The sequence below is a fragment of the Luteimicrobium sp. NPDC057192 genome, assembly GCF_042670205.1.
GTDB lineage: Bacteria > Actinomycetota > Actinomycetes > Actinomycetales > Cellulomonadaceae > Luteimicrobium.
This window is the reverse complement of the sequence record NZ_JBHUWD010000004.1, coordinates 111671-157091: the sequence shown is the minus strand read 5'-3', so window position 1 is coordinate 157091 and position 45421 is coordinate 111671. Positions and strand designations below refer to the sequence as shown.

General features: G+C 75.4%; 40 protein-coding genes and 1 pseudogene (1 of these 41 only partly in view). 20 read left to right on the top strand and 21 right to left on the bottom strand.

The genetic code is table 11. The features are described 5' to 3' along the window. Positions 1 to 69: 69 nt before the first annotated feature. Genes ACFT5B_RS04070 through ACFT5B_RS04060 form a run of 3 tightly spaced genes read right to left on the bottom strand, consistent with a single transcriptional unit; the run spans position 70 to position 3528 of the window. The gene (locus ACFT5B_RS04070; protein ID WP_386796689.1) at positions 70 to 1950 is read right to left on the bottom strand and encodes a phospho-sugar mutase; all 1881 of its coding nucleotides are present in this window, start codon (positions 1948 to 1950) and stop codon (positions 70 to 72) included. Positions 1951 to 1961: 11 nt separating this feature from the next. Beyond that, positions 1962 to 2840 (bottom strand): purine-nucleoside phosphorylase, encoded by an 879-nt coding sequence (locus ACFT5B_RS04065; RefSeq protein WP_386796688.1) that lies wholly within the window; start codon positions 2838 to 2840, stop codon positions 1962 to 1964. Positions 2841 to 2850: 10 nt separating this feature from the next. Further along, a complete protein-coding gene (locus ACFT5B_RS04060) occupies positions 2851 to 3528 on the bottom strand; it encodes a TetR family transcriptional regulator (protein WP_386796687.1) in 678 nt (225 codons plus the stop codon). A gap of 97 nt (positions 3529 to 3625) precedes the next feature. On the opposite strand from ACFT5B_RS04060, the gene ACFT5B_RS04055 reads away from it, so the two are divergent. The 5 genes from ACFT5B_RS04055 (at position 3626) to ACFT5B_RS04035 (ending at position 8725) form a co-directional block, all read left to right on the top strand. Continuing rightward, positions 3626 to 4390 carry an SDR family NAD(P)-dependent oxidoreductase gene (locus ACFT5B_RS04055; protein ID WP_386796686.1) on the top strand — a complete coding sequence of 255 codons (765 nt, stop codon included), beginning with the start codon at positions 3626 to 3628 and terminating at the stop codon, positions 4388 to 4390. 74 nt (positions 4391 to 4464) lie between these two features. Beyond that, positions 4465 to 5910 (top strand): NAD(P)H-quinone dehydrogenase, encoded by a 1446-nt coding sequence (locus ACFT5B_RS04050; RefSeq protein WP_386796685.1) that lies wholly within the window; start codon positions 4465 to 4467, stop codon positions 5908 to 5910. A 97-nt stretch (positions 5911 to 6007) separates the two neighbouring features. Continuing rightward, entirely contained in the window at positions 6008 to 6466 is a 459-nt protein-coding gene (locus ACFT5B_RS04045) for a hypothetical protein (protein ID WP_386796684.1), read from the top strand. A gap of 212 nt (positions 6467 to 6678) precedes the next feature. After that, positions 6679 to 7170 carry a hypothetical protein gene (locus tag ACFT5B_RS04040; RefSeq protein ID WP_386796683.1) on the top strand — a complete coding sequence of 164 codons (492 nt, stop codon included), beginning with the start codon at positions 6679 to 6681 and terminating at the stop codon, positions 7168 to 7170. A 154-nt stretch (positions 7171 to 7324) separates the two neighbouring features. Then, complete coding sequence (locus ACFT5B_RS04035; RefSeq protein ID WP_386796682.1) at positions 7325 to 8725, top strand: histidine-type phosphatase; 1401 nt, start codon at positions 7325 to 7327, stop codon at positions 8723 to 8725. On the opposite strand, the gene ACFT5B_RS04030 is transcribed toward ACFT5B_RS04035, so the two are convergent. The 5 genes from ACFT5B_RS04030 to ACFT5B_RS04010 all read right to left on the bottom strand — a co-directional run bounded on the left by ACFT5B_RS04030 (position 8701) and on the right by ACFT5B_RS04010 (position 14284). Continuing rightward, on the bottom strand, positions 8701 to 9234 hold the full coding sequence (locus ACFT5B_RS04030) for an NUDIX domain-containing protein (RefSeq protein WP_386796681.1): 534 nt from the start codon (positions 9232 to 9234) through the stop codon (positions 8701 to 8703). The two genes, ACFT5B_RS04035 and ACFT5B_RS04030, sit on opposite strands and share 25 nt — an antisense overlap. A gap of 37 nt (positions 9235 to 9271) precedes the next feature. Next, on the bottom strand, positions 9272 to 11095 hold the full coding sequence (locus ACFT5B_RS04025; RefSeq protein ID WP_386796680.1) for an acetyl/propionyl/methylcrotonyl-CoA carboxylase subunit alpha: 1824 nt from the start codon (positions 11093 to 11095) through the stop codon (positions 9272 to 9274). 176 nt (positions 11096 to 11271) lie between these two features. Then, complete coding sequence (locus ACFT5B_RS04020) at positions 11272 to 11844, bottom strand: hypothetical protein (protein ID WP_386796679.1); 573 nt, start codon at positions 11842 to 11844, stop codon at positions 11272 to 11274. Further along, entirely contained in the window at positions 11829 to 12524 is a 696-nt protein-coding gene (locus tag ACFT5B_RS04015; protein WP_386796678.1) for a Maf family protein, read from the bottom strand. The genes ACFT5B_RS04020 and ACFT5B_RS04015 overlap by 16 nt, the downstream gene beginning before the upstream one ends. Next, on the bottom strand, positions 12521 to 14284 hold the full coding sequence (locus ACFT5B_RS04010; protein WP_386796677.1) for a DUF885 domain-containing protein: 1764 nt from the start codon (positions 14282 to 14284) through the stop codon (positions 12521 to 12523). The genes ACFT5B_RS04015 and ACFT5B_RS04010 overlap by 4 nt, the downstream gene beginning before the upstream one ends. Between ACFT5B_RS04010 and ACFT5B_RS04005 the strand changes: the two are divergent. The 6 genes and pseudogenes from ACFT5B_RS04005 to ACFT5B_RS03980 form a co-directional block, all read left to right on the top strand. Further along, a pseudogene (locus ACFT5B_RS04005) lies at positions 14220 to 15626 on the top strand (cytidylyltransferase domain-containing protein); the annotation flags it as partial. The gene ACFT5B_RS04010 and the pseudogene ACFT5B_RS04005 sit on opposite strands and share 65 nt — an antisense overlap. Before the next feature lie 201 nt (positions 15627 to 15827). Next, positions 15828 to 16733 (top strand): N-acetylneuraminate synthase family protein, encoded by a 906-nt coding sequence (locus ACFT5B_RS04000; RefSeq protein ID WP_386796698.1) that lies wholly within the window; start codon positions 15828 to 15830, stop codon positions 16731 to 16733. A 5-nt stretch (positions 16734 to 16738) separates the two neighbouring features. Next, complete coding sequence (locus tag ACFT5B_RS03995; protein WP_386796676.1) at positions 16739 to 17848, top strand: hypothetical protein; 1110 nt, start codon at positions 16739 to 16741, stop codon at positions 17846 to 17848. Further along, the gene (locus ACFT5B_RS03990; protein WP_386796675.1) at positions 17845 to 19014 is read left to right on the top strand and encodes a DUF6716 putative glycosyltransferase; all 1170 of its coding nucleotides are present in this window, start codon (positions 17845 to 17847) and stop codon (positions 19012 to 19014) included. Before ACFT5B_RS03995 ends, ACFT5B_RS03990 begins: the two co-directional genes overlap by 4 nt. Positions 19015 to 19037: 23 nt before the next feature. After that, the gene (locus tag ACFT5B_RS03985) at positions 19038 to 19520 is read left to right on the top strand and encodes an SRPBCC family protein (RefSeq protein ID WP_386796674.1); all 483 of its coding nucleotides are present in this window, start codon (positions 19038 to 19040) and stop codon (positions 19518 to 19520) included. After that, positions 19517 to 20326, top strand: coding sequence for a putative protein N(5)-glutamine methyltransferase (locus ACFT5B_RS03980; protein ID WP_386796673.1), 810 nt, complete (start codon positions 19517 to 19519; stop codon positions 20324 to 20326). Before ACFT5B_RS03985 ends, ACFT5B_RS03980 begins: the two co-directional genes overlap by 4 nt. Before the next feature lie 16 nt (positions 20327 to 20342). Here the strand turns inward: ACFT5B_RS03980 and ACFT5B_RS03975 are convergent, their stop codons facing one another. After that, positions 20343 to 21641 carry a DUF6716 putative glycosyltransferase gene (locus tag ACFT5B_RS03975; protein ID WP_386796672.1) on the bottom strand — a complete coding sequence of 433 codons (1299 nt, stop codon included), beginning with the start codon at positions 21639 to 21641 and terminating at the stop codon, positions 20343 to 20345. Between the two features lie 26 nt (positions 21642 to 21667). Further along, entirely contained in the window at positions 21668 to 22813 is a 1146-nt protein-coding gene (locus ACFT5B_RS03970) for a glycosyltransferase family 2 protein (RefSeq protein WP_386796671.1), read from the bottom strand. A gap of 142 nt (positions 22814 to 22955) precedes the next feature. Between ACFT5B_RS03970 and ACFT5B_RS03965 the strand changes: the two genes are divergently transcribed. Both ACFT5B_RS03965 and ACFT5B_RS03960 read left to right on the top strand, forming a co-directional pair. Further along, the gene (locus ACFT5B_RS03965; protein ID WP_386796670.1) at positions 22956 to 24464 is read left to right on the top strand and encodes an MFS transporter; all 1509 of its coding nucleotides are present in this window, start codon (positions 22956 to 22958) and stop codon (positions 24462 to 24464) included. A gap of 29 nt (positions 24465 to 24493) precedes the next feature. Beyond that, positions 24494 to 25432: a MerR family transcriptional regulator gene (locus tag ACFT5B_RS03960; protein ID WP_386796669.1), complete on the top strand. Its 939-nt coding sequence runs from the start codon at positions 24494 to 24496 to the stop codon at positions 25430 to 25432. 11 nt (positions 25433 to 25443) lie between these two features. Here the strand turns inward: ACFT5B_RS03960 and ACFT5B_RS03955 are convergent, their stop codons facing one another. The 4 genes from ACFT5B_RS03955 to ACFT5B_RS03940 all read right to left on the bottom strand — a co-directional run bounded on the left by ACFT5B_RS03955 (position 25444) and on the right by ACFT5B_RS03940 (position 28578). Then, the gene (locus ACFT5B_RS03955) at positions 25444 to 26082 is read right to left on the bottom strand and encodes a DJ-1/PfpI family protein (protein ID WP_386796668.1); all 639 of its coding nucleotides are present in this window, start codon (positions 26080 to 26082) and stop codon (positions 25444 to 25446) included. A 64-nt stretch (positions 26083 to 26146) separates the two neighbouring features. Beyond that, positions 26147 to 26428 (bottom strand): acyl-CoA carboxylase epsilon subunit, encoded by a 282-nt coding sequence (locus ACFT5B_RS03950; RefSeq protein ID WP_386796667.1) that lies wholly within the window; start codon positions 26426 to 26428, stop codon positions 26147 to 26149. Further along, positions 26415 to 26951, bottom strand: a complete 537-nt coding sequence (locus ACFT5B_RS03945; RefSeq protein ID WP_386796666.1) for a hypothetical protein — start codon at positions 26949 to 26951, stop codon at positions 26415 to 26417. The genes ACFT5B_RS03950 and ACFT5B_RS03945 overlap by 14 nt, the downstream gene beginning before the upstream one ends. Positions 26952 to 26961: 10 nt before the next feature. Next, positions 26962 to 28578 (bottom strand): acyl-CoA carboxylase subunit beta, encoded by a 1617-nt coding sequence (locus tag ACFT5B_RS03940; RefSeq protein WP_386796665.1) that lies wholly within the window; start codon positions 28576 to 28578, stop codon positions 26962 to 26964. Positions 28579 to 28697: 119 nt separating this feature from the next. Between ACFT5B_RS03940 and ACFT5B_RS03935 the strand changes: the two genes are divergently transcribed. Beyond that, entirely contained in the window at positions 28698 to 29615 is a 918-nt protein-coding gene (locus tag ACFT5B_RS03935) for a biotin--[acetyl-CoA-carboxylase] ligase (protein ID WP_386796664.1), read from the top strand. Continuing rightward, a complete protein-coding gene (locus tag ACFT5B_RS03930) occupies positions 29612 to 30664 on the top strand; it encodes an adenylate/guanylate cyclase domain-containing protein (RefSeq protein ID WP_386796663.1) in 1053 nt (350 codons plus the stop codon). The genes ACFT5B_RS03935 and ACFT5B_RS03930 overlap by 4 nt, the downstream gene beginning before the upstream one ends. 191 nt (positions 30665 to 30855) lie before the next feature. Here ACFT5B_RS03930 and ACFT5B_RS03925 read toward each other — a convergent pair whose 3' ends face one another. From ACFT5B_RS03925 to ACFT5B_RS03905, 5 genes are all read right to left on the bottom strand, one after another. Beyond that, positions 30856 to 32547, bottom strand: a complete 1692-nt coding sequence (locus ACFT5B_RS03925) for a DUF222 domain-containing protein (protein ID WP_386796662.1) — start codon at positions 32545 to 32547, stop codon at positions 30856 to 30858. A gap of 132 nt (positions 32548 to 32679) precedes the next feature. Next, positions 32680 to 32841 carry a hypothetical protein gene (locus tag ACFT5B_RS03920; RefSeq protein ID WP_386796661.1) on the bottom strand — a complete coding sequence of 54 codons (162 nt, stop codon included), beginning with the start codon at positions 32839 to 32841 and terminating at the stop codon, positions 32680 to 32682. Positions 32842 to 32898: 57 nt separating this feature from the next. Further along, positions 32899 to 33168, bottom strand: a complete 270-nt coding sequence (locus ACFT5B_RS03915; protein WP_386796660.1) for a metal-sensitive transcriptional regulator — start codon at positions 33166 to 33168, stop codon at positions 32899 to 32901. Between the two features lie 47 nt (positions 33169 to 33215). Continuing rightward, positions 33216 to 34970 carry an FAD-dependent oxidoreductase gene (locus tag ACFT5B_RS03910; RefSeq protein ID WP_386796659.1) on the bottom strand — a complete coding sequence of 585 codons (1755 nt, stop codon included), beginning with the start codon at positions 34968 to 34970 and terminating at the stop codon, positions 33216 to 33218. 102 nt (positions 34971 to 35072) lie between these two features. Continuing rightward, positions 35073 to 35828, bottom strand: coding sequence for an SOS response-associated peptidase (locus tag ACFT5B_RS03905; RefSeq protein WP_386796658.1), 756 nt, complete (start codon positions 35826 to 35828; stop codon positions 35073 to 35075). A gap of 128 nt (positions 35829 to 35956) precedes the next feature. On the opposite strand from ACFT5B_RS03905, the gene ACFT5B_RS03900 reads away from it, so the two are divergent. Next, a complete protein-coding gene (locus tag ACFT5B_RS03900) occupies positions 35957 to 37300 on the top strand; it encodes a multidrug effflux MFS transporter (protein ID WP_386796657.1) in 1344 nt (447 codons plus the stop codon). 64 nt (positions 37301 to 37364) lie between these two features. Here ACFT5B_RS03900 and ACFT5B_RS03895 read toward each other — a convergent pair whose 3' ends face one another. Continuing rightward, a complete protein-coding gene (locus tag ACFT5B_RS03895; protein ID WP_386796656.1) occupies positions 37365 to 38276 on the bottom strand; it encodes a LysR family transcriptional regulator ArgP in 912 nt (303 codons plus the stop codon). A 91-nt stretch (positions 38277 to 38367) separates the two neighbouring features. Between ACFT5B_RS03895 and ACFT5B_RS03890 the strand changes: the two genes are divergently transcribed. Next, a complete protein-coding gene (locus ACFT5B_RS03890) occupies positions 38368 to 38985 on the top strand; it encodes a LysE/ArgO family amino acid transporter (RefSeq protein ID WP_386796655.1) in 618 nt (205 codons plus the stop codon). A gap of 13 nt (positions 38986 to 38998) precedes the next feature. Here ACFT5B_RS03890 and ACFT5B_RS03885 read toward each other — a convergent pair whose 3' ends face one another. Further along, positions 38999 to 40237: a pyridoxal phosphate-dependent aminotransferase gene (locus ACFT5B_RS03885; RefSeq protein ID WP_386796654.1), complete on the bottom strand. Its 1239-nt coding sequence runs from the start codon at positions 40235 to 40237 to the stop codon at positions 38999 to 39001. A 160-nt stretch (positions 40238 to 40397) separates the two neighbouring features. Between ACFT5B_RS03885 and ACFT5B_RS03880 the strand changes: the two genes are divergently transcribed. From ACFT5B_RS03880 to ACFT5B_RS03870, 3 genes are all read left to right on the top strand, one after another. Continuing rightward, a complete protein-coding gene (locus tag ACFT5B_RS03880; RefSeq protein WP_386796653.1) occupies positions 40398 to 41681 on the top strand; it encodes a trypsin-like peptidase domain-containing protein in 1284 nt (427 codons plus the stop codon). A gap of 254 nt (positions 41682 to 41935) precedes the next feature. Continuing rightward, positions 41936 to 45118 carry a 3-phosphoshikimate 1-carboxyvinyltransferase gene (aroA, locus tag ACFT5B_RS03875; protein WP_386796652.1) on the top strand — a complete coding sequence of 1061 codons (3183 nt, stop codon included), beginning with the start codon at positions 41936 to 41938 and terminating at the stop codon, positions 45116 to 45118. Beyond that, on the top strand, positions 45115 to 45421 hold the beginning of the coding sequence (locus ACFT5B_RS03870; protein WP_386796651.1) for an acyl-CoA dehydrogenase family protein. It continues 872 nt past the right edge of the window; 307 of the gene's 1179 nt are visible here — the first part of the coding sequence; it begins with the start codon at positions 45115 to 45117; its stop codon lies beyond the right edge, outside the window. The genes aroA and ACFT5B_RS03870 overlap by 4 nt, the downstream gene beginning before the upstream one ends.

The window sequence follows — 45421 nt, the reverse complement described above, 5'->3', positions numbered from 1 at the left end:
CCCGAGCAAGCAGCCGTGAGGTGCTTGCTCGGGCGGGTCTCCGCTTGTTCGGCGACCGTTCCGCGCGGGTCAGGCGAGGCCGAGCGCGGCGCGCACGTCGCTCGCGGCGTCGTCGAGCCGCTGACGCGCGACCCACCGGGCGCGCGCGACCTGCTCGTCGGTGTCGTCCTCGCCCACGGGCACCACGACCTCGAGGTACGCCTTGACCTTCGGCTCGGTCCCGGACGGGCGCACGATCACGCGCGTGGAGTCGGCGCAGAGCCACAGGACGCCGTCGGTCGGGGGGAGCCCGTCGTAGCCGTCGGCGAGGTCGGCGGTCGACGTCACCGCGGCCCCGGCGATCGTGGCGGGCGGCGTCTCGCGCAGCCGGACCATCGTGTCGTCGATCTGGGTGAGGTCTTCGAACCGGGCCGAGACCTGGTCGGTGAGGTACAGGCCGTACCGGCGGGCGATCGCGTCGAGCTGTGCGACCAGGCTCGATCCCTCGGCCTTGAGCCGCTGGGCGAGCTGTGCGACGACGAGCGCTGCGCTCAGACCGTCCTTGTCGCGCACGGACGCGGGGTCGACGCAGTAGCCGAGGGCCTCCTCGTACCCGAACACGAGGTCCTCGGTCCGGGCGATCCACTTGAACCCGGTGAGCGTCGTCGCGTGCCGGAGCCCGTGCGCCTCCGCGATCCGCCCGAGCAGCCGCGACGACACGACCGAGCTCGCGAGCACGCCGGAACCCGCGCCGGCGCGCCGGGCGGCCTCCTCCCCGAGCAGCGCCCCGACCTCGTCGCCGTGGAGCATGCGCCAGCCCTGCGCGGCGGCGGTCTCCTTGCCGCGGTACGAGCCGCCGCGCGGGTCGTAGACGGCGACGGCGCACCGGTCGGCGTCGGGGTCGTTCGCGATGACGAGGTCGGCACCCCAGTCCTGCGCCAGCGCGAGCGCCAGGTCGATCGCGCCCTTCTCCTCGGGGTTCGGGAAGTCGACCGTCGGGAACGCGGGGTCGGCGTCGGCCTGCTCGGCGACCACGGCGACGTCGCGGAAGTACGCCTCGGCGAGGACCTGCGCGAGCACCGGGCCACCGACGCCGTGCAGCGGGGTGGTCGCGATCCGCAGGGTCCGGTCGTCGCTGCCGTCCCACAGCGCGTGGACCGCGTCGAGGTAGGCGCGCAGGACGTCGTCGCCGAGCGTCGTCCAGCCGTCCGTCGCGACGGGGATCTCGCTCACCGGCCCGACGGCGGCGATCTGCGCGGCGATCTCGGCGTCGAAGGGCGGCACGATCTGGGCGCCCTGCCCCGAGCCGCCGACGACGCGGCCGCCCAGGTACACCTTGTAGCCGTTGTCGGCGGGCGGGTTGTGGCTCGCGGTCACCATGACGCCGGCGTCGGCGCCGAGGTGGCGGACGGCGAACGCGAGCACGGGCGTGGGCAGCGGCGCGGGCAGGACGAGCGCCTCGTGGCCCGCAGCCGTGAGCACGCCGGCGGTGTCGATCGCGAAGTCCCGCGAGCGGTGCCGTGCGTCGTACCCGACGACGACGCGCGCGGCCTCGCCCGGGAGCGTCTGCGTGAGGTACCCGCCGAGCCCGGCGGCCGCACGACGCACGACGGCTCGGTTCATGCGGTTCGGGCCGGCCGACATCTCGCCGCGCAGCCCGGCGGTGCCGAACTGGAGGGTCGCGGCGAACCGGTCGACGATCTCCGCGCGGGCCGTGTTCGCCCGGACGGTGGCACGCAGCCCTTCGGGGGCGCTCGTCGCCAGGTCGAGCAGGTTCCGCAGCTCGTCGCGGTCGACGTCGTCGACGTCGTCCGCGATCCAGGCCTCGACGCGGGCGACGAGCGCGTCGTCGAGCGGGACGGGCGGCTCGCCGACGGCGCCCGGCTCGGTGAACCGGTCGTCGGTCGCGGCGCGGCTGTCGTCGGCGCGCGCGTGCGCCTGCTCGCTGAAGCGGGGATCGGTGTCAGGCATGGTGAGCTCCCTCAGACGAGCGCGACGACGGACGCGAGCAGGGCGGAGATCCGCGGCCCGGCAGCGGCGCCGGCCTCGAGCACCTCCGCGTGCGACAGCGGCTCCGGGCTGATCCCGGCGGCCAGGTTGGTGACGAGCGAGACCCCGAGCACCTCGAGCCCGGCGTGGCGGGCGGCGATGGCCTCGAGCGTCGTCGACATGCCGACGAGGTCCGCGCCCATGCGCCCGGCCATCCGGACCTCGGCGGGCGTCTCGTAGTGCGGGCCGGGGAACTGCGCGTAGACGCCCTCGGGCAGCGAGGCGTCGACGGTGCGCGCGAGGTCGCGCAGGCGGGGCGAGTACAGGTCGGTCAGGTCGACGAACGTCGCACCTTCGAGCGGGCTCGTGGCCGTGAGGTTGATGTGGTCGGAGATGAGCACGGGGGTGCCCGCGCGCCAGTCGAGGTTGAGGCCGCCGCAGCCGTTCGTCAGGACGACGACGCTCGCCCCGGTCGCCGCCGCGGTGCGGACGCCGTGGACGACGCGACGGACCCCGCGCCCCTCGTACAGGTGGGTGCGCGAGCCGAGGACGAGCGCGTGCTTGGGCGTGCCGTCGTCGTGCGCGGAACCGGCGATGCGGATCGAGCGCGTCGTGGCCCGGTGGCCCGCGACCGCGGGGGCCGAGAACCCGGGGATCTCCTCGGACGGGATCTCGGCGACGGTCTCGCCGAGCAGGTCCGCGGCGCCGCCCCAGCCGGAGCCCAGCACGAGGGCGACGTCGTGCCGCTCGACGCCGGTCCGCTCGGCGATGAACGCGGCCGCCTCCTTCGCGACGTCGAAGGGGTCGGTGGTGGGGTCGTCGAGGCGGTCGCCCGGGGTGGCGGCGACGGAGGACGCGGAGGTGAGAGCCATGCCACCGAGGCTAGTCGGCGGGAGACCCCGGTGCCGCCTCGGGGGTCTCGTCAGCGCGGCGCCCCAACGCGTCCGCCGCGAGCCGGAGCGCCTCGTCGACGCGCCGCGCGAGGGACGCGGCGGGCGCCCCGCTCTCCGTGCCGGTCTCCTGCCACGCCCACTCCTCGACGGCGACCCGCAGTGCGGCGTTGGCGACCGCCGCCGTCGTCCGGGTCCCGAGCCCCGGCACGGCCTCGCCCCGGCTCGCGGCGAGGGCGTCGGCGAGCACGGACTCCGCGCCGTCGTGCACGTCGAGCCATACCCCCCGGACGGCCGGCTCGGTGCGGGTGAGGCGCACCAGGGTGCGGATCGGCTCGGCGTCGGAGGCCGCGTCGGAAGGCCCCGGCTCGGGGCGGGCCGGGGTCGCGGCGCCCAGGAGGCCCGCGAGCCCCCGGGCCCGGACGTCCGCAGCCAGGGCGACGACGCCGTCCTCGAGGAGCGGGCGGACCGCGTCCTCCTTGCGCGGGAACAGCCGCCAGAAGGTCCGGACGGACACCCCGGCCGCCCTTGCGACGTCGTCGGCGCTGGTGGCGGCGACGCCGTCCTGGGCGAAGAGGCGCAGAGCCTCGCGCGCGACGCGGCGGCGCTCGGCGGCGAGCGCGGCCGCGCTGCGGCGGGGGCGCCCGGGGCGGGGTGTCGCGGTGGTCACAGGGCCTCCTGCCGGGGTGTCACGGCCCATCCTCTCTGATCTACGATAGTGGCACAGCGTGACAATAATGCTGCTCCAGCATCGGAAGGACCGCACCATGAGCACCACAGGACTCGCAGGCAAGACCGTCGTCGTCACGGGCGCCGGCTCCGGGATCGGCCGCGCCACCGCCCTCGCGTTCACCGCCGAGGGCGCCAAGGTCGTCGTCGCCGACATCGCCGCCGACCGCGCCGCAGCCGTCGTCGACGAGATCAAGGCAGCGGGCGGCGACGCCGTCGCCGTGACCGGTGACCTCGCCGACCAGGCCGTCGTCGACCAGGTCGTCGCGACCGCCGTCGACACCTACGGCTCCCTCGACGTGCTCGTCAACAACGCCGGGATCATGGACCGCATGTCCGCGGCCGCCGACACCACCGACGAGGAGTGGGACCGGGTCCTCCGCGTGAACCTCCACGCGCCGTTCCTGCTCACGCGTGCCGCCCTCCCGCACCTCCTCGCCACCGGCAAGGGCGCCATCGTCAACACGGCGTCCGAGGCCTCGCTGCGCGGGTCCGCCGCCGGCACCGCGTACACGGTCTCCAAGCACGGCATCGCCGGGCTCACCAAGTCCCTCGCCGTGATGTACCGCGACCAGGGGGTGCGCACCAACGCCATCGCCCCCGGAGGCACCGCCACCAACATCCACGTCGACGCCGACCCCGCCGCCGGCGGGCCAGCGACCCTCGGCCGGTACATGGGCAACGTCGGGCAGCCCGCGTCCGCGGAGGAGCAGGCCGCCGCGATCGTGTTCCTCGCGTCCGACGCCGCGAGCAACGTCAACGGCGTGATCCTGCCCGTCGACAACGGGTGGGCGGCGGTGTGAGCTGACCCTCCCGAGCCCGCCGGCTCCGCCTCGTCGGCGCGGACCGGCGGGCTCCGCCAGGCAGAATGGTCACCGTGAGTGCACAGGGACCTGACCTGCAGGCGACGCGCATCGTGATCCTCGGCGGCGGCCCGGGCGGCTACGAGGCCGCCCTCGTGGCCCGCCGGCTCGGCGCGGAGGTGACCGTCGTCGAGCGGCAAGGGCTCGGCGGGTCGGCCGTGCTCACGGACGTCGTCCCGTCGAAGACGCTCATCGCCGCCGCCGAGTGGATGACGTCGACCGAGCGGGCCGCCGGCCTCGGCATCCGGTTCGGGGTCCCGCGCACGGGCGCCGACGCGGCCGAGACCACCGTGCCCGGGATCAGCGTGGACCTCGCCGCCGTCAACCAGCGCGTCATGGCGCTCGCGGCCGCGCAGTCCGCCGACATCCGGGCGCGCCTCGACCGCGAAGGCGTCGTCACGATCCTCGGCGAGGGGCGGCTGGACGGGCCGCGCCGCGTGGTCGTGCGGCCCGCGGGCGGGGGCGACGACGTCGCCCTCGACGCCGACGCCGTCCTGGTCTCCGTGGGCGCGACGCCGCGCGAGCTGCCCGGGTCGCCCGCCGACGGCGAGCGCATCCTCACCTGGACGCAGCTCTACGCGCTGCAGGAGCTGCCCGAGAAGCTGATCGTCGTCGGGTCCGGCGTCACGGGGGCGGAGTTCGCGGGCGCGTACAACGCGCTCGGGGTCGACGTCACGCTCGTCTCCAGCCGCGACCGCGTGCTCCCCGGCGAGGACGCCGACGCCGCCGAGCTCCTCGAGGGCGTCTTCCGCTCGCGCGGCATGACCGTCCTGTCGCGGTCGCGCGCCGCGGGCGCCGAGCGGACAGCCGACGGCGTGGCCGTCACGCTCGCCGACGGTCGTGTCGTCGAGGGGTCGCACGTGCTCGTCGCGGTGGGCGCCATCCCGTCCACGCGCGGCATCGGCCTGGAGGAGGCGGGCGTGACGCTCGCACCGTCGGGCCACGTCGTCGTCGACAAGGTCGCCCGGACCACGGCCCGGGGCGTGTACGCCGCGGGCGACTGCACGGGCGTCCTTCCGCTCGCGTCGGTCGCGGCCATGCAGGGACGGATCGCGATGCAGCACGTCCTCGGGGACGCGGTCCGGCCCATCCGGGTCCAGGACGTCGCCGCGAACATCTTCACGTCCCCGGAGATCGCGACCGTCGGGAAGTCGGAGGTCGCGCTCCAGGCCGCGGGGTCGAAGTACGTCACCGCCACCCTCCCGCTCTCGCGCAACCCGCGCGCCAAGATGCTCGGGATGCGCGACGGCTTCGTCAAGCTGTTCGCCCACCCGGAGGCGTCCGTCGTGCTGGGTGGCGTCGTCGTGGCGCCACGCGCGAGCGAGCTGATCTTCCCGATCACGCTCGCCGTGTCCCACCGCCTGACCGTCGACGACGTCGCGGAGGCCTTCACCGTGTACCCGTCGCTGTCCGGGTCGATCGCCGAGGTCGCGCGGATGCTGCACCACCCGGTCGACTGACGGAGCGGGGATCACTGAGATGCCTCCTCGGGGAGTGCAGAAGAGTGCGTTCAACGCCGACCCCTCGAACTCGAACGGCGACGCGCTCGTCGCGGCGATGAAGTCGCTCGGCCGCACCGTGGACGACCCGACGTCAGACCACGGTCGATGGCCCGCCTACAGCGACCTGCTCTCGCAAGACGCCACGCTGCACCTCGCGGAGTGGGCCGCGCTCACCGAACCCGACCTCGGCCTCAGGCGTGCCGTGGTGTTCGAGCTCCTCAGGATCCGATCACCTGTCACCCATGCGGACCTGCTCCGACGAGCCCGCCTGGACGACGACGAATTCCTGGTCAGCCGCTCGCAAGAGATCGCACTGCTCCGGCGTATCGCCGTCGACCCTGACACCTTCGACCCGGGTCGCGTCCACGAGCTCTCGAGGTGGTTCCAGGAGAGGCTCGTGGCCCTCGGGATTCCCGCCATCAACCGGGTTCTCGCCACCGACGGTCTGACCAAGCGGATCCGGCGGTGGGCTACGGACCAGGTCACCCTGGCCGAACTGGACGACTCCCCGTAGCCTTCCCGGGCCTCGTCGCTGTCCCCGCCACGAGCGACCTGAGCCGGCGCACGCGGCTCACCCGTCGCGCAGAGCTCCGCTGAGTGGCCACCGGTACGGGCGGTGCCTCGCCAGGTCGGTGCTCCCCATCGTCCCGGTGAGGCATCGGCTGTGGTCGACGGCCGAGCCGTGTCCTCCCGGCGCAGGTCCCGCGGCTGAGCGATGATGAAGGCGTGCGCATCGACCTGACCTTCGACGAGGCCCGGATCCTGGCCCTGCACGGCCAACCCCTGCCGCCCGTGCTCACCTCGCTCACGTGCGAGGACGACACCGTCTACGCGACGGTCGACCTGCGCAAGGTCCCGAACCCGCCCGCGGCACTGCGGTTCGCGGTCGCGCTCACGCCGACCGTGCACGCGGCGCTGCGGTACGAGTCCTTCGCGGACGGCGTCCTCGACCTGCGGGCCACGGCGACGGCGGCCGGTCTGCCCGTGCAGCGGCTGCTCGGCTTCGTCGAGGGCCCGCTGCGGGCCGCGCTCGTCAAGCAGGGCCTGCCGCCCGACGCCGTCACGCTCGTCACGGGTGACGGCGACCCGATCGTCCGCGTCCGTGTCGCCGAGGTCCTGGCCCAGCGTGCGCCGGGGCTCCACGTCACCGCGCTGACGTTCGCGGGCGGGCGGATCGTCGTCGACGGCGCCGTCGACCCGTCGTTCCGCCTCGCCTGACCAGCGGCTCCGGCCACCCACGGTGGCGTGGCGGCCGGCGTGGACCCGGCCGTCGTAGGGTCGTGTTCACCTGACCGACGGTGGGGCGCCGTCGGGCGTTCAGGGCCACGGTGTGTGCTGCGGGGTGCCCACGCCCCTGCCGGAAGGAACCTCCGTGAACCGCCGCCTCCTCCTCGCCTCCGCCGCCGTCGCGGCGGGCACCCTCGCCGTCGGCACCGCGCTCGTCGCGGGCCCGGCCTCGGCCGACCCGGGCGGCGCGCCCGGCGCGCACGCGTCCCCCGCGTCGCTCGGCGACGCTTTCACCACCAAGACGCCGTACGCGCCGCAGCAGAACCCGCGCAGCTACCAGAAGGCGCCCGCGGGCTTCGTGCCCGTGCTGACGGAGAACGTGTCCCGGCACGGGTCGCGGGCGATGTCGGACTCCGAGGACGGCGACGCGCTCCTCGCGCTCGCGGCCGAGGCGAAGGCGGCGGGTGCTCTGACGCCGCTGGGGCGCGGGCTCGCGGGGCAGGTGCAGCGGATCCTCGACGCGAACGCGGCGATCGGCTACGGGCAGCTCTCGCCGCTCGGCGAGGAAGAGCTCGAGGGGACCGCCGAGCGCACCGCCGCCCGGCTGCCGGGCCTGTTCGCGTCGGCGGCGCGGGGGAGCGGCGCGCTGGTCGACGTGTCGTCGTCGAGCCAGCAGCGGGCGCACGACAGCGCCGACGCCTACGTGGCGGGCCTCGAGTCGGCCGTGCCGGGGCTGTCGCGGGTGGTCGGCCCGACCACGACGGACGACGCGACCCTCTACTTCCACAAGTCCGACTCGGCGTACAAGGACTACCTCAAGAACGACGCCCGGATCGGCGCGGCGGAGGGCGAGGCGACCGACCAGCCGCGCACCCGCGCGGTCGCACGGGCCGCGCTCGAGAGGTCGTTCACGCCGGCGTTCGTGGACCGGCTCGCGGCGGGCGAGCTCGCGTCGTTCGACGACGAGGTCGCGGCCGCCGAGGCCCTCTACGCGATCGTGCAGAACAGCCACGACTTGCCCGCGGCGGACACGCGGGGGCTCGACCTCGATCGCTTCATGACCCGCTCGCAGGCGTCCTGGTTCGGGTACCTCGACGACGTCACGTCGTTCTACGAGAACGGTCCGGCGTTCGCGGGCAGCGACGTCACGTACCGGATGGCGGGCGTCCTCCTCGACGACCTGTTCTCGACGCTCGAGGCGAAGCGCGACGGCACGAGCGACCTCGTCGCCAAGCTCCGGTTCACGCACGCCGAGGAGATCATGCCGCTCGCGTCGCTGCTCGGCCTGCCCGGCAGCACCGTCCAGCAGCGGACCGGTGACCTGTTCACCTACGCGGACAACCCGTTCCGGGGCGCCGAGGTGGCGCCCATGGCCGCGAACATCCAGTGGGACCTGTTCCGCAAGGGCGACCGGTACCTCGTGCGGATGCTCGACGACGAGAAGGAGACGGCGTTCAAGGCGTCGTGCACGCCCGTCAGCAAGGGCAGCGCGTTCTACGACCTGGACGAGCTCGAGTCCTGCTACGGCTGGTCCGCCGGCTCCTGAGCGATCGTGAGGAGGGCGTCGAGGGCGTCGGCGAACGCGGGCAGCAGGACGAGACCGTCCAGCTCGTCGAGCGCGACCCACCGCACCTCGATGCCCTCCGCGTCGGTCGCGTGCGGGTCCACGTGCGCGCCGCCGCGCTCGCGTCCAACGACGGTCGTGTACGACCAGGGGCCGTGGTCGAGGACGTGGGTGCCGACGACGTCGACGTCGGCCGGGTCGATGCCGGCCTCCTCCTGCGCCTCGCGCAGCGCCCCGGCGGTCGCGGTCTCGCCCGTGGCGACGGCGCCGCCGGGGATGCCCCACGTGCCGCCCTGGTCCGACCACACGGCGCGGTGCTGCAGCGCGACGTGCGTCACGGTCGTCCCGCGCCCGCCGCGGGCCAGGAACAGGCCGCCCGCACCGTGCAGACCCCAGTGGCGGTGGTCGCCGCACGTCACCCAGCCGTCACCCGGCTGCCGGTGGAGGCGTTCGACGGGCGGGGCGTCGGGGGAGCGGGCGTCGTCGGGCACGCTCCCCACCCTAGGCGGAAGCGGGGTGAAGGGGTCGTCAGTCGACGATCTCGCAGATGACGGTGCCCGAGCTCACGCTCGCGCCGACCCCCGCGCTCAGCGAGCGGACGGTGCCGGCCCGGTGCGCGACGAGCGGCTGCTCCATCTTCATGGCCTCGAGCACGACGACGAGGTCGCCCGCCTCGACGGCGGCGCCGTCCTCGACGGCGACCTTGACGATCGTGCCCTGCATGGGCGACGTGAGCGAGGTGCTGCTCGCGGCGGGGCCGGCCTTGGCGCCGTTCCGGCGCGCAGGGCGACGCGCGGCGGTCGCGGTGCGGGCCCGGGAGCCCACCATGCCGAGGCCCGCGGGGATGACGACCTCGAGCCGCTTGCCGGCGACCTCGACGACGACGCGCTCCGTGAGCGGCTCGTTCTCCTCGGGCTCGACGGGCGCCGCGGGGGTGGCGGGCGTGAGCGAGCCGAGACGGTCGGCGAAGCCGGTCTCGATCCAGCGGGTGTGGACGGTGAAGGGCTCGTCGTCGTTCGCGGGGACGAATTCCGGCGCCTCGAGCACGGCGCGGTGGAACGGCACGACCGTCGGGATGCCCTCGACCTCGAGCTCGGCGAGCGCGCGGCGGGCCCGCTCCACGGCCTGGCGGCGGGTCGCGCCGGTGACGATCAGCTTCGCGATCATCGAGTCGAACGCGCCCGAGACCGTGTCGCCCTCGACGACGCCCGAGTCGACGCGGACGCCCGGCCCGCTCGGGAACCGGAGCTTGGTGACCTTGCCCGGGGCGGGCAGGAAGTTGGCGGCCGGGTCCTCGCCGTTGATGCGGAACTCGAACGAGTGCCCTCGCGGCTCGGTCCGGTCGTAGCCGAGGGGCTCGCCCGCGGCGATGCGGAGCTGCTCGCGCACGAGGTCGATGCCGGTGACCTCCTCGGAGACCGGGTGCTCGACCTGGAGACGCGTGTTGACCTCGAGGAACGACAGCGTGCCGTCGAGCCCGACGAGGAACTCGCACGTCCCCGCGCCGACGTAGCCCGCCTCGGAGAGGATCGCCTTGGACGCGCGGTCCAGCTCGGCCTCCTGCTCGGGCGTCAGGTACGGCGCGGGCGCCTCCTCGACGAGCTTCTGGTGGCGGCGCTGGAGCGAGCAGTCGCGCGTCGAGACGACGACGACGGTGCCGTGCTCGTCGGCGAGGCACTGCGTCTCGACGTGCCGGGGCCGGTCGAGGTAGCGCTCCACGAAGCACTCGCCGCGACCGAACGCGGCGGTCGCCTCGCGCACCGCGGACTCGTACAGCTCGTCGATCTCGTCCTCGGTGCGCGCGACCTTGAGGCCGCGGCCTCCGCCGCCGAACGCCGCCTTGATGGCGATGGGAAGCCCGTGCTCGGCGGCGAACGCGCGCACCTCGGCGGCGCTCTCGACCGGGTCGGGCGTGCCGGGGACGAGGGGGGCGCCGGCGCGCTGCGCGATGTGGCGCGCGCTCACCTTGTCGCCCAGCGCGGCGATCGCGGCGGGCGGCGGGCCGACCCAGACGAGGCCCGCGTCGAGCACGGCCTGCGCGAACTCCGCGTTCTCCGACAGGAAGCCGTAGCCGGGGTGCACGGCGTCGGCGCCGGCGCGGCGCGCGACGTCGAGCAGCTTGGCCTGGTCGAGGTAGGTCTCCTGGGCGCGGGCGCCGCCGAGCGCGTACGCCTCGGTCGCGAGGTGGACGTGCGGCGCGTCGCGGTCCTGGTCGGCGTAGACGGCGACGGACGCGATCCCGGCGTCCGTGCAGGCCCGCGCCACGCGGACGGCGATCTCCCCGCGGTTCGCGATGAGGACCTTCGTCACGGGACGGGTGGCGGCTGCGGACACGTCAGGCAGAGTGGGCACGGCTTACGGTAACGCGCGTCCGACGGCCGTCCGGGGTCGCGCGGGCGGCTCCGGAGAAGATTGGCGAAGGTTCCAAGGCCGCCCGACGTGCTTTGTAGCCTCCCACGAACGCGGACGGCGCCAGCGCGGTCGACGGGCGCCTGCGTTGTGGTGGCCCGACAATGCGTGCCTCGCGATCAGCCCGCTGCGAGCCCGATCAGGACGAGCATGGCGAGCCCCGTGAGCACCACCACGCCCGCGGTCGCGACGGGCGTCCAGACCAGGCCGAGGACGAGCGCCGCCACCCCGAGCGCGGCCATCACGAGCCCGAGCCGCCGGAACAGGGGCGTGTGGAACGCCCGGGCGAACGGCAGGAAGTGCAGCCCGACCGCCAGGACGATCACGCCCGGCACGAGATCCTCGTGGTTGTCGCCCAGGGCGAGCCGCCCGAGGCGGATGAGGACGAGCATCCCCGCGACGCTCGCCAGGTAGACGAGTCCCGCCCACCGGCCGACCGGCTCGGGCTCCGGGAACGGGCGCCGGCGCCACCACACCCGCCAGACGTAGAAGGCGAGCGCCGCGGCGCAGGCGACCAGCGCGAGTGCCGAGACCGGCGCGGCGAGCGAGCCGCGGTTCGCGAGCACGAACACGCACCCGCCGGCCGCGCCGATCGCCGACCCCCACACGCGGGGGTCGAGCGCGCGCTCGACTCCCCGCGCGACGACCGGCCGCGCGCCCGCAGGGACAGTGGAGCTCAGGGCGTGCTCCACAGGTCGGTCCAGGCGACGTCGCGCGCGAGCAGGAGCCGGCGCAGCGTGGGCAGGCTCAGCCCGACGACGCCGTGGTGGTCCCCCTCGACGCGCTCGACGAACGCGCCGCCGAGCCCGTCGATCGTGAACGCGCCCGCCACGTGCAGCGGCTCGCCCGTCGCGACGTACGCGTCGATCTCGGCGTCGGTCACGTCGGCGAACGTCACCGACGTCGAACTCGTCTCGCCGAGCTCGTGAGGACGGTCGGCGGGCACGGGCCCGGGCGCGGCGAGATCGCGGGCCCGGTCGCCGTCGTCGCGCAGGTCGACGAGCCAGTGGCCCGTGTGCAGGACGCCGGTGCGGCCGCGCATCCCGTGCCAGCGTTCGCGCGCCTCGTCGGGCGACGCGGGCTTGCCGAGGACCTCGCCGTCGAGCTCGAGCATCGAGTCGCAGCCGAGGACCAGGTCGGGCACGTCGTCCGGCGAACCGTCCCGCACGCGCCCGACGACGTCCCTCGCCTTGGCCTGGGCCAGGACGAGGACGGCGTCGGCGGGGGAGAGCGGCCCGTCCGCGCGGGCGGCGTCGAGCACGGCAGGCTCGTCGACGCCCGACACGAGCACCTCGGGCTCGACGCCCGCGGCCCGCAGCGTCGCCAGGCGTGCTGGCGACGCGGACGCCAGCAGGAGCCGGACGCGGCTCACGCGCGCCCGTCGAGGCGCGTGAGCTTGTCGGTGAGGACGCTCAGCGGGACGCTGCCGAGCGCGAGCGCCCGGGCGTGGAAGGCCCTCAGGTCGAAGGCTTCGCCTGCGGCGGCCTTCGACGCGTCGCGGGCCTCCTCCCACAGCCGCTGCCCGAGCTTGTACGACGGCGCCTGCCCGGGCCAGCCCAGGTAGCGGTTGTACTCGAACCGGATGAACCCCTCGGGCATGTTGACGTTGCTCGACAGGAACGTCCACGCCTTGTCGGCGTCCCAGGTGCCGCCGCCCCACTCCTCCGGCGCGGGGAGCCCGAGGTGCACCCCGAGGTCGAACACGACGCGGGCGGCGCGCATGCGCTGGCCGTCGAGCATGCCGAGGCGGTCGCCCGGGTCGTCGAGGTAGCCGAGCTGCTCCATGAGCCGCTCCGCGTACAGGGCCCAGCCCTCGCCGTGCCCGGACACCCAGCAGCCGAGGCGGCGCCAGTCGTTGAGCACGTCGCGCTGCGCGGCGGCCTGCCCGAACTGGAGGTGGTGGCCGGGGACGCCCTCGTGGTAGACGGTCGTCTTCTCGCGCCACGTCCCGAACTCCGTGACGCCCGGGGGCACGGACCACCACATGCGGCCGGGCCGCGTCAGGTCGTCCGACGGCGGCGTGTAGTAGATGCCGCCCGTCTGGGTGGGGGCGATGCGGCACTCGAGCGTGCGCAGCGCCTCGGGGATGTCGAACTGCGTGCCGTTGAGGGCCTCGACCGCCGCGTCGGAGGTCTCCTGCATCCAGGCGCGGAGCGCGTCGGTGCCGCGGACGATGCGGGCGGGGTCGGCGTCGAGGGTCTCGACAGCGTCGGCGACGGTCGCGCCGGGGCCGGCGATCTCCCGCGCCACGGCCTCCTGCTCGGCGACGACGCGTGCGAGCTCCTCGAGCCCCCACCGGTACGTCTCCTCGAGGTCGACCTCGGCGCCGAGGAAGTAGCGCGAGTCGCGTGCGTACCGCTCGCGGCCCACGGCGTCCGTCTCGCGGGCGACGGGCGCGAGCTCGGAGGAGAGGAAGTCGGCGAGCGTCGCGTACGCCTGACGCGCGGCGGTGGCGCCGAGCTCGAGGTCGCGGCGCACGAGGGAGCACGCGGCCGACTCGTCGAGGACGGCGTCCGCCTCCTTGCCGTGCACCATCGCAGTGAAGAAGGACTCGTCGCCGGCGAGCTCGCGGGCCTGGTCGATCCCCTCGCGGACCTGGCGGATCGCGGGGACGTTCCCGCTCGCGATGCCGGCGCGCAGCGTCTCGACGTAGCCGGCGATCGCGTCGGGCAGGCCGGCCAGACGGCCGGCGACCTTCTCCCAGGCCTCGACGGTGCCGGTCGGCATGAGGTCGAGGACGTCGCGCAGCGCCTGCAGCGGCGACGCGATGACGTTGAGGTCGGCGAGGTGGTCGCCCGCCTCGTGCTTCTCGACGTCGAGGCCGAGCCGTTCGCGCATGGCTGCGAGCGTCACCCGGTCCACGTCGTCGAGGGGGGCCGCGGCGGCGGCCTCGTCCAGAGCCCGGAGCGTGGCGCGGGTGGCGTCGGCGCGGGCGTCGTGGCCCGCGGGGGACAGGTCGGGCAGCTCGTGGTCGTGGCCCTTGATCCCGACCTCGGTCGCGAAGAGCGGCTCGAGCCGGGCCACGGTCTGGACGTGCTCGTTCGCGACCGCGTCGATCGCCGACGGCGTGCGCGCGGGCAGGGGCGTGGGGGTGGGGTCGCCCGGGGTGCCGGGCGTCGTCGCTGTGGTCACCCGAGCAGGCTACCGGGTGGTAGCCACGCCGCCCCGGGCTTTGCGGAGCCCTCCCGGGGGGCCTTCCGCCGGAGGGCGCACCTGCCGTTCACCTGCTGGACGCAGACGTTCGTGTCGCGGTCACGCCGGGGCCACGGTCGCGACACCCCGTCTCCCTAGCGTCACGGCCGTGCCTGGAACTGCCGTACCCGAAGAGCCGACCAGCGGCGCCGCCACCCGTGGCCCGCGCGTCGTCGCCGTCGTGCCCGCCCGCGGCGGGTCCGTGGGCGTGCCCCGCAAGAACCTCGAGCAGGTGGGGGGAGTGCCGCTCGTCGAGCGCGCCGTCCGGGCGGCGCTCGCCGCGCCCGTCGTGGACGTCGTCGTCGTGTCGACGGACGACGAGGAGATCGCGGCGGTCGCCGCGGCCGCCGGGGCGCGCGTCGTGCAGCGTCCGACGTCCATCGCAGGGAGCGCCGCGAGCTCCGAGTCCGCCGTCCTGCACGCGCTCGACGTGATCGGCGCGGGCGGCCCCGACGGTGCGGGCTACACGCCCGACCCGCTGGTGACGCTCCTCGTGCAGTGCACGTCCCCGTTCATCGACCCCACCGACGTCGACGTCGCTGCGCGCCGCGTGCTCGACCGGGTCGAGAGCGGCTCCGGGCCCGACGTCGTGCTGTCGGTGGCCGCGACCCACGAGTTCTGGTGGCGCACCGACGACGACGCCGTCCGCGCCGTCGGGCACAGCGTCCTGCACCGGCCGCGCCGCCAGGACCGCGACCCGCACTACCGCGAGACCGGCGCGTTCTACGCGATGCGCACGTCGGGCCTGCGGGCGACGGGTCGCCGGTTCTTCGGCGAGATCGGCCTGCACCTCGTCGACCCGCGCACCGCGATCGAGATCGACGACGCGCACGAGCTGTGGCTCGCGCGCCGCCTCGCGGGCGTCCTGCCGACGCCGTCGTGGGACGAGCCCGTGGACGTCGACGCGATCGTGACCGACTTCGACGGCGTCCACACGGACGACCGGGCCTGGATCACCGCGGACGGCACCGAGCACGTCGCGGTGCACCGCGGCGACGGCCTCGGCGTCGCGGCTCTGCGCACCGCGGGCGTGCCCCTGCTGGTCCTCTCGACCGAGCGCGACGGCGTCGTCGCGGCGCGCGCCCGCAAGCTCGGCGTCGACGTGCTGCACGGCGTCGACGACAAGGAGGCCGCGCTGCGCGAGTGGCTGTCGGTCAACCGGCTCGACCCGGCGCGGGTCGCGTACCTCGGCAACGACGTCAACGACCTGCCCGCGCTCCGGCTCGTCGGCTGGCCCCTCGCGGTCGCCGACGCGCGCGACGAGGTGCGCTCCGTGGCCCGGCGCGTGCTCGCGCGGCCCGGCGGTCACGGCGCCGTCCGCGAGCTCGCCGAGCTCGTGCTCGCCGCCCGCGGCGAGCACGGGATCGGGGAGGCGGACGCCCAGGCAGCCGTCCGCCCCACGACCCGTCCGGTCACGCACCTCGAACCGACGCACACCGCGTCCCACCTCGTCTCCACCCGCTCCACCACCGGAAGGAACACCATGAACGCCACCGTGAACGACCTCGTGAGCGAGAGCCCCACCGTCGCGATCGGCGACCTCGTCGTGGGCGAGGGCCGCCCCGTCTACGTCATCGGCGAGATCGGGATCAACCACAACGGCGACCCCGACATCGCGCGCCAGCTCATCGACGTGGCCGCCGAGGCGGGCGTCCAGGCCGTGAAGTTCCAGAAGCGGACCCCCGAGCTCGCGGTGCCGCCGGAGCAGCGGGACGTCATGCGCCAGACGCCCTGGGGCGAGATGACGTACCTCGAGTACAAGCACCGCGTCGAGCTCGACCGCGGCGCGTACGAGAAGATCGCCCAGCACGCCGCCGACCGCGGCCTGCAGTGGTTCGCCTCCCCGTGGGACGTGCCGAGCGTCGAGTTCCTCGAGGACCTGGGCGTCGTGACGCACAAGGTCGCCTCGGCGTCCGTGACCGACCACGAGATGCTCCGCGCGCTCGCCGAGACGGGGAAGCCGATCATCCTGTCGACCGGCATGTCGACCCTCGAGCAGATCGACGAGGCCGTCGAGATCCTCGGCACCGACAAGCTCGTCATCCTGCACGCGACCTCGACCTACCCGCTGCCGCCCGAGGAGACGAACCTCCGCGTCATCCCGGCGCTCAAGGAGCGCTACGGCGTCCCCGTCGGGTACTCGGGCCACGAGCGCGGCCTGCAGATCTCGATCGCCGCGGTCGCGCTGGGCGCGGTCGCCGTCGAGCGGCACATCACGCTCGACCGCACCATGTGGGGCTCGGACCACGCGTCCTCGCTCGAGCCGCAGGGCCTCCAGCACCTCGTGCGCGACATCCGCATCCTCGAGCAGGCCATGGGCGACGGCGTCAAGCGCGTCATGCCGGGCGAGGTCGCGCCGATGCAGCGCCTGCGCCGCGTCACCGACTGATCCCGGTGATCGCACGCGACCCCGCCGCACCGTCACGGCACGCGCTCGCGCTCGCGGAGTCCCCGCTCCAGCTCCTGATGACGGTCGAGGCGGTCGACGCCGGGCACGTGCGCGGCCCCGTGGCCGTGCACGCCCGGCGCGGCGTGCCCGGCCTCGAGGACGCCGTCCGCGCGTTCGGGACGCTGCCCCTGCCGCCGACCGTCGACCTCGACGTCCGGGGCAGGGTCCGTTCGACGCGCTCCGGGCTCGGCGCGTCCACGCTCGTCCTCGGCGACGCGTTCTCCGGCCGGGCCCAGGCCCTGCTCGCGGCGCGCGACCGCTGGGGAGGCGGGACGCCGGGTACGGCGTGCCGCGTCGTCGTCGTGGACGACGGCCTCGCGACCGCGCACCTCGCGCGCGTGCTCGCGTCGGCCGAGCGCCGGCCGCTGGTCCGGCTCGGCGTGCCGGCGTCGGCGCGCCGCGACGCCCTGGGCCTCGCGGCCCGCGACGGCCTGCTTCGGCGGGCCGAGCTCGGGCGGCTGCGGCTCGTGACGGCGTTCGAGCCGCCGCACGACGTGCGGGACGCGCTCGAGCGGTCGGGCGTGCGGATCGCGCGGGCTCGGCTGCACTGGGCGGCGCGGGTCGCGCCGGCGGTGGGCGGCCGGATCTCGGAGCCGGTCGTCGTCGTCGGGTCGGCGCTCGTCGTCGACGGGCTGCTGCGCCGCGAGCCGTACCTGGCGTGGGTCCGGGCGCTCGCGCGCGACGGACGGGTGCGGTACCTGCCGCACCGGCGCGAGGACGCGGGCGCGCTCGCGCACGTCGCCGCCATCCCCGACGTCGTCGTGGACCGGGCCGGGCTGCCCATCGAGCTGCGGCTCGCCGGTCTCCGTCCGCCCCAGCGGGTCGCCGCGCTGCCGACGTCGGCCATCGCGCTGCTGCCGGCGACCCTCGCGCCGGGGGTCCGGCTCGACGCGACCGTGCCCGAGGCGGGCTGGTGGGCGCCGGGAGTCGACGACGACCTGCGCGAGCACCTCGTGAGCATCGTCCGTCTGCCCGGCCGGCCCGCCGCGAACGGGTCGCCCGGCGCCGCGGGCACGGTCGCGCAGGGGGCGACCGTGCGCCGGGGCGAGCCGTGACGACCCGGGTGCTCGCCGTCGCCGACTCCGACTCCTACCTCAAGTGGGCGGCGGCGACGCTCGACGGGCTGGGCGACGGGTTCGCGGGCCGCGTCGTGCTCGTCGCGTCGCCCGTGCTCCCGTCGGACGCGCAGATCGCCGCGGCGGTCGCGGGGACCGCGCTCGAGCCACCCGTCGTGCGGCGGGTCGGCAGGCTCGTCCGACGGCTGCGCCAGGACCCGCCCGACGCGCTCCTCGTCGCGTGCACCGGTCCGACGGCACGCGTGCTCCTCGCGCTCGCCGGGCGGGTCCGGCCACGCCCGGTGACCGTCGTCGGGCTGCCCGGGTGGGCGCTTCCCGCCTCGCCGGAGGCCGTCGGGCTCCGGCGCGGCGCCGACCTCTTCGTCACGCACTCGCGCGCGGAGCAGGAGGCGTTCGAGCCCGTCGCGGCTCGGCTGGCCCCCGGCATGCGCGTCGTCCTGTCGCGGCTGCCGTTCCTCCCGGAACCGTCCGCGTCTCGCTCGGAGCCCGGGCCTGGCGGCGAGCGACCGATCACGCGTGCGGTGTTCGCCCCGCAGGCGCTCGTCCCGGCGTCCCGACCCGAGCGGGAGCGCCTGCTCGACGGCCTCGGCGCGCTCGCCTCCGCGGGCTACGACGTCGTCGTGAAGCTCCGCGGCCGGGCCGCCGAGCGGCAGACGCACGACGAGCGCTGGCCGTTCGACGAGCTCGCCGCCGCCCGCCCGGGCGGCGCCCCCGGTGTCCGGTTCGAGACGGGGCCGCTGGGCTCGTGGCTCACGCCGGGTGCGGCCCTGGTGACGGTGAGCTCGACGGCCGCGCTCGAGGCGCTCGCCGCGGGCGTCCCGGTGGCCCTGCTCGACGACTTCGGGGTGCGCGACGAGCTCATCAACACGGCGTTCCGGGGGAGCGGGCTCCTCGTGGGCCTCGGCGAGCTGCCCACCGTCCTGGCAGCGGGCGGCCCGGTCGCCGACCCTGCCTGGCTCGAGACCCACGGCCTGCACGACGCTCCGTCCGAGCTCCCGGAGGCGCTCCGCGCGGCCGTCGCCGCGGGGCGGGCCGCCGGCGTGACGGCGCCGGGCGCTCCCGCCCTTCGCGGGCCCGCGGACCTGCGAGCCCTCGCGCGGTTGCTCGCTCCCGCGCCGGTGGCGCAATCCGTTCGTCGGCGCTGACGCCGGGTGCTAGACATGCGTCCATGACCGACGAGACCCCGCAGGACCAGGTGCCACGTGTCGTCTCCGCGAGCCGGACGGTCGGGGCACCGGCCGCCGCGATCTTCGAGCTGATCGCCGACCCTGCGCAGCAGCCCCGCTGGGACGGGAACGACAACCTCTCCGACGCCGCGACCGGCCAGCGCGTGCGGGCCGTCGGCGAGGTCTTCGTCATGACGATCACGTCGGGCGCGACGCGCGAGAACCACGTCGTGGAGCTCGAGGAGGGCCGCCGGGTCGCCTGGATGCCCGCCGAGCCGGGCGGCGAGCCGATCGGCCACGTGTGGCGCTGGGAGCTCGAGCCCGCGGGCCCCGGACGGACCACCGTCACCCACACCTACGACTGGACGCACCTCACGGACACCAAGCGGCTGGTCCGCGCTCGCGCGACGACCGCCGACCGCCTCCGCGCCTCGGTGGACCGGTTGGCCGCGCTCGCCGAGGACGAGGCCGGGCGCGAGGCGTGACGGGCGACGCGGCCACGCTCGAGCCGTCCGGCGACGCCCTCGTGGCGCGGCTACGCGCTGCGGGCTGCGTGTTCGCCGAGGACGAGGCCGCGGTCCTGCGGGAGTCCGCCGCGGACCACGCCGCGCTCGAGCGGCTCGCGGCGCGCCGCGTCGCGGGCGAACCGCTCGAGCAGGTCGTCGGGTGGGTGGACTTCGACGGCCTGCGGCTGGCCGTCGCGCCCGGGGTTTTCGTGCCCCGGCAGCGGACCGTCGTCCTGGCCCGCGAGGCGGCGCGGCTCGCGGCTGCCGCCGACCCGGGCCGGCCCGCCGTCGTCGTCGACCTGTGCTGCGGGGTCGGCGCGGTCGGGGCGCTGGTCGCCGCGCGGGTGCCGGGCGTCGTCGTGCACGCCGCCGACGTGGACCCCGCGGCGGCCGCGGTCGCGCGGCGCAACCTCCCGCTCGCGCACGTGACGGCGGGCGACCTGTTCGACGCGCTCGACCCGGCGCTCCGGGGCGGCGTCGACGTGCTCGCCGCGAACGCCCCCTACGTCCCGACGGACGCGATCGCCACGATGCCGCCCGAGGCTCGCCTGTTCGAGGCGCCGGTCGCGCTCGACGGCGGGGCGGACGGTCTCGACGTGCAGCGCCGCGTCGTCGCGGGGGCCCCGCACTGGCTCGCACCGGGCGGCCACGTCCTCGTCGAGACGTCCGAGCGGCAGGCCGCCCAGAGCCGGGCGGCGTTCCGTGCGGCCGGGCTCGTCGACGTCCGCGTCGTGCGCGACGACGACCTCGATGGCACGGTCGTCGTCGGGCGCCGCCGGGCCTAGGCGTCAGGCGGAGGCGTCAGGCGCGCCGGAGCCGGTCCACGAGAGGCCAGTCCTGCCACCCGGTCGGCAGCACCGCGTGGCACGCGAGCAGGACCCGCCCGCGCACGCCCTGCCGCCAGCGGACCGTGCGCACGCTGGACGACGCCGACCGGTGCCCCGGGAGGCCCCCGGCGGGCAGGTCGTGCTTCCGGTGCCGCGCGACGGCGACCCGGGCGCGGAAGGTCGCGGTCGCCGTCGTGCGGGCGAACGGGCGGTCCGCGGGCGGCACGCCGGTCAGCTCGTCCACGCGCTCCGCGACGAGCCCTACGCCGGGGCGCCCGGGCTCGCCCACGAACCAGTCCGCGAGCCACGCCTGGTCCGGCTCGGGGAGGTCCTCGTCGCGTCCCTCGAGCACGTCGAGCGTCCGTACCAGCCCCGACGGCAGCAGCACGTGGTTGCCGAGGTTCTCGTGCACCCCGAGGTCCGCGACGAACACCGTCCGGACGCCCGCGCCCACGGCCTCGAGCCCGGCCGTCGACGAGACGGTGAGCACGAGGTCGACCTCCGGGAGAAGCTCCGGCAGGGGCTCGTAGACGATCTCGAGGTTGGCCGGGAGGTCGGCGTCCGCGAGCAGCTCCGCGGGGTGGTGGCGGACCGTCTGGTAGGGGTCCTCGTCGGGCCGGTGGCGCGGCTTGACGAGCACCCGGCGCTCGGGGTGCCGGCGCGCGTGCTCGACGAGCCGCTCGTACAGGTAGAGGCGCTCGGCGCGCGACGACGGCACGGTCGGCTGGTCGGCGAACAGGACGGTGCGCACCGGACCCCGGCGCGGCGACGCGGGGCGAGACGGGAGCAGGGGCAGCCCCGACAGGAGGAGGTTGTCGGTCGGCAGGCCGAGGTGTGCGCCCGCGGCCTCGAAGCTGCGCAGGTCCTCGCGAGAGTTCACCGCGACGACGTCCGACGCGAACCGCTCCAGGTAGCCGGCGACGAGCTTCTCGATGATGACCCCGACCCAGCCCGTCACGACGACCGGCCGCACGCCGCCGTCGCCCGTCGCCGCGAGGTCCTGGACGAACCGCGACGTCAGCGGGCCCTGGAGCGCGAGGACGAGCGCGTCCGACGCGCCCGCGCGCTGCACGAGCTCCGCCCACGGCGCGCGCTCGAGATACACCCCGAGGCTCCGTTCGAGCTCGGGGTCGACGAAGCTCCGCACGTCCGACGGCGCCGCGTACCGGCAGGTCCAGCCCTGCGCCTCGAGCGCCGCGCCGAGGGCCCGGGCCCAGCGCAGCTGCGAGTCGTAGGCCAGGAGCAGCAGGGCCGAGCGTGGGTGGGCGGTCACGGTGTCCTCCGGGGGACGGGTCGGGTTCACGTGCGGTGCTCGGTGCGGGCGTGGCGGGAGACGCCGCGCAGGAAGCCGACGCCCCACGCGACGTGCATGACGACGAGGACCACGGGCAGCCGGACCTTCACCGCCCGCGGCTGGCGCAGGCCCGCGTGGGCGCTCGCGGTGAGGACGACGAGCAGGTACGAGACGGGCGCGAACAGCGCCAGGCCGAGCCACGCGGTCGGCGCCGGCGGGACGAGCGCGTCGACGAGCCCGACGAGGCCGAGCACCAACGACGCGACCAGGCCCAGCACGAGGGCCGGGGGCGCGAGGTAGCGCGGGGACGCCGTCGTCGGGTGCCGCCGGACGATCTCCCGGCGCCACATCCCGGTGCGCCAGAACTGGCGGGCGAGGTCCCGCGCCGTGCTGCGCGGGCGGTAGACGACCTGCAGCTCGGGGTCGAACCACACCACGCCGCCGTCGGCGCGGATCCGCCGGTTCAGGTCCCAGTCCTCGGCGCGCACGAGCGTCGGGTCGTACCCGCCGACGCGCTCGAGCGCCGTCCGGCGGAAGACCCCGAGGTAGACCGTGTGCGCCGGTCCCGCCTCGCCGCCCGTGTGGAACGACGTCGCGCCGATGCCCGCGGGGTGCGCCATGGCGCGCGCGACCGCCCGCTGGAAGGGCGTGCGGCCGACCGGCACCATCATCCCGCCGACGACGTCCGCACCCGTCCGGCCCATGACCCGCACCGCGTGCCGCACGTACCCGACGGGCAGCACGGCGTGCCCGTCGAACCGGACGACGACGTCCCCGTCGTCGGAGCCGGGCATCGCCGCGGCCCGCTCGACCGCGAGGTTCAGGCCCTCGGAGCGCGATCCCGTCGGGTTGTCGACGACGTGGACGCGCGGGTCGCGGGCCGCGAACTCCTCGGCGATCTCCCGGGTCCGGTCGCGTGACGGACCGACGGCCAGGACGACGTCGAGCGGCCCCGCCCACGTCTGGTCGAGGACGGCCTCGACGGCTGTCGCGAGGTACGGCTCCTCGTCCCGCACGACGGCGACGGCCACGACGTGCGGGAGCGTGCCCCGGGGACCGTGGAGCTCCGCGGCGGGGGTGGTGGCGCGGCGCGCGGCAGCGCCGCTCGTGGCGTCGTCGCGCGCCGCACGGCTGGTGGCGAGGTCGGTCATCAGCGCCGACGGTAAGGACGCCCGGTGCCCGGCCGTCGGCGTGGGGACGGACGCCGGGGGAACGGTGGGTGAACGGCGGTGGCGGGACCAGCCGTGAGCACGTGCTTGACCCTCCCCCGAGGGGAGGGTCGAGAACTGTCGCATGACCAGCACCGGAGAACCCACCACCACCTCGACGACGACTCCTGCCGACCGGCCCGCCGCCCGGCTCGTCGTCCCGCCCGCCGTGCCGCCCGCCGTGCCCGTGCCGCCGTGGCGCGCGCTTCCCGTCCTGCTCGCCGGGACGTTCCTCATGGTCCTCGACTTCTTCGGCGTCAACGTCGCGCTGCCGTCGCTCGCGGCCGACCTCGACGCCGGCCCGAGCGAGGTCGTGTGGGTCGTCGCCGGGTTCGCGCTCGCGATGGCCGCCACCCAGCTCCTCGCGGGGAGGCTCGGCGACCACGTCGGGCACCGCCGCGGGTTCGCCCTCGGCCTGACGGTCTTCACGGCGGCCTCACTGATCTGCGTGGCGGCCCCGGGCGCGACGGTCCTCGTGGTCGCCCGGGTCGTGCAGGGCGTCGGTGCCGCGTTCATCGGCACGAGCGTGCTCTCGATCATCGGCGTGAGCTTCCCCGGCGAGGCCCGTGCCCGGGCGCTCGCCTGGTACGGGGCCGTGCTCGGCGTCGCCGCGGCGGGCGGCCAGCTCGTCGGCGGGGCCCTCATCGCCGCGGACGTCGACGGCCTCGGGTGGCGGGCGATCTTCGCCGTGAACGTGCCCGTCGGGCTCGTCGCGCTCGCGCTCACGCCCCGGCTCGTGCCCGCCGTGCGTGCCCGCCGGGCGGGCCGCCTCGACCTCGTGGGGATGGTGCTCGGCGCGCGCACGATGGTGCTGCTCGTCCTGCCGCTCGTGCAGGGCCGGCAGGCGGGGTGGCCCGCCTGGACCTGGGTCAGCCTCGCCCTGGTGCCGGTCGTCGCGGTGGTCACCTACCGGTCCGGGGTGCGCTTCGAGCGTGCCGGCGGGCAACCGTTCCTCCCGCCCTCCCTGCTGCGCCGCCCGTCGATGTCGCTCGGGCTCGTCGCGCAGCTCGTGTACTGGTGCGGCCAGGCGTCGTTCTACTTCGTGCTCGCGCTCTACCTCCAGGACGGCCTCGGGCTGAGCCCGCTCGACGCCGGTCTCGTGTTCGGCGTCCTCGCGGCCGGCTACCTCGCGACGTCGTTCACCGCCCCCGGCCTCGCGGCCCGCCACGGCAGCGCGGTCGTCGTCGTGGGGCTCGTCGCGATCCTCGCCGGGTACGGCGCCCTCGGCCTCGCGCTCGCCGCCGCACCGGACGGTCCCGGAGCCACGGTGGCGGCGCTCGTCCCCGGCTTGCTCCTCGCCGGGGCCGGCCAGGGGCTGTGCATCACGCCGCTCGCCGCGCAGGTCCTCGCGCACGCCGACCCCCGGCAGGCCGGCTCGGTCTCGGGCGCGCTCCAGACGGCGCAGCAGGCCGGGAACAGCGTGGGCGTCGCGCTCGTGGGCGTCGTCTTCTACGGTGTCCTCGGGTCCGCCGGCGGGACCGTGGCGCACGCCTTCGGGGCGAGCGTCGTCGTCCTCGCGGTGGTGGGTGTGGCCGCGCTGGTGGGCGTCTGCCTGCTGGCGTTCGCCACGCGGCGAGGACCCGCGGACGCGTGACGCGCGGTGACGACGGAAGGGGCGAGCGGATGGCCGGCAGCGGACGGAACGGCATGGTCACGATCGGCGAGTTCTCGCGCATGACGCACCTCACCGTCAAGGCGTTGCGGCACTACGACGCTCAGGGCGTGCTCGTGCCACACCACGTGGACGACGTGACCGGGTACCGCAGCTACAGCGTCACCCAGGTGCCGCTCGCGCAGGTCGTGCGCCGCCTGCGCGACCTCGGGATGCCGCTCGACGAAGTGCGCTCGGTCGTGAGCACCGCCGACGTCGGCGAGCGCACCGCCCGGATCGGGGAGCACCTCGACCGCATGGAGAGGCAGCTCGACGAGGTCCGCGGCGCCGTCGGCACCCTCCGGGCGCTGCTCGGGCTCGACGCGCCGGCCGGTCCGGCGCCCGCGCCGGGCCGCACCCTCGACCACCTGCTCGACGCCGACGCCACCGACGCGGCCGGCGGCGAGGTCGAGTTCCGGGCGGAGCCCGCGACCTGGGCGCTCGCGGCCCGCACCCGCCTCTCGCTCGCGATGGCCGGCTGGACCGCCCCGGCGTACGCCGCCATCGACGCCGCGGTCCAGGCCGTCGGCGCGGAGCAGGCCGGCGCGCACGGTGCCCTGTTCTACCCGGACCTGTTCGAGCGCGAGCAGGGCACTCTCGTCGCGTACGTGCCCGTCGCCGAGCGTCCCGCGCCGGACGCGCTCGCGGCGCTCGCGGACGCGGCCGACGCCTCGGTGGAGGTCCGGCCGATGCGCCTGCACGAGACCGAGGTCGCGGTCATGGTCCACCGAGGCACGTGCGCCGACATCGACTGGACGTACGGTGCGCTCGGCAGCTACGTCGCGCGCCGCGCGCTCGGCGTCGACGGGCCGATCCGCGAGACGTTCGTCGTGTCGGCGGTCCACACGCCCGACGTGAGCCTCCACCGCACCGAGGTCGCCTGGCCGGTGTTCCGGACCAGGGCCGCCTGACGGAGCCCGCGCTAGTCGACGAGCCCGTGGACCCGTGCGAACGGGTCCCAGGACGGGTCGCGGTGGACGTCCAGCTCCGCGGCCGTCGTCGCGAGCTCGGCGACGCCGTCGCCCAGCAGCCGCGCCATCAGGGCGGCCGTCATGTCCATGCCCGCGGCGACGCCGGACGACGTCCACCGGTCGCGGTCCTCGACCCAGCGCGCCTGCGCGACCCACTCGACGGACGTGCCGTGGCCCTCCACCCACCGGAACGCCCTCTTGTTCGACGTCGCCCGGTAGCCGTCGAGGAGCCCCGCCGCCGCGAGGAGAGCCGAGCCCGTGCAGACGGAGGTCACGACGCGCGCCCGGCCCGCCCACGCCGCCAGCCAGGCGAGGAACGCGTCGTCGACCGCGAGGGGGCGGGTGCCCGCGCCGCCGGGGACGAGGACGACGTCCGGGTCCGCCGCGGACGCGTACGACGCCGTCGCGACGACCTCGGTGCCCTGCGAGCTGGGCACCGGGCCCGCGTCCGGCCCCACGAGCTCGACCGACACGAGGTCCGGGACCGTACCCAGCAGCTCGACCGGCCCGAACACGTCGAGGAGCTCGAAGCCCTCGAACAGCACGACGGAGACGCGCCGCGGAGCGCTCGGTGCCTGCGGGTTCGTCATGCGGCCGAGCGTAGCGGTGGTGCGACGCCGCGGCGGCGTGCCGCGGTGGTCCTACGCGGCGGCGCTACGCGCGCAGGCTCCAGCGCCACGCGTCGGCGTTGTGCCGCCCCGCGCGCCCCCCGAAGCTCTTCGCGGTGCCGCTGTTGCCGCGCATCGTCCGCACGCGGTTCGTCCACTCGTCGACGGGCGCGGCGTCCGCGGGCACGCTCAGGCCGGCAGCCGCGGCCGCCAGACCTGCGACGAGCGCCGCGACCTCGATCTCGTCCGGGGCGCCGCGCACGACCCGGACCTGGGCGGCCGTCGTCGTCTCCTCCGGCGCGCCGGACCTGCCGTCAGGACTCGTCATCGTCGTCCTCGTCGTCGAACAGCCCGGGCTCGCCACGCGACGCCGCCCACTCGACGACGTCGAACCCGGCGCCCACGAGCTTGGTCACGGTGTCCTCGCCGGCCTCGTCGAGCAGGTCGATCACGGTGCCCATCGACGCGTCGGTCGGGCGCGTCGGAGGAGTCACGACGAAGCCCAGGTAGAAGACCTCCGCCTCGGCCGTCTCGCCCTCCGCGTGCTCGTGGTCGTGCTCGGCGGCCTCGTCCTCGCCCCACGTCAGCGTCGTGAGGTCGGGATGCATGCCGAGCCTCGAGTGGAGCGCGTCGAAGACGCCCGCGTTGTGCGTCGCGATCCGGGTCTCGAGCGCGAGGATCCGCGGGTCCTCGTCGGCCTCCGCCGCCCCGAACTCGGCGCGCACGCCCACCGCCGTGTCCACGTACTCGTGCAGGGCGCGCGCGAGCTCGTCGACGGCGTCGTGCAGAGGTGCGGCGTCGACGGCGCCGAGCGGCGCCGGGCCGTGGGTGATGTCGTCGTGGTCGCTCATCGAACGCTCCTCACAGCGGGATGTTCCCGTGCTTCTTGGGGGGCAGGCTCGCGCGCTTGCTGCGCAGCGCACGCAGCGCGCGGACGACCTGCACGCGGGTCTCGGACGGCGCGACGACGCCGTCGACGTAGCCCCGCGCGGCGGCGTCCCACGGGTTGACGATCGCGTCCTGGTACTCGTCGACGAGGCGGAGGCGCTCGGCCTCCACGTCCTTGCCGGCCTGCTCGGCGGTGGCCAACGTCCGGCGGTGCAGGATGTTCACGGCGCCCGACGAGCCCATGACGGCGATCTGCGCCGTCGGCCACGCGAGGTTGACGTCCGCGCCGAGCTGCTTGGACGCCATGACGATGTACGCGCCGCCGTAGGCCTTGCGCGTGATCACCGTGACGAGCGGGACGGTCGCCTCGCCGTACGCGTAGATGAGTTTGGCGCCGCGGCGGATGATGCCGTTCCACTCCTGGTCCGTGCCCGGCAGGAAGCCCGGGACGTCGACGAGCGTCAGCACCGGGATGTTGAACGCGTCGCACGTGCGCACGAAGCGCGCGGCCTTCTCGGCGGCGTTGATGTCGAGCGTGCCCGCCATGGCGAGCGGCTGGTTCGCGACGACGCCGACGCTCTGCCCCTCGACGTGCCCGAAGCCCACGAGGACGTTCTTCGCGAACAGCGGCTGGACCTCGAAGAAGTCGCCGTCGTCGAGGACGTGCTCGATCACGGTCCGCATGTCGTACGGCTGCGAGTCCGAGTCGGGGATCAGCGTGTCGAGCTCGAGGTCCTCGTCCGTGACCTCGAGGGGGACGTCGTCGGGGATCCACTGCGGCGGGTCCGCGAGGTTGTTCTGCGGCAGGTAGCCGATGAGGTGGCGCACGTAGTCGATCGCGTCGTCCTCGTCCGCGCCCAGGTAGTGCGCGACGCCCGACCGCTCGTTGTGCGTCTGGCCGCCGCCCAGCTCCTCGAAGCCGACGTCCTCGCCCGTCACCGCCCGGATGACGTCCGGGCCGGTGATGAACATGTTGGACGTCTTGTCGGCCATGACGATGAAGTCGGTGAGCGCGGGGGAGTAGACCGCGCCGCCCGCGCTCGGGCCGAGGATGAGCGAGATCTGCGGGATCACGCCCGATGCCGCGACGTTGCGCCGGAAGATCTCCGCGAACTGCGTGAGCGCCGCGACCCCCTCCTGGATGCGCGCGCCACCGCCGTCGGAGATGCCGATGATCGGGGCGCCGGTGCGCAGCGCGAGGTCCTGGACCTTGGTGATCTTCTGGCCGTGGACCTCGCCGAGGCTCCCGCCGAAGGCGGTGAAGTCCTGGCTGTACACGCACACCTGGCGGCCGTCGACCGTGCCGTACCCGACGACGACGCCGTCGCCCGGGATCTTGCGCTTGTCGAGGCCGAAGTTGGTCGACCGGTGCGTCGCGTACGCGTCGAGCTCGACGAAGCTGCCCTCGTCGAGGAGCGCCTCGATGCGCTCGCGCGCGGTCTTCTTGCCGCGCGCGTGCTGCTTGGTCCGGGCGTCCTCCTCCGGCTGCTCGACGGCGGCGCGGCGGCGCTCCGCGAGGTCGGCCAGCTTGGCGGCGGTGCCGGTCAGCCGGGCGGGGGTCTCCGGCGTGGCGCTTGAGTCCTGGGTCACCCTGCGAGCCTAGTTGGTGGGTGGCGCCAACTCGACGATGGCGACGCGCGGTCTCGTCCTCTCGGTTTGGAGGTTGACGACAACGCTCGCGTCGGCGGCCTTCCCCGCACACTGGTGCCATGACCCCCGATCCCGCCTCGCCTGCCGCCCGCTCGCCGCTCGACGCCGGCGCGCTCGCCGCCGTCCTCCTCGCCCCGCGTGGACCGCTCGCGAGGGTCGAGGTCGTCGCCACGTCGAGATCGACGAACGCGGACCTGGCGGCAGCCGCGGTGGCCGGGCCCGACGACTGGCCGACGCCCGCCCTCCTCGTCGCCGACCACCAGACCGCGGGCCGGGGCCGCGCCGGGCGGACCTGGGAGACGCCCGCGCGCGCCGCGCTCACGTCGTCGCTGCTCGTCGCCCCGGGCGTGCCGGTGCGCCGGCTCTCGTGGCTGCCCCTGCTCGTCGGGCTCGCCGTCGTGCGGGCACTGCGCGCGACGACCGGCCTCGAGCCGGTCGTCAAGTGGCCGAACGACGTCCTGCTGCCCGCGCTGGACGGAACCGACGTGACCGGCTGGGGTCCGTACCGCAAGGCCGTCGGCATCCTCGTCGAAGGGCTGGCCGACGGCCGCGCCGTCGTCGGGGTCGGGATCAACGTCAGCCAGGCTCCCGAGGAGCTTCCCGTGCCCAGCGCCACCTCGCTGGCGGCGTCCGGCGCGCCGGACGTCGACCGGGCCGTGGTGCTCGAGGCCCAGGTTCGCGAGCTCGTGCGGATCCTCGACGCGTGGCGCGCCGCCGATGGGGACCCGCGCGCCGCCCGGCTCCCCGGGGGCGACGGCCTGCCCGGCCTGGCCTCCGCCGTCGCCGACGCGTGCGTGACGGTGGGCGCGCGCGTCGCCGTCGACCTCGTCGACGGGACGCGGCTCGACGGCGACGCGTACGGGCTCGGCCCGGACGGCGAGCTGCTCGTCCGCGCGGACGACGGCAGCACGCGGTCCGTCGTCACCGGTGACGTACGCCACGTCCGTGCGGGCGGCGCGGCTACCCTGGGCGGGTGAGCAGCGAGGACCGCGGGCCGGCACGGGTCGACGACCCGACCGCCGGCGTCCTCGAAGACCACCTCCTCGACGACCACCTCCTGGGCGGGCCCGCCGCCCGGACCGCCCCCGAGGTCGCGGCCGAGCTGGGGACGGGAGTCGAGTTCGTCCACGAGTCGTGGCGGGCACTGGGCCTCTCCGCCGTCGACGACGACGAACGCATCTTCACGGACGACGACGTGCGCGCGCTCCGGGAGATCCTCCAGCTCGCCGACGACCAGCGCCTCGACCCCAGCACCGTCACCACCCTCCTGCGCTCCACCGGGCACACCATGGACCGGCTCGTGCTCTGGCAGGCCGAGGCGCTCGTCGGGGACCTCGTCGAACGGCAGGGTTTCGACCCGGTCGCGGCCAGGCTCGAGCTCCTCGACCGGCTGCCCGGGATCGCGCCCGTGCTCGAACGGCAGCTCACGCACGCGTGGCGCCGCCAGCTCGCCGCGTACGCGGGCCGGTACGCCGTCGAGTTCTCCCACGCCCGTGAGCAGGGGGTCTCCGGCCAGGGGGAGCTCCGGCTCGCCCGCGCGGTCGGGTTCGCGGACATCGTCGACTTCACCAAGCGCACCGCCGGCTTCGAGTCCATCGAGCTCGCCCACTTCGTCCAGGACTTCGAGTCCGGCGCGCGCGACGTCATCTCGGCCGCCGGCGCGCGCGTCGTCAAGACCATCGGCGACGCCGTCCTCTACGTCGCCGACGACGTCGCCACCGGGGCCGAGGTCGCCCTCGGCCTCGCCGAGGCGCCCGCGACGCGCGGCGAGCACGGCGTCCCCGTGCGCGTCAGCCTCGTGTGGGGGCGCGTGCTCGCCCGGTTCGGCGACGTGTTCGGGCCGAGCGTGAACCTTGCAGCCCGCCTCGTAGACATCGCCGACCCCGGCAGCGTCCTCGTCGACCGCGACACCGCCGGGCTGCTCGCCGACGACGCACGGTTCGCGCTCACCGCACGGCCCGGCGTCGAGGTGCAGGGGCTCGGCATGATCGAGCCCGTGCAGCTGCAGCGCGCGTACCGGGGCTGAGCGTGTAGCTACGTGAGATCCAGCGGTTGGCGCGTGCCGTCCAGCGGCTGCACGACGATCGGGACCGCGCCCGGTGCGGCCGGACCTGGACACTGGAGGAGCGCCGCCGCGGTGCTCGCTCGTACCGCATTGCGCGCAGCATCAGGCGCGGCGCAGCGTTGAAACGAGCCGACGTCGGAGCATGCGGGGCGCTAGTACGGCGGGTCGTCGTCCGGTAGCGCCGATCTCTGTCGCGATGTGGTCCGGACGGCTGACGCTCGGCGGGTGGTCGGGCCGGGAGGGACCGCAGGGTCGGTCGGGTGAGCGGCGGCCGTGTAGTCGTGACCGGACGGCGCTGACCACGTGATCCCGCCGCCCTCGTCTCGACGGGTTTGCCAGCCGCCGTGCGTCTTGGCGTTGTGGTGCGCGCGGCACACGGGATGAAGGTTCGCGGCGCACGTCTGCCCGGTGATCCGCTGGGAGGAGTCGAACGGCTCGACGTGGTCGAGGTCGCACCGGGCTGCCGGGACCCGGCAGCCCGGGAACGTGCAGGTCGCGTCGCGGGTCCGGACCAGATCGCCTAGCACGACGCCGGGCCGGTAGGTGGTCCGGGACACGTCGGTGGCGGCGCCGGTCGCGGGATCGGTGAGGATCCGGCGCCACGTCGCGTCGTCACCGGCAGCGAGCGCTCGGGCGAGCGGCGCGGTGATCGGGCCGTAGCCCGCGAGGTGCCCGGGCGCCTCGTCGGCGCCCAGGAGCGTCGTCGCCGCGACCGTCACGTTGACCACGGTGCGCACCGCGGAGGAACAACCGGCCCCGCTCGTGTCGGACTCGGCAGTGTCGGACGCGGCAGCGCGCGACGCGGCCCGGTCGGACTCGGCACGATCGGACTGCACGCGGTCGGACTGCGCGCGATCGTCGGCGGGGCCCTCGATGCGGGCACCGGTGCAGCCATGGATGACGAGATCGGTGAGAGTGTCGGCGCGGACCTGTGCGAGCGTCCGGGTCTCGCCGGCGGCGCGGACGACGTCGCGGGAGGTCGCGTCGAGCCGGGCCCAGAGCCGGGCGGCGTCCGCGGCGGGCAGCAGGGCGGTGAGCCAGGCCATCTGGTCGGGCGCCGGGTCGATCCAGACGTGACGGCGCGCCACCGCCTCTTCGGCTCGCCGGGTCGCGCCGTTCGGATCGGACTCGATCGCCGCGCGCCGCAGCCGGTCGCGAAGCTGGGCGGGCGTGAGCCCAGTGGCCGGACCAGGACGCTCCGCCGTGCCGACGAGGTCAGGCGCCACCCGGAGGCGCACGGCGACGGGAACGGCCTCGTAGGACACCAGGACGTCGGCGCGGGCGGTGTCGATCCGACCGTCCGCGAGCGCGTCCGCGACCTGCGGCGACGCCGCGAGCCCGGCCGCCCGACCCACCAGCGCGGCGGCTGCGTGCCGGGACGTCACGAGAGCGGCCGTGAACTCGTGGACGACTGCCTCCGCGGCCCGCGACGACGAACCGCCACGGGCCAACAGCTCGTCGATCACGACGGCTTGCTGCGCGGCCGCCCAGGACGCGACCCGCTGCCACGCCACCACGGCGTCGACCAGTGCGTCGTCGCCGACCTCGGAAGGCTCGAGCCGGGCAAGTCGAGCGGCGAGGTCCGGCACGTCCAGGGGTGGTGCCGGAAGCGGGTCGATCCTGTCCGCAAGCTCGCCGTCGGCCGCGCCTTCGGGAGCGTCCGCACGGTCGTCGGCCGGCTCGGAAGGCGACGCCAGGCCGACCAACCTCGCGATGAGGTGCGCGAACGCGACCTCGAGCACCGAGGCCTCCCGACCCCGCGCGGGCGACGCGAGACGTGCGGCGAGCGGAGTCGTGCACAGAGCATCGCGAGGAGGGGCCTCGGCGCGCTCAGACTCGAACATGTGTTCGATTCTAGCCCATCGAGCGGCCTCTGACCAGGGGCGACATCGGTCGGTGGATGACCCGCGCTGCCGCCCGGGGAGCGTGGTGCTGAACCCGTGCGTTGGCGCGGGGCGGGTGCGGGCTGTGCCCGCTCAACGCCCCAGGAGGCGCGAGAAGAAGGTGCTCTTCGGGGCGTCGGGGTGGCCGTCGCACCACTCGGCGGCGGGCACGGTGCGGCGGACGTCGTCGACGTGCTGGCCGCAGCCCTTCCAGGTCGTCTTGCCGCAGGTGCTGCAGGTGGTGGGGTAACACATGGGGTTCGTCTCCTCGGTGCCGGGGATGGCGGTCGGGTACCGGTGGGTGGGGAAGGCTCAGGCGAGCATGAGGAAGAGCTTCTCGAGCTCCTCGGTGGTGAGGCCGTCGGCGGTGCCCTCGGGATCGCCGACGCAGTCCTTCATGGCGGACGACACGATCGCGAAGCCGGCACGGTCGAGCGCGCTCGACACGGCGGCGAGCTGGGTGACGACCTCGCGGCACGAGGCGTCGTTCTCGACGGCGTTCACGACGGCGTCGAGCTGGCCGCGCGCGCGGCGCAGGCGGTTGACGATCTTGCGGCGGGCCTCGGCGTCGGGCGTGGTCATCGGTGCTCCTCGGGGTGGCGGGTGGGGTGCGCGGGTGCTGCGCGAGGTCAGGCGGCGCGGTCGTCCACGCGGACGGCGTCCTCGTCGGGCCGCACGAGCACGACGGTGGCACGGGGGCCGAGCGCGGCGCGCAGGGTGAGCATCCCGCCGGACAGCGAGGCGCTGTCGAACCCGTGCTGGGCGAGCACGCGGTGCGCGAGGTAGGAGCGCACCCCGGACTGGCACAGGACCCGGACGGGACGCCCGGCCGCGGCCGCGCGAACCTCGTCGAGCCGGTCGCGCAGCTCGGTGTGCGGGACGTTGAGGGCGCCGGGGACGTGCCCGGTCGCGAACTCGTCCCGGCTGCGGGCGTCGAGCACGAGCGCGTGCGCGGTGACCTCGTCCAGCTCGTCCGCGTACCAGAGCCGCAAGGTGCCGTCGACGACGTTCGAGCCGAGCAGCCCGGCCATCGTCACGGGGTCCTTGGCGGCGCCGAAGGGTGGCGCGTAGGCGAGGTCGAGGTCGACCAGGTCGTGCACGGTGAGGTGGGCGCGCAGGGCGGTCGCGAGCACGTCGATGCGCTTGTCGACCCCGTCGGGGCCGACGGCCTGGGCGCCGAGGATCCGGCCGTCGTCGGCGTCCACGTGCACGACGAGGTGGAGCTGCGCGGCACCGGGGAACCAGCCGGCGTGCTGGGTGGGGTGCAGGTGGAGCGTGCGGTAGGGCACGCCCAGTGCGTCGAGGTCCGCGTGGTTCGCGCCGGTCGTGGCCGCGGCGAGCCCGCCGACGCGGACGATCGCGGTGCCGAGCGGGCGCGGCACGGACCGGGCGGTCGGGTGCCCGGCGATGTCGTCGGCGACGAGCCGGCCGGCGCGGTTCGCCGGCCCTGCGAGGGTCACGGGCCGGCGTGCCCCCGTGACGGCGTCGACGCTGGTGGTCGCGTCGCCCGCGGCCCAGACGCACGGCAGCGAGGTGCGGCCGCGCTCGTCGACGACGATCGCGCCGTCCTCGCAGCGCACCCCCGCCTCCTCGAAGACTCGGGTGTCGGGGCGCACGCCCACGGCGAGCAGGACGACGTCGGCCTCGAGCCGCGTCCCGTCGGCGAGCGCGACGACGTCGTGGTCGGCGAGGTGCTCGACCGCAGCGGCGCCCGAGCCCGCGTGGACGTCGATCCCGAGCCGCTCGAGCTCGTCGGTCACGAGCCGCGCGAGCTCGGGCTCGAAGGTCGACAGGACGTGCGCGGACCGCTGCACGAGCGTGACGTCGAGCCCCCGCTGCGCGAGCGCCTCGGCGGCCTCGAGCCCGATGAACCCGCCGCCGAGCACGACGGCGCGGCGTGCGGTGCCCACGAGCGCGCGGAGCGCGGCCCCGTCGGCGACGGTGCGCAGGGTGTGCACGCGCGGCGAGCCGAGGCCGGGGAGGGGTGGGCGCGCGGCGACCGCACCTGGTGCGAGGACGAGCGCGTCGTACGCGAGGTCGGTCTCGCCCTCCGGCGTGCGCACCCGGACGGTGCGAGCGTCCGCGTCCAGCCCGACGACGTCGTGCGACGTCCGCACGTCGAGGTTCAGCGCGGCGCGCAGGCTCGCGGGCGTCTGGACGAGGAGGTCGTCGGGCTCGGCGATCTCGCCGCCCACGAGGTAGGGCAGCCCGCAGCCTGCGAACGACACGTGCGGGCCGCGCTCGAGGACGACGATCTCCGCGGTCTCGTCGAGGCGGCGGAGGCGCGCCGCGGCGCTCGCACCCGCAGCGACCCCACCGACGACGACGTAGCGCCGAGCGGGGGTGTCGGGGTGCGCGGACGGGGTGGCGGTGGGGCTGAGCATGGACCGACCATACCCCGGGGGGTATCCACGGGTCACATCGATGCGGCCAGTTGTGACCCGTTCGACACGGCCGCGCCGGGCGGCGCACCCGGCCGCGACCCGTCAGTCGACGGGTGCCAGCAGCGCAGGGGAGTCGTTGTTCACGTTGCTCACCAGCGACGACACCTCGCGGAAGCGCATCAGCTCGGGCGTCTGGCCCAGCAGCGCCGACGCGCCCTCGGCCCCGACCGACGGGTCCAGCCACGCGTCCCACGCCGACCGGGGGAGCACGAGGGGCATGCGGTCGTGGATCCCGGCCAGGTCGTCGCTGGCCGGCATCGTGACGATCGTGGTCGACACGAGCCAGCGGCGCGGGTCGTCGGCCGCCCGGCTGGGGTCCCGCCAGAACTCGTAGAGGCCTGCGAGGGCCGCGACGTCGTCGTCGGCGGGGGTGATGTAGTACGGCTGCTTGGGCGTTCGCGCCCGGCCCGACGGGCTCGAGCCCGGCGCCGGCTCGAGCTTCTTCCACTCGTAGTAGCCGTCCGCGGGGACGAGGCAGCGCCGGGCCGCGAACGGCTTGGCGAACGCGGGCTTGTCGACGAGCGACTCGACGCGCGCGTTGATCATCCGGTTGCCGACCGACGGGTCCTTCGCCCAGCTCGGCACGAGCCCCCATCGCGCGAGCCGCAGCGACCGCTCGACCGGGCCGTCCGGCTCGCCCTTCGGCGTCCGCTCGACGACGATCCGCACGTCCTGCGTCGGGGCGACGTTCCAGCTCGGGGCGAGCTCGCGCACCGCGGGCTCGACGAGGGCGGCGTCGATCGCGAAGGCGTCGGCGAGGTCCTGGGCCTCTCGGAAGGAGGCGTAGCGGCCGCACATGGGTCCATCGTCGGCCATGCCGCCCACATCCGACCGCCGTCCGGCGTCGCGGGCCCGGCACACGATCGTCACACGGTGCGCCGCGAATTCACGAGGCCTGCTCGAAACGATTCGATAGGATGGCCGTCGTGACGCGTGCCGACGACCCCGATGATCCGAACCCCACCGCCGACCTGACCTCCACCCGGGCGCAGCCCCTCGCCCCCGCGCCCCGCCCGAGCCTCCGCTCACGCCTCCTCGCGGGGCCTCGCACCGGTCCCCGCTCGACCGCCGCGTGGATCCTCCTGCTCGGCTCCCTCTCCGCGCTCCCCGCCTTCACGACCGACATGTACCTGCCGGCCCTGCCGGACGTCGCGCACGACCTGCACACCACCGACGCCGGCGCGCAGGTCACCATGTCCGCGATGCTCATCGGCGCCGCGCTCGGCACCCTCGTGATCGGCCCGCTCTCGGACCGGTTCGGCCGCCGCGGCCCGCTGCTGGTCGGGCTCGCGGGCCACGTGGTCACGTCCGTGCTGTCGATCATGGTCCCGAACATCACGATGCTCATCGTGCTGCGCGTGATCCAGGGCTTCTTCAACGCGTCCGCGTCCGTCACGAGCATGGCGATCATCCGCGACCGCTTCAGCGGTGCCGAGGCCGCCCGCATGTTCTCCCGGCTCATGCTCGTCATCGGTCTGTCGCCGCTGCTCGCGCCGACCGTCGGGTCGCTCGTCGAGGGCTGGGGGAGCTGGCACGGGATCTTCCTCGTGCTCGCGCTCATGGGCGTCGTGCTCGGGGCCGTGGTGCTCCGCGCGCTCCCCGAGACGCTGCGCGTGGAGCGCCGCGTCACCGGCGGGCTCCCGGCCGCCCTGCGCGGGTACCGCACGCTCGTCCGGGACCGCCGGTTCCTCGCGCTCGCCGTCGTGCCCGGGCTCGGCATGGCCGTCGTCATGAGCTACGTGTCCGGCTCGCCGTTCGTGTTCCAGGAGCACTTCGGGCTGTCGTCGGGCGCCTTCTCGCTGCTCTTCGCCGTGAACGGCCTCGCGCTCGTCGCGTCCGCGCAGGTCAACGCGGCGCTCGTCCGCAAGGTCGCGCCGATCCGCCTCCTGCGCACGGCCCTCGTCGTCCAGCTCGTCTTCGCGGCCGGGCTCGTGGCGTTCGCGGTCACCGGCGTCGGCGGGCTCCTGGGCGTGCTCGCCGGCCTGTGGCTCGTCCTTTCGATGCAGGGCATGGTCCCGTCGAACGCGTCGGCGCTCGCGCTGACCCGCCACGGCGAGATGGCCGGCACCGCGTCCGCCGTGATCGGCGCGCTCCAGACGGGCATCGCGGGCGTCGTCAGCCCGCTCGTCGGAGTGCTCGGCGCGACCGCCGCGGCCATGAGCTCCGTGATGCTCGGGGCCATCGCGGTCGCGATCCTCGTGCTCGCCGTCGCCACGCCCGCGTTCCGCCGCGAGGGCGGGTTCCACGCGGGGGTCGCCGCGTCGTCCTGACCGCGTCCGACGACGGCACGCGCCGGGCGGCGGCACGCGCCGGGCGTCACGGCTTCCGGTGGGCTCAGGCGATCGGGCGAAGCGCCCGCGCCGCGGTCTCGCGCACCGAGGCCGCGAGGGCGTCGAGCGCCGCCGACCGGACCCGCCACTGCTGCCAGTGCAGCCGGACGTCGTCGGCGCCCGCCTCGTCCAGCACCACGAGGTCGCCGCGCGCCACGAGCTCGTCGGCCTGCTGCTCGGGGACCATGCCCCAGCCGAGGCCCAGCCGGACGGCCTGCGCGAACGCGGACGAGCCCGGCACGTGGTGCCGCGGCGGGTCGATCCGGCGTTTCGTCTTCCGGCGCAGGTAGCGGTCCTGCAGGTCGTCCTTGCGGTCGTAGACGACGACCGGCGCGGCGGCCAGGGCGTCCGGCGTCACGTCGGGCGCGGTCCGGGAGCCGAACCACCGACGGCTGAACGCGGGCGAGGCCGCGGGCAGGTAGCGCATCGCGCCGAGCGCCTGGACGGTGCAGCCCTGCACCGGCCGCGCCTGCGTCGTGATCGCTGCCATCACCTCGCCGTCGCGCAGGAGCTCGACCGAGTGGTCCTGGTCCTCGCGCCGCACGTCCACCGCCACGCCGTCGCCGAGCCCGGCGAGCGCGGGGACCGCCCACGTCGAGAGCGAGTCGGCGTTGACCGCGACGGGAAGCACCACCCGGGGCGCGCCCGCGCGTCCACCCGTGCCGGCGAGCGCGGCGTCGGCCTCGGCGACCAGCAGCGCGACCTGACGCGCGAGGCGCAGCAGCTCGCGCCCGTCCTCCGTCGGGGTGACCGGCTTGGTCCGGCGGACCAGGACCCGGCCCGCCTGCGCCTCGAGCGCCTTGATCCGCTGGCTCACCGCCGACGGCGTCACGTGCAGCGCGCGGGCGGCGGCGTCGAACGTGCCGTGGGAGACGACGGCGTCGAGCGCGCGGAGCTGTGCGAGATCCCAGTCCATGAAGCGATGCTAACGAGCCGTGAGAAATCGTCATCGCGCTACAGACTGATCGGGGCCCCGGAGCCTGCGGTCGGACGCTAGCGTCGTCGTCGTGGACTCCCTCGCCGCCGGGCTTTCCGGTCTCGCGTTCGGCCTGTCGCTCATCGTGGCGATCGGCGCGCAGAACGCGTTCGTGCTGCGCCAGGGCGTGCGACGCGAGCACGTCGGGACGGTGGTGCTGATCTGCGCCGCGAGCGACATGGTGCTCATCGCGGCGGGCACCGCGGGGCTCGGCGCCGTCGTCGCGCGGTCCGACGCGGTGCTCGAGGTGGTCCGCTGGGTCGGGGCCGCGGTGCTCGTGGCCTACGGCGTGCGGTCGGGCCTGCGGGCGCTGCCCCGGCACGACCCGGGGGCCCTCCACCCGGCGGGCCAGCGACCCCCCGCGGCGCTCGGCGCGACGGTCCTCACGACGCTCGCGCTCACGTGGCTCAACCCGCACGTCTACCTGGACACCGTCCTGCTGCTCGGTTCCGTCGCGGCCGGCCACGGGACGCTCCGCTGGGCGTTCGCTGCGGGCGCGTGCGTCGCGAGCTGGCTGTGGTTCGTCGGCCTCGGATACGGGGCGCGGGCGCTCGCGCCCGTGTTCGCGCGGCGCGCGGCGTGGCGCGTGCTCGACGGCGTGATCGCGGTCGTCATGGTGCTCGTCGCGGTGTCGCTCGTCCTGCGCTGAGCCGCGGCAGCCGTCAGCGCCCGAGCGCCCCGAGCCGCCCGACGGCGTCGCGCAGCACGTCCTCGCGCTTGACGAACGTGAACCGCACCCAGGACCGCAGGGCGCGCTCGGTATCGGACCCCGCGGTGCAGAACGCCGCGACCGGCACCCCGACGACGCCCGCCAGCTCGGGCAGCCGCCGGCACAGGGCGGTGCCGTCGTCGAAGCCCAGGGGAGCGGCGTCGGCCAGGACGAAGTACGTGCCCCGCGGGCGCACGACGGCGAAGCCCGCGGCCTCCAGCCCGGCGCACAGCAGGTCGCGGCGCGCGGCGAGGGAGGTGGCGAGCTCGCGGGGATAGGCGTCGTCCGCGAGCGCCCGTGCGACGGCGGGCTGGAACGGCGCCCCCGAGACGTAGGTGAGGAACTGCTTGACGGTCCGCACCGCGGTGACCAGGGGTTCCGGCCCGGTGACCCACCCGATCTTCCAGCCCGTGAGCGAGAACGTCTTGCCCGACGACGACACCGTGAGCGTGCGCTCCGCCATGCCCGGGAGGGTCGCGAGCGGGACGTGGGCGGCACCGTCGAACGTGAGGTGCTCGTAGACCTCGTCCGTCACGACGACGGCGTCCGCCTCCCGGGCGACCGCGGCGACCCCCTCGAGCTCGGCCCGCGTGAGCACGGTGCCCGTCGGGTTGTGGGGCGTGTTGACCAGGATCACGCGGGCCCGCGGGGTCACGGCGGCGCGCAGCGCGTCGGCGTCGAGGCGGAACCCGTCCGGGCCGGGCACCAGCGGGACCGTGACGTGCCGGGCGCCCGCGAGCGCGATCCCCGCGGCGTACGAGTCGTAGAAGGGCTCGAGGGTCACGACGTCGTCGCCCGGGCCGGCCAGGGCGAGGAGCGCGGCGGCGAGCGCCTCGGTCGCGCCGGTCGTGACGAGGACCTCCGTCTCCGGGTCGAGCGTCAGGCCGTAGTGGCGTTGCTGGTGCCCCGCGATCGCCTCGCGCAGAACCGGGATGCCGGGGCCGGGCGGGTACTGGTTGGCGCCGTGCTCGGCGTCCGGGGCGATCGCGTCCGCGGCCGCGCGGCGGATCCACGCGGGCCCGTCGACGTCCGGGAACCCTTGGCCGAGGTTGAGCGCCCCCGTGCGGGCGGCGAGCGCGCTCATCTCCGCGAACACCGTCGACGCGACCGCGCCGTCGGGAGCGAGGAGCCCGGTCGCGCGCGCCACGTCGCGCCAGCGGCCGGGAGGGGAGGCGAGTCGCTCGGACGGCATGGCGGCAGCCTAGCGAGCGTTCCCCGGCGGCTCTCAGGTTCCCAGCCGGCTGGGAGGAGACTCACAGGGGACGCAGGGCGCGCGACAGCACGCGTCTCACGTCTGGGGCGTGGTCTAGGAGTCGGGCACCAGCCGGTGCCGTGACCCGAGGAGGACCACGATGACCGAGCACGAGCACGAGCAGCAGGGGCGCACGCCCGACGGCGTCGGGCAGGTGCCGTCGCCGCCGTCCGCCGACCCCACGTTCCAGGCCGCCCCGGCCGGTCCGCCGGCACCGCCCGCGCCTCCGTTCGCACCGCCGCAGCCCCCGACGGCCCCCGCGGCCGGTCCGGCGCAGCCCGCGCCCGACCAGGACGCCGCGGCCGGGTCCGCGGCCCCGGCCCCTGCCCACACCCGCACGTCCCGGCGCGTCCTCGCGGGCTCCGTCGCGGGCGCCCTCGTGGTCGGCGCGCTGGGCGGCGCCGGCGTCACCGCGCTCGTGGGCGGCGGCCAGTCGGCCGAGGCCGCGGGCGGCTCGTCCGTCGGCAGCCAGGTCGGCGGGCCGGGCGGCAGCTTCCCCGGACAGGGGACGGACGGCTCCGGCGCCGGCACCGACGGCTCGGCGCCCGGACAGGACGGGTCCGACCAGGTGCCGTCGGGCCCGCCCGACAGCACGGACGGCTCGAGCCAGGACGGCTCGAGCCAGGACGGGACCGGCACGGGCTCCGGAGCCGGCACGGGCTCGGCGGACGGCACGTCGACCGCGCTCGAGCAGACGACGGCGACATCGGCCGAGGCGACGGGCGTCGTGGTCGTCGAGGCCCTCGTGGACGGCGGCCGCGCCGAGTCGGCAGGCACCGGGATCGTCCTCACCTCGGGCGGCGAGGTCGTGACCAACGCGCACGTCGTGGAGGGCGCGACCGAGGTCCGCGTCGTCGACACCTCGACCGGCACGACCTACGCGGCGACCGTCACGGGTGCATCGACCACGCACGACGTCGCCGTCCTCCAGCTCAGTGGCGCCTCGGGCCTCGCGACGGCGACGCTCGACACGAGCGACGACCTCGCGGTCGGGGACGACGTGACCGCCGTCGGGAACTCGGCGGGGACGGGCGACCTGCGCGCCGCCGACGGCACCGTCACGGCCCTCGACCGGACGATCACGACGGCGCCCTCGGTCGGCGAGACCAGCGAGACGCTCACGGGGCTCATCCAGGTCGACGCCGACGTCGTGTCCGGCGACTCGGGCGGCGCGCTGCTCGACGCGCAGGGCGAGGTCGTCGGCATGACGACGGCCGCCTCGACCGGCACGGCTGACGTCGAGGGCTACGCGATCGACATCGAGGACGCGCTCACCGTCGTCCACGAGATCCTCGGCGAGACGTCGACGGGCGTCGGCACCACGGCGTACGTCGTCCTCCCCGGCGGCGAGCTCCTGACCCTCGAAGGCGCCCGCGAGTCCTGAGATCCCGGGCTTCCGGGGCTCCGGCGGCCCGCGCCCGTCCCCGAGCAGCCGCGACACGACGTCCCGCCTGGTGGCAAACCTACGGTGCCGAAGCCTACGGAGGGGTAACCTCCGCAGAAGCCAGGCTGGACGTGCGACGACGCCGCGCCAGACCTCCACGACGAACGACGGGGAACCGTCCCCGCCCGTCCGCCGCGCGTCCGACGCGGGCCGCCCGTCACGTCCGCACCACGTGAGAGCGGAGGGTGTCGACGATGCAGCTTCGGGTCGCAGGGACGGGCGACGCGGTGGTCGGGGAGCTCGAGGTGCCGGTGTCCAAGTACCACGCCCACCGGGCGCTGGTGCTGGCGTCGCTGGCCCCCGGGCGGAGCGTGGTGACCGGGGTCTCGCGCACGCGTCAGGTCGAGTGGACGACCGGGGTGCTCCATGCGCTGGGCACCCGGATCGAGGTCGTCGGGGACGACTACGTGATCGACGGCGGGCCGTACTCCACGGCCCGCGCCGGCGACCTCGTGGACCACGGCTCGCGCGCCGAGGACGGGGTCCTCGACGTCGGGTCGTCGGGCACGACCCTCTACTTCATGACGGGGCTCGCGGCGCTCGCGGACCGGCCGGTGACGCTCACGGGCATGAAGTACTTCCGGCGCCGGCCGATCAAGGCCCTGCTCGACGCGCTGCGGGAGCTGGGCGTCGAGCTCGAGTCGGACGCCGACCGGCCGCCGATCACCGTCCAGCCGCGGCGACCGCGCGGCGGCGAGGCGCACATCGCCGGGACGCTGTCGCAGTGGTTGTCGGGCCTGCTGCTCGTCGCACCGTTCGCCGAGCGGGACACGACGATCCACGTGACCGGGGGACACCTCAACGAGCGCCCGTACGTCGAGCTGACCGTGCGGATGATGCGCCACTTCGGCCTCGTCGTCGAGCCCGAGGACGACTGGCTGACGTTCCACGTGCCCGCGAACCAGACGGCGACGCCGGCGCGCTACGAGCTGCCGCCCGACATCGGGTCCGCGGCGTTCGGGATCGCCGCGGCCGCCGCCCACCCGTCGGACGTCCTGCTCCGGGGGCTGCGGGCCACGCGCGCCGCCGACACCGACCATCCCGAGGCCGACTTCCTCGACCTCGCGACCGCGATGGGGGTCCCGCTCGAGCGTGACCGGGCGACCGGCTTCGTGCGCGTGCGCCACGACGGGTCGCCGCTCGCGCCCGTCGACGTCGACTGCGGTCCCATCCCCGACCTGCTGCCCGTGCTGTCCGCGATGGCATCGTTCGCCGACGGGACCAGCCGGTTCCGCAACGCCGGGCACGTGCGGCTCAAGGAGTCCGACCGCGTGGGCGCGATGCTCCAGCTGGGGCGCCTCGGCGCGGACGCCGGGCTCGTCCGGGGCGACGAGCTGCACGTCACGGGCGCGCGGCGGCTGCGCGGCGCGCCGCTGTCCTCGTTCAACGACCACCGCGTCCTCATGGCGCTGTCGGTCGCGGCGACGCGCGCCGAGGGCGTCTCGACGCTCACCTACCCGCACGCGTACCGCATCTCCTACCCGGAGTTCCTCACCGCGATGAACACCGTCGGGCTCGACCTCGCGGTCGTCGACAGCGCGCAGGCGGCCTCCGAGCTCGAGGACTGGACGTCGTCGGGCACGGCCGCGGACGACGTGTCGGAGGCCGAGGCGGGCGGCCTCGGCGCGCACGCCGCGCCCGACGACGGCACGCTCGTCCTGTCCGACCGGGTGCGCGAGCTTGCGCGGACCCGCGGGGACGAGACGGCGGTCGTCGAGGTCGGGCCGGACGGCCCCGTCGCGACGACGTGGCGCGAGCTCCAGGACGAGGCCGACCGGGTCGCCGCGCTGCTCCTCGAGCTCGGCGTCGAGCACGGCGAGCCCGTCGCGCTGCAGCTCCCGAACTGGCGCGAGTTCGTCGCGATCGCGCTCGGCGTCATGCAGGTGGGCGGCGTCGTGACCCCGATCATGCCGGTGTTCGGGCCGCGCGAGACGTCGATGACGCTCCAGCGGTCCCGAGCCCGTGTGGTCCTCCTCCCGACGACGTACCGGCGCCGGCGGCCGCCGCTCGAGCTGCTCGAGGCCGCGGACGAGGCCCGTGCGGCCGGCCGACCGGTGTCCGTCGAGCACGTCGTCGTGCTGCGCACGCAGGCCCGGGGCCGCCCCGGGACGCGGGTCGGCGAGCCGCCGCTGCCCGTCGAGGCCGCCGAGTCGCGCCAAGCCCAGGAATGGACGTGGCGCTACTACGACGCGTCGCTCGCCTCGCTCGGCGACGGCGCCGCCGCACGGGTCGCGGCGGCGGGCCGCGTCGTCCGGCCCGACGACGGCTGCCAGCTCCTGTTCACGTCCGGCACCACGGGCGAGCCCAAGGGCGTCCAGCACCGGCACCGCACCCTCGCGCGCGCGACCGCGATGGAGGTCGCGCACCTCGGGCTCGGGGACGAGGACCGCGTGTACGTCCCGTCGCCGCTCGCGCACCAGACGGGCTTCCTCTACGGCATGCTGCTCGCCTGGAGGCTCGGGGTCGCGTCCGTGATCCAGCCCGACTGGGACGCGCGGGTCGCGCTCGACCAGGTCTTCGGCGCGCGGGAGGACGCGGGTCGCGCGACCTTCGTGCAAGCCGCGACGCCGTTCCTCACCGACCTGGTCGCGGCGGTCGAGGCCGGCGCGCCCGCGCCGTCGACGCTGCGGATCTTCGTCCCGACGGGTGCCGCGGTCCCGCGGGCGCTCGCCCGCCGCGCGAGCGACGTGCTCGGGTCGGCGATGCTCGGCGCGTTCGGCACCACCGAGACGTGTCTGGGAACGCTCGCGGGACCCGGCGACCAGCCCGAGGACGCGTGGGGAACCGACGGCAGGCCGCTGCCGGGGATCCGCATCCGCATCGTCGACGACGACGGCCACGAGGTGCCGACCGGCACGGACGGCCACTACGAGCTGCTCTCGCCGACCATGTTCGACGGCTACCTCGACCGCCCCGACCTCACGGCCGACGTGTTCACGCCCGACGGCTGGTACCGGACGGGCGACCTCGCGCACGTCGACGAGCACGGGTTCCTGCACATCACGGGCCGCGTCAAGGACGTCATCAACCGGGGCGGCGAGAAGGTGCCGGTCGTCGAGGTCGAGAACCTGCTCTACCAGCACGCGCTCGTGGCGGACGTGGCGATCGTCGCGATGCCCGACGCTCGTCTCGGGGAGCGCGCGTGCGCGTTCGTCGTCCCCGCGCGGCCCGACGAGCGCCTCGCGTTCGCGGCGATGCAGAAGTACCTCGAGGCGGCAGGGCTGTCGAAGTACTACTGGCCCGAGCGGCTCGAGCACCTCGACGTCCTGCCGCGCAACGCCGTCGGGAAGATCCAGAAGAACGTGCTGCGGGAGCGCGCTGCCGCGCTGGTCGCCGCCGAGGACGCCGCACACCAGAGCAGAGGAGGACGCGCATGAGCGCCGTCGTCGAGAAGCCCGCACCGCTGGACGAGGTCGCGTTCGCGGACCTCAAGGACGAGCTCACGGCGTGGGTGACCGGGCCGGGCGAGGAGTGGTCCGAGCGGATCGAGGCGTCGGGCGACGTGCCGCCCGAGCTGTTCGCGGAGCTCCGCGAGCGGGGCTACCTCTCGCTCGCGGCGCCGCCCGAGCTCGGCGGGCGGGGCATCCCGTTCCCGCGCTACCTCGAGCTCATGGAGATCGTGTCGCGCTCGCACGCCTCGATCCGGATGCTCGTGCACGTGATCAACGGCACGTGGCGCG

Excerpts from the sequence above, each read along its gene's own strand:
- ACFT5B_RS04070 (WP_386796689.1), bottom strand. The coding sequence starts at position 1,950 with ATGCCTGACACCGATCCCCGCTTCAGCGAGCAGGCGCACGCGCGCGCC.
- ACFT5B_RS04065 (WP_386796688.1), bottom strand. The coding sequence starts at position 2,840 with ATGGCTCTCACCTCCGCGTCCTCCGTCGCCGCCACCCCGGGCGACCGC.
- ACFT5B_RS04055 (WP_386796686.1), top strand. The coding sequence starts at position 3,626 with ATGAGCACCACAGGACTCGCAGGCAAGACCGTCGTCGTCACGGGCGCC.
- ACFT5B_RS04045 (WP_386796684.1), top strand. The coding sequence starts at position 6,008 with ATGAAGTCGCTCGGCCGCACCGTGGACGACCCGACGTCAGACCACGGT.
- ACFT5B_RS04000 (WP_386796698.1), top strand. The coding sequence starts at position 15,828 with ATGAACGCCACCGTGAACGACCTCGTGAGCGAGAGCCCCACCGTCGCG.
- ACFT5B_RS03985 (WP_386796674.1), top strand. The coding sequence starts at position 19,038 with ATGACCGACGAGACCCCGCAGGACCAGGTGCCACGTGTCGTCTCCGCG.
- ACFT5B_RS03970 (WP_386796671.1), bottom strand. The coding sequence starts at position 22,813 with ATGACCGACCTCGCCACCAGCCGTGCGGCGCGCGACGACGCCACGAGC.
- ACFT5B_RS03965 (WP_386796670.1), top strand. The coding sequence starts at position 22,956 with ATGACCAGCACCGGAGAACCCACCACCACCTCGACGACGACTCCTGCC.
- ACFT5B_RS03960 (WP_386796669.1), top strand. The coding sequence starts at position 24,494 with ATGGCCGGCAGCGGACGGAACGGCATGGTCACGATCGGCGAGTTCTCG.
- ACFT5B_RS03955 (WP_386796668.1), bottom strand. The coding sequence starts at position 26,082 with ATGACGAACCCGCAGGCACCGAGCGCTCCGCGGCGCGTCTCCGTCGTG.
- ACFT5B_RS03950 (WP_386796667.1), bottom strand. The coding sequence starts at position 26,428 with ATGACGAGTCCTGACGGCAGGTCCGGCGCGCCGGAGGAGACGACGACG.
- ACFT5B_RS03945 (WP_386796666.1), bottom strand. The coding sequence starts at position 26,951 with ATGAGCGACCACGACGACATCACCCACGGCCCGGCGCCGCTCGGCGCC.
- ACFT5B_RS03935 (WP_386796664.1), top strand. The coding sequence starts at position 28,698 with ATGACCCCCGATCCCGCCTCGCCTGCCGCCCGCTCGCCGCTCGACGCC.
- ACFT5B_RS03925 (WP_386796662.1), bottom strand. The coding sequence starts at position 32,547 with ATGTTCGAGTCTGAGCGCGCCGAGGCCCCTCCTCGCGATGCTCTGTGC.
- ACFT5B_RS03920 (WP_386796661.1), bottom strand. The coding sequence starts at position 32,841 with ATGTGTTACCCCACCACCTGCAGCACCTGCGGCAAGACGACCTGGAAG.
- ACFT5B_RS03915 (WP_386796660.1), bottom strand. The coding sequence starts at position 33,168 with ATGACCACGCCCGACGCCGAGGCCCGCCGCAAGATCGTCAACCGCCTG.
- ACFT5B_RS03910 (WP_386796659.1), bottom strand. The coding sequence starts at position 34,970 with ATGCTCAGCCCCACCGCCACCCCGTCCGCGCACCCCGACACCCCCGCT.
- ACFT5B_RS03905 (WP_386796658.1), bottom strand. The coding sequence starts at position 35,828 with ATGTGCGGCCGCTACGCCTCCTTCCGAGAGGCCCAGGACCTCGCCGAC.
- ACFT5B_RS03895 (WP_386796656.1), bottom strand. The coding sequence starts at position 38,276 with ATGGACTGGGATCTCGCACAGCTCCGCGCGCTCGACGCCGTCGTCTCC.
- ACFT5B_RS03885 (WP_386796654.1), bottom strand. The coding sequence starts at position 40,237 with ATGCCGTCCGAGCGACTCGCCTCCCCTCCCGGCCGCTGGCGCGACGTG.
- ACFT5B_RS03880 (WP_386796653.1), top strand. The coding sequence starts at position 40,398 with ATGACCGAGCACGAGCACGAGCAGCAGGGGCGCACGCCCGACGGCGTC.
- aroA (WP_386796652.1), top strand. The coding sequence starts at position 41,936 with ATGCAGCTTCGGGTCGCAGGGACGGGCGACGCGGTGGTCGGGGAGCTC.